This is a genomic window from Paenibacillus sp. FSL H8-0283 (assembly GCF_045040675.1).
Classification (GTDB): domain Bacteria; phylum Bacillota; class Bacilli; order Paenibacillales; family Paenibacillaceae; genus Paenibacillus; species Paenibacillus amylolyticus.
The window spans coordinates 1844439-1899768 of sequence record NZ_CP150295.1 but is presented as its reverse complement, the minus strand read 5'-3'; the positions used below and the strand labels follow the sequence as shown (position 1 = coordinate 1899768).

Annotated in this window: 77 protein-coding genes and 1 riboswitch (2 of these 78 only partly in view); of the genes, 2 read left to right on the top strand and 75 right to left on the bottom strand. The window is 43.4% G+C overall.

Annotation, left to right across the window (positions count from 1 at the left end):
• From MHI52_RS08730 to MHI52_RS08640, 19 genes are all read right to left on the bottom strand, one after another.
• A protein-coding gene (locus tag MHI52_RS08730; RefSeq protein ID WP_405158873.1) for a GNAT family N-acetyltransferase crosses the window boundary here: on the bottom strand, positions 1-56 show its 5' end (the start). Its footprint begins 382 nt before the window's first position; only the first 56 of its 438 coding nucleotides appear in the window; the start codon lies at positions 54-56; the stop codon falls past the left edge of the window.
• A 40-nt stretch (positions 57-96) separates the two neighbouring features.
• A complete protein-coding gene (locus MHI52_RS08725) occupies positions 97-522 on the bottom strand; it encodes a GNAT family N-acetyltransferase (protein ID WP_339286248.1) in 426 nt (141 codons plus the stop codon).
• Positions 523-538: 16 nt separating this feature from the next.
• Positions 539-1069 carry a CDP-diacylglycerol--glycerol-3-phosphate 3-phosphatidyltransferase gene (gene pgsA / locus MHI52_RS08720; protein ID WP_036610288.1) on the bottom strand — a complete coding sequence of 177 codons (531 nt, stop codon included), beginning with the start codon at positions 1067-1069 and terminating at the stop codon, positions 539-541.
• Positions 1069-1614: a ClbS/DfsB family four-helix bundle protein gene (locus tag MHI52_RS08715; RefSeq protein ID WP_076252537.1), complete on the bottom strand. Its 546-nt coding sequence runs from the start codon at positions 1612-1614 to the stop codon at positions 1069-1071. Before MHI52_RS08715 ends, pgsA begins: the two co-directional genes overlap by 1 nt.
• Positions 1615-1813: 199 nt before the next feature.
• Positions 1814-3739 carry an FtsX-like permease family protein gene (locus MHI52_RS08710; RefSeq protein ID WP_405158872.1) on the bottom strand — a complete coding sequence of 642 codons (1926 nt, stop codon included), beginning with the start codon at positions 3737-3739 and terminating at the stop codon, positions 1814-1816.
• Positions 3736-4491 carry an ABC transporter ATP-binding protein gene (locus tag MHI52_RS08705; protein WP_036669625.1) on the bottom strand — a complete coding sequence of 252 codons (756 nt, stop codon included), beginning with the start codon at positions 4489-4491 and terminating at the stop codon, positions 3736-3738. Before MHI52_RS08705 ends, MHI52_RS08710 begins: the two co-directional genes overlap by 4 nt.
• A 116-nt stretch (positions 4492-4607) precedes the next feature.
• Positions 4608-5612: a sensor histidine kinase gene (locus MHI52_RS08700; protein ID WP_405158871.1), complete on the bottom strand. Its 1005-nt coding sequence runs from the start codon at positions 5610-5612 to the stop codon at positions 4608-4610.
• A complete protein-coding gene (locus MHI52_RS08695) occupies positions 5609-6298 on the bottom strand; it encodes a response regulator transcription factor (RefSeq protein ID WP_036610298.1) in 690 nt (229 codons plus the stop codon). The genes MHI52_RS08700 and MHI52_RS08695 overlap by 4 nt, the downstream gene beginning before the upstream one ends.
• Before the next feature lie 189 nt (positions 6299-6487).
• Positions 6488-7252, bottom strand: coding sequence for an SDR family NAD(P)-dependent oxidoreductase (locus MHI52_RS08690; protein WP_036610299.1), 765 nt, complete (start codon positions 7250-7252; stop codon positions 6488-6490).
• A 49-nt stretch (positions 7253-7301) separates the two neighbouring features.
• Complete coding sequence (locus MHI52_RS08685) at positions 7302-8048, bottom strand: bifunctional 2-polyprenyl-6-hydroxyphenol methylase/3-demethylubiquinol 3-O-methyltransferase UbiG (RefSeq protein WP_036610302.1); 747 nt, start codon at positions 8046-8048, stop codon at positions 7302-7304.
• Positions 8049-8239: 191 nt separating this feature from the next.
• Positions 8240-8623, bottom strand: coding sequence for a VOC family protein (locus MHI52_RS08680; RefSeq protein ID WP_076327101.1), 384 nt, complete (start codon positions 8621-8623; stop codon positions 8240-8242).
• A 175-nt stretch (positions 8624-8798) separates the two neighbouring features.
• A complete protein-coding gene (locus tag MHI52_RS08675; RefSeq protein ID WP_340983051.1) occupies positions 8799-9272 on the bottom strand; it encodes a GNAT family N-acetyltransferase in 474 nt (157 codons plus the stop codon).
• 4 nt (positions 9273-9276) lie between these two features.
• Positions 9277-9885 (bottom strand): DJ-1/PfpI family protein, encoded by a 609-nt coding sequence (locus MHI52_RS08670; RefSeq protein WP_405158870.1) that lies wholly within the window; start codon positions 9883-9885, stop codon positions 9277-9279.
• A gap of 60 nt (positions 9886-9945) precedes the next feature.
• A riboswitch (ZMP/ZTP riboswitch) is annotated at positions 9946-10027 on the bottom strand.
• Between the two features lie 50 nt (positions 10028-10077).
• On the bottom strand, positions 10078-10593 hold the full coding sequence (locus MHI52_RS08665; protein ID WP_017689739.1) for a GNAT family N-acetyltransferase: 516 nt from the start codon (positions 10591-10593) through the stop codon (positions 10078-10080).
• A gap of 33 nt (positions 10594-10626) precedes the next feature.
• Positions 10627-11151, bottom strand: a complete 525-nt coding sequence (locus tag MHI52_RS08660) for a YfiT family bacillithiol transferase (RefSeq protein ID WP_036610311.1) — start codon at positions 11149-11151, stop codon at positions 10627-10629.
• Between the two features lie 47 nt (positions 11152-11198).
• Positions 11199-11738: a GNAT family N-acetyltransferase gene (locus tag MHI52_RS08655; protein ID WP_076318702.1), complete on the bottom strand. Its 540-nt coding sequence runs from the start codon at positions 11736-11738 to the stop codon at positions 11199-11201.
• Positions 11739-11746: 8 nt separating this feature from the next.
• On the bottom strand, positions 11747-12286 hold the full coding sequence (locus tag MHI52_RS08650; RefSeq protein ID WP_405158869.1) for a hypothetical protein: 540 nt from the start codon (positions 12284-12286) through the stop codon (positions 11747-11749).
• 21 nt (positions 12287-12307) lie between these two features.
• Positions 12308-12748, bottom strand: a complete 441-nt coding sequence (locus tag MHI52_RS08645) for a hypothetical protein (RefSeq protein ID WP_339286234.1) — start codon at positions 12746-12748, stop codon at positions 12308-12310.
• Between the two features lie 6 nt (positions 12749-12754).
• Positions 12755-13432: a class I SAM-dependent methyltransferase gene (locus MHI52_RS08640; protein WP_036610319.1), complete on the bottom strand. Its 678-nt coding sequence runs from the start codon at positions 13430-13432 to the stop codon at positions 12755-12757.
• A 181-nt stretch (positions 13433-13613) separates the two neighbouring features.
• Here MHI52_RS08640 and MHI52_RS08635 point away from each other — a divergent pair, with 181 nt between their 5' ends.
• Positions 13614-14387: a sporulation protein gene (locus tag MHI52_RS08635; protein ID WP_074094224.1), complete on the top strand. Its 774-nt coding sequence runs from the start codon at positions 13614-13616 to the stop codon at positions 14385-14387.
• A gap of 169 nt (positions 14388-14556) precedes the next feature.
• Here MHI52_RS08635 and MHI52_RS08630 read toward each other — a convergent pair whose 3' ends face one another.
• From MHI52_RS08630 to MHI52_RS08595, 8 genes are all read right to left on the bottom strand, one after another.
• On the bottom strand, positions 14557-16524 hold the full coding sequence (locus MHI52_RS08630; protein ID WP_405158868.1) for a BglG family transcription antiterminator: 1968 nt from the start codon (positions 16522-16524) through the stop codon (positions 14557-14559).
• A gap of 52 nt (positions 16525-16576) precedes the next feature.
• On the bottom strand, positions 16577-19255 hold the full coding sequence (mngB, locus tag MHI52_RS08625; RefSeq protein ID WP_405158867.1) for a mannosylglycerate hydrolase: 2679 nt from the start codon (positions 19253-19255) through the stop codon (positions 16577-16579).
• Between the two features lie 74 nt (positions 19256-19329).
• Positions 19330-20448 carry a PTS fructose transporter subunit IIC gene (locus MHI52_RS08620; RefSeq protein ID WP_101314956.1) on the bottom strand — a complete coding sequence of 373 codons (1119 nt, stop codon included), beginning with the start codon at positions 20446-20448 and terminating at the stop codon, positions 19330-19332.
• 29 nt (positions 20449-20477) lie between these two features.
• On the bottom strand, positions 20478-20795 hold the full coding sequence (locus tag MHI52_RS08615) for a PTS fructose transporter subunit IIB (RefSeq protein ID WP_036610328.1): 318 nt from the start codon (positions 20793-20795) through the stop codon (positions 20478-20480).
• Positions 20795-21250, bottom strand: a complete 456-nt coding sequence (locus MHI52_RS08610) for a PTS sugar transporter subunit IIA (protein ID WP_074094220.1) — start codon at positions 21248-21250, stop codon at positions 20795-20797. Before MHI52_RS08610 ends, MHI52_RS08615 begins: the two co-directional genes overlap by 1 nt.
• A gap of 221 nt (positions 21251-21471) precedes the next feature.
• On the bottom strand, positions 21472-22764 hold the full coding sequence (gene ltrA, locus MHI52_RS08605) for a group II intron reverse transcriptase/maturase (protein WP_405158866.1): 1293 nt from the start codon (positions 22762-22764) through the stop codon (positions 21472-21474).
• Positions 22765-23411: 647 nt separating this feature from the next.
• Complete coding sequence (locus MHI52_RS08600) at positions 23412-23696, bottom strand: hypothetical protein (protein ID WP_405158865.1); 285 nt, start codon at positions 23694-23696, stop codon at positions 23412-23414.
• Between the two features lie 64 nt (positions 23697-23760).
• Positions 23761-24330 carry a hypothetical protein gene (locus MHI52_RS08595; protein WP_405158864.1) on the bottom strand — a complete coding sequence of 190 codons (570 nt, stop codon included), beginning with the start codon at positions 24328-24330 and terminating at the stop codon, positions 23761-23763.
• Positions 24331-24716: 386 nt separating this feature from the next.
• Here MHI52_RS08595 and MHI52_RS08590 point away from each other — a divergent pair, with 386 nt between their 5' ends.
• Positions 24717-25877, top strand: a complete 1161-nt coding sequence (locus MHI52_RS08590; protein WP_405158863.1) for a glycosyltransferase family 4 protein — start codon at positions 24717-24719, stop codon at positions 25875-25877.
• Positions 25878-26177: 300 nt separating this feature from the next.
• Here the strand turns inward: MHI52_RS08590 and MHI52_RS08585 are convergent, their stop codons facing one another.
• From MHI52_RS08585 to MHI52_RS08350, 48 genes are all read right to left on the bottom strand, one after another.
• Entirely contained in the window at positions 26178-26849 is a 672-nt protein-coding gene (locus MHI52_RS08585) for a DUF3298 domain-containing protein (RefSeq protein WP_405158862.1), read from the bottom strand.
• Entirely contained in the window at positions 26849-27361 is a 513-nt protein-coding gene (locus tag MHI52_RS08580; RefSeq protein ID WP_405158861.1) for an NUDIX domain-containing protein, read from the bottom strand. The genes MHI52_RS08585 and MHI52_RS08580 overlap by 1 nt, the downstream gene beginning before the upstream one ends.
• Before the next feature lie 255 nt (positions 27362-27616).
• Entirely contained in the window at positions 27617-28279 is a 663-nt protein-coding gene (locus MHI52_RS08575; protein WP_405158860.1) for an HAD family hydrolase, read from the bottom strand.
• Positions 28266-28727: a GNAT family N-acetyltransferase gene (locus MHI52_RS08570; protein ID WP_405158859.1), complete on the bottom strand. Its 462-nt coding sequence runs from the start codon at positions 28725-28727 to the stop codon at positions 28266-28268. Before MHI52_RS08570 ends, MHI52_RS08575 begins: the two co-directional genes overlap by 14 nt.
• Before the next feature lie 94 nt (positions 28728-28821).
• Positions 28822-28992, bottom strand: coding sequence for a YHYH domain-containing protein (locus tag MHI52_RS08565; RefSeq protein ID WP_094030640.1), 171 nt, complete (start codon positions 28990-28992; stop codon positions 28822-28824).
• Between the two features lie 109 nt (positions 28993-29101).
• The gene (locus MHI52_RS08560; protein ID WP_339286216.1) at positions 29102-29878 is read right to left on the bottom strand and encodes a Cof-type HAD-IIB family hydrolase; all 777 of its coding nucleotides are present in this window, start codon (positions 29876-29878) and stop codon (positions 29102-29104) included.
• Between the two features lie 82 nt (positions 29879-29960).
• The gene (locus tag MHI52_RS08555; RefSeq protein ID WP_405158858.1) at positions 29961-31523 is read right to left on the bottom strand and encodes a PH domain-containing protein; all 1563 of its coding nucleotides are present in this window, start codon (positions 31521-31523) and stop codon (positions 29961-29963) included.
• On the bottom strand, positions 31520-32017 hold the full coding sequence (locus tag MHI52_RS08550; protein ID WP_405158857.1) for a PH domain-containing protein: 498 nt from the start codon (positions 32015-32017) through the stop codon (positions 31520-31522). Before MHI52_RS08550 ends, MHI52_RS08555 begins: the two co-directional genes overlap by 4 nt.
• A 336-nt stretch (positions 32018-32353) precedes the next feature.
• Complete coding sequence (locus tag MHI52_RS08545; protein WP_405158856.1) at positions 32354-32932, bottom strand: GNAT family N-acetyltransferase; 579 nt, start codon at positions 32930-32932, stop codon at positions 32354-32356.
• A 27-nt stretch (positions 32933-32959) separates the two neighbouring features.
• Complete coding sequence (locus MHI52_RS08540) at positions 32960-33382, bottom strand: hypothetical protein (protein ID WP_405158855.1); 423 nt, start codon at positions 33380-33382, stop codon at positions 32960-32962.
• Positions 33383-33485: 103 nt separating this feature from the next.
• The gene (locus MHI52_RS08535; protein WP_405158854.1) at positions 33486-34166 is read right to left on the bottom strand and encodes a zinc dependent phospholipase C family protein; all 681 of its coding nucleotides are present in this window, start codon (positions 34164-34166) and stop codon (positions 33486-33488) included.
• Between the two features lie 137 nt (positions 34167-34303).
• Entirely contained in the window at positions 34304-35083 is a 780-nt protein-coding gene (locus tag MHI52_RS08530; RefSeq protein ID WP_405158853.1) for a hypothetical protein, read from the bottom strand.
• Between the two features lie 108 nt (positions 35084-35191).
• Entirely contained in the window at positions 35192-35350 is a 159-nt protein-coding gene (locus MHI52_RS08525; RefSeq protein ID WP_162158967.1) for a hypothetical protein, read from the bottom strand.
• Between the two features lie 175 nt (positions 35351-35525).
• Complete coding sequence (locus MHI52_RS08520; RefSeq protein WP_127544653.1) at positions 35526-35855, bottom strand: HIT domain-containing protein; 330 nt, start codon at positions 35853-35855, stop codon at positions 35526-35528.
• A gap of 17 nt (positions 35856-35872) precedes the next feature.
• Positions 35873-36316: an NUDIX domain-containing protein gene (locus MHI52_RS08515; protein ID WP_390925994.1), complete on the bottom strand. Its 444-nt coding sequence runs from the start codon at positions 36314-36316 to the stop codon at positions 35873-35875.
• Positions 36317-36373: 57 nt separating this feature from the next.
• Positions 36374-36964, bottom strand: a complete 591-nt coding sequence (locus MHI52_RS08510; protein ID WP_405158852.1) for an HD family hydrolase — start codon at positions 36962-36964, stop codon at positions 36374-36376.
• 23 nt (positions 36965-36987) lie between these two features.
• Complete coding sequence (locus MHI52_RS08505; RefSeq protein WP_405158851.1) at positions 36988-37827, bottom strand: GNAT family N-acetyltransferase; 840 nt, start codon at positions 37825-37827, stop codon at positions 36988-36990.
• Between the two features lie 53 nt (positions 37828-37880).
• Positions 37881-38900 carry a phosphotransferase gene (locus MHI52_RS08500; protein ID WP_405158850.1) on the bottom strand — a complete coding sequence of 340 codons (1020 nt, stop codon included), beginning with the start codon at positions 38898-38900 and terminating at the stop codon, positions 37881-37883.
• Positions 38863-39318, bottom strand: coding sequence for a GNAT family N-acetyltransferase (locus MHI52_RS08495; RefSeq protein ID WP_127544667.1), 456 nt, complete (start codon positions 39316-39318; stop codon positions 38863-38865). The genes MHI52_RS08500 and MHI52_RS08495 overlap by 38 nt, the downstream gene beginning before the upstream one ends.
• 1 nt (position 39319) lies before the next feature.
• On the bottom strand, positions 39320-40081 hold the full coding sequence (locus tag MHI52_RS08490) for an aminoglycoside adenylyltransferase domain-containing protein (protein ID WP_282318861.1): 762 nt from the start codon (positions 40079-40081) through the stop codon (positions 39320-39322).
• A 26-nt stretch (positions 40082-40107) separates the two neighbouring features.
• Positions 40108-41001, bottom strand: coding sequence for a PhzF family phenazine biosynthesis isomerase (locus MHI52_RS08485; protein ID WP_405158849.1), 894 nt, complete (start codon positions 40999-41001; stop codon positions 40108-40110).
• The gene (locus MHI52_RS08480) at positions 40994-41659 is read right to left on the bottom strand and encodes a Type 1 glutamine amidotransferase-like domain-containing protein (RefSeq protein ID WP_405158848.1); all 666 of its coding nucleotides are present in this window, start codon (positions 41657-41659) and stop codon (positions 40994-40996) included. The genes MHI52_RS08485 and MHI52_RS08480 overlap by 8 nt, the downstream gene beginning before the upstream one ends.
• 20 nt (positions 41660-41679) lie before the next feature.
• Positions 41680-42222: a GNAT family N-acetyltransferase gene (locus MHI52_RS08475; protein ID WP_405158847.1), complete on the bottom strand. Its 543-nt coding sequence runs from the start codon at positions 42220-42222 to the stop codon at positions 41680-41682.
• A 6-nt stretch (positions 42223-42228) separates the two neighbouring features.
• Positions 42229-42639 carry a DUF6979 family protein gene (locus MHI52_RS08470; RefSeq protein ID WP_076327129.1) on the bottom strand — a complete coding sequence of 137 codons (411 nt, stop codon included), beginning with the start codon at positions 42637-42639 and terminating at the stop codon, positions 42229-42231.
• Between the two features lie 24 nt (positions 42640-42663).
• The gene (locus MHI52_RS08465; RefSeq protein ID WP_405158846.1) at positions 42664-43179 is read right to left on the bottom strand and encodes a nucleoside deaminase; all 516 of its coding nucleotides are present in this window, start codon (positions 43177-43179) and stop codon (positions 42664-42666) included.
• Between the two features lie 31 nt (positions 43180-43210).
• Positions 43211-43345, bottom strand: a complete 135-nt coding sequence (locus MHI52_RS08460; protein ID WP_405158845.1) for a hypothetical protein — start codon at positions 43343-43345, stop codon at positions 43211-43213.
• Positions 43346-43365: 20 nt separating this feature from the next.
• Positions 43366-43932, bottom strand: coding sequence for a phosphoglycerate mutase family protein (locus MHI52_RS08455; RefSeq protein WP_405158844.1), 567 nt, complete (start codon positions 43930-43932; stop codon positions 43366-43368).
• Positions 43933-43946: 14 nt separating this feature from the next.
• Positions 43947-44450 (bottom strand): NUDIX hydrolase, encoded by a 504-nt coding sequence (locus tag MHI52_RS08450; RefSeq protein WP_405158843.1) that lies wholly within the window; start codon positions 44448-44450, stop codon positions 43947-43949.
• A 208-nt stretch (positions 44451-44658) separates the two neighbouring features.
• A complete protein-coding gene (locus MHI52_RS08445) occupies positions 44659-45498 on the bottom strand; it encodes an adenylyl-sulfate kinase (RefSeq protein WP_405158842.1) in 840 nt (279 codons plus the stop codon).
• A 63-nt stretch (positions 45499-45561) separates the two neighbouring features.
• Complete coding sequence (locus MHI52_RS08440; RefSeq protein ID WP_405158841.1) at positions 45562-46014, bottom strand: hypothetical protein; 453 nt, start codon at positions 46012-46014, stop codon at positions 45562-45564.
• Between the two features lie 290 nt (positions 46015-46304).
• Positions 46305-46652 carry a hypothetical protein gene (locus MHI52_RS08435; protein ID WP_127544694.1) on the bottom strand — a complete coding sequence of 116 codons (348 nt, stop codon included), beginning with the start codon at positions 46650-46652 and terminating at the stop codon, positions 46305-46307.
• A gap of 5 nt (positions 46653-46657) precedes the next feature.
• Entirely contained in the window at positions 46658-47050 is a 393-nt protein-coding gene (locus tag MHI52_RS08430; RefSeq protein WP_405158840.1) for a hypothetical protein, read from the bottom strand.
• A gap of 78 nt (positions 47051-47128) precedes the next feature.
• Complete coding sequence (locus MHI52_RS08425; RefSeq protein WP_340903063.1) at positions 47129-47527, bottom strand: hypothetical protein; 399 nt, start codon at positions 47525-47527, stop codon at positions 47129-47131.
• A gap of 15 nt (positions 47528-47542) precedes the next feature.
• Entirely contained in the window at positions 47543-47953 is a 411-nt protein-coding gene (locus tag MHI52_RS08420; RefSeq protein ID WP_282318870.1) for a hypothetical protein, read from the bottom strand.
• Positions 47950-48396 carry a LytTR family DNA-binding domain-containing protein gene (locus MHI52_RS08415; RefSeq protein WP_340032264.1) on the bottom strand — a complete coding sequence of 149 codons (447 nt, stop codon included), beginning with the start codon at positions 48394-48396 and terminating at the stop codon, positions 47950-47952. The genes MHI52_RS08420 and MHI52_RS08415 overlap by 4 nt, the downstream gene beginning before the upstream one ends.
• Positions 48397-48564: 168 nt before the next feature.
• Positions 48565-49065: a hypothetical protein gene (locus MHI52_RS08410; RefSeq protein ID WP_340903062.1), complete on the bottom strand. Its 501-nt coding sequence runs from the start codon at positions 49063-49065 to the stop codon at positions 48565-48567.
• 25 nt (positions 49066-49090) lie between these two features.
• Positions 49091-49594, bottom strand: a complete 504-nt coding sequence (locus tag MHI52_RS08405) for a DUF4188 domain-containing protein (RefSeq protein ID WP_340903061.1) — start codon at positions 49592-49594, stop codon at positions 49091-49093.
• 31 nt (positions 49595-49625) lie between these two features.
• Positions 49626-50078 (bottom strand): hypothetical protein, encoded by a 453-nt coding sequence (locus MHI52_RS08400; RefSeq protein WP_340903060.1) that lies wholly within the window; start codon positions 50076-50078, stop codon positions 49626-49628.
• Between the two features lie 129 nt (positions 50079-50207).
• Positions 50208-50864, bottom strand: coding sequence for a hypothetical protein (locus tag MHI52_RS08395; RefSeq protein WP_127544709.1), 657 nt, complete (start codon positions 50862-50864; stop codon positions 50208-50210).
• Between the two features lie 50 nt (positions 50865-50914).
• Positions 50915-51295, bottom strand: coding sequence for a hypothetical protein (locus tag MHI52_RS08390; protein ID WP_315372473.1), 381 nt, complete (start codon positions 51293-51295; stop codon positions 50915-50917).
• A 41-nt stretch (positions 51296-51336) separates the two neighbouring features.
• The gene (locus MHI52_RS08385; RefSeq protein ID WP_315372474.1) at positions 51337-51801 is read right to left on the bottom strand and encodes an NUDIX domain-containing protein; all 465 of its coding nucleotides are present in this window, start codon (positions 51799-51801) and stop codon (positions 51337-51339) included.
• Between the two features lie 70 nt (positions 51802-51871).
• On the bottom strand, positions 51872-52354 hold the full coding sequence (locus MHI52_RS08380) for a hypothetical protein (RefSeq protein WP_405158839.1): 483 nt from the start codon (positions 52352-52354) through the stop codon (positions 51872-51874).
• A 147-nt stretch (positions 52355-52501) separates the two neighbouring features.
• Entirely contained in the window at positions 52502-52912 is a 411-nt protein-coding gene (locus tag MHI52_RS08375) for a hypothetical protein (RefSeq protein WP_253506746.1), read from the bottom strand.
• Positions 52913-52953: 41 nt separating this feature from the next.
• Positions 52954-53427: a hypothetical protein gene (locus MHI52_RS08370; protein WP_127544720.1), complete on the bottom strand. Its 474-nt coding sequence runs from the start codon at positions 53425-53427 to the stop codon at positions 52954-52956.
• 34 nt (positions 53428-53461) lie between these two features.
• Positions 53462-53974 carry a GNAT family N-acetyltransferase gene (locus tag MHI52_RS08365; RefSeq protein WP_235431534.1) on the bottom strand — a complete coding sequence of 171 codons (513 nt, stop codon included), beginning with the start codon at positions 53972-53974 and terminating at the stop codon, positions 53462-53464.
• A 183-nt stretch (positions 53975-54157) separates the two neighbouring features.
• Positions 54158-54394, bottom strand: coding sequence for a hypothetical protein (locus MHI52_RS08360; RefSeq protein ID WP_282318875.1), 237 nt, complete (start codon positions 54392-54394; stop codon positions 54158-54160).
• A gap of 32 nt (positions 54395-54426) precedes the next feature.
• A complete protein-coding gene (locus MHI52_RS08355; protein WP_282318876.1) occupies positions 54427-54915 on the bottom strand; it encodes a cysteine hydrolase family protein in 489 nt (162 codons plus the stop codon).
• Between the two features lie 67 nt (positions 54916-54982).
• Positions 54983-55330, bottom strand: partial view of an AAA family ATPase gene (locus MHI52_RS08350; RefSeq protein WP_036669450.1) — the final stretch only. 363 nt of this gene lie beyond the right edge of the window; only the last 348 of its 711 coding nucleotides appear in the window; its start codon lies off the right edge, out of view — the gene reads right to left on this strand; its stop codon occupies positions 54983-54985.

The window sequence follows — 55330 nt, the reverse complement described above, 5'->3', positions numbered from 1 at the left end:
AGCTGGCTTAGTGCCGGTAAATCTTCAAGTTCGATTCCTTTAATGGTAACCATCATAACCCTCCTGATTTTTCCTATTTCGCATGCTTTGTCTGTCTTAAGTGAGGTCTTTTTTAAAATAATAATGACTGTGTCCAGTCGGTGCATTCTCGATCGTTGTGATCAATTGGTAGCCATGTTTCTTGTAAAATTCCGGTGCTTGATAGGAGAAGGTGTTCAACATGACAAAATCACAAGATTTCTCTCGCGCAATTCGCTCAACTTCAAGTAACAACTGTGAACCATATCCCCGATGCCGTTGTTCAGAATCCACCCAAAGAATATCAACCTCCAGCCAGTTCCAGCAAAGTGTACTAAGCACACCTGCAACAATCTCGCCAGTCTCATTTTTGATATTGAAATTCAGTTCTTCGTACCGATGCCTTAATTCCTCACTCACATGTGCAGCATTAAATGCGATAAGTTGCTCGCGAACATACTCTGAATCTTGCTCGGTACTTGGGATTATATTTCCTTTAGACATCTCCTAATTACTCCTTTTATCTCAACAGTTTATAATTTACGATAATGTAATTCATTCCGGATAAGAGAGTAACGCCTGTTGCAACCCATAGTAATGCCACATCCACTCTGATATCAGTCAACAAACTAAACGGAACATTATTCAACAAAATGGCAATGATCGCTGCCACCTGAAGCACCATTTTGATCTTACCATATCGATCCGCTGCAAGAGCAATACCCTGTTCTGTGGCTACCATTCGCAATGCAGTAATGACAATTTCACGTCCTATAATGATTACAGCAATCCATGAACTGATCATATTCTCCTGAACCATCATGACCAGCGCTACCGCAATCAACAGTTTATCCGCCAGTGGATCAAGCAACTTTCCCAGATTCGTGATTTGGTTATATTTCCTCGCCACATATCCATCCAATTTATCCGTACCTGCCGCTACTGCAAATATAATTAGTGCAATCATCACGCTTTGCTGATTGAGAAAACAGATCATAAACAATGGAATCAACGCGATTCTAGCCAACGTGATTTTATTTGCCAGATTCATTAGACATCTATTCTCCCCTCATCCATGTTGGCTAAGTGACCTTTTTTCCATTTACGTAATCGGGTCCGAAAGGATTTAAAAGGAGCTACCGAATTAATCTGGATCCACTTCACCATAGCCCATCCGGGCTTAGTCCCCGTCCACTGTCTTATCCCTTGTACAAATAATTCCTCTTCGCTCAGCGAGGCAATCCAGTTCTGCCATTGTTGTTCTGTCTCCCGAAACAATGAGCGTAACTCCTCCAGCGTATAGCCTGAATACTTTTCGTAAAATGATTCATTTAATTGCCCCAGTTGGTTCCATTTATACCCTGGTGCAGGCATATGACATTCATGTCCCAACTGTTCATTTCTCTCCCACTCCATCACCAGGTTCATCCATCCTAACTGGTAGGCGATCATCTGGGCAGGCGTCTTGTCCACACCTTCAACCCACTTATCTTTGTCGCTGTTATGGATGTCATTGAACTCACCCTCAAACAATTCATAGGTGCGTCGAATCGTCTCACTTAACTCTTTCTTCGAGGCATATAGAACTCCAGGCACGCTACTCCACTCCTCCTCGTTTCACCGTTATACATGAATCAGAAGCATGGACTCTATCATCATTTCGACTCAATTCCATAATCATCCTTTTTTTCATAAAGCTATATTTATTTCTGCAAGAAAAAGGGCAGTCTGTAAACAATACAGCTGCCCTTTACTCAACCTATTTTGCTATATCAGCATACTCGTGATCCCAATTCTACAAAGCTTCCTTAATCACCCGTTTATAGTACCACACAGACAACAGACCAAAGATCGAATATAACAATGTATAGACTATCATGACAATGACCGTAGGTGTCGCCAGCTCCGTACCAAAGAAAAACCAACCTGATTTCACGGCAAAGTAACTATGACTCAGCCCCACCATAAGCGGAATACCAAAGTTAAACAACTGCTTGATCTGAATTCCACGCAACAGATTGCCTTGTGTAAATCCGAGTTTTCGCAGAATGGTATAATTGTCCTTCTCCTCTTCACTCTCGTTCATTTGTTTAAAGTACAGGATACATCCCGATGTAATCAAGAACGTCAAACCAAGGAAACCAACAATGAACATAATTAAGCCCATATTATTACGTTGGTTATTTCTGAACTCAATCTGGGAGAAGCTCGGTGCTTCCAACTGTAGCTCCTTATATACGGCATATGCCTCTTCAGCCTGCCCCTCATTCAGAATACGTACACCATAGTAATCCGCCCACTCGGATTTTTGCAGCTCGGGATCGAGATCCTGCCGCAACTGCTGGTATACCGTTTCATCTACTACCGCTACAGGCGTGCCCCCAGAATAGTATCCAGGAAGAACCCCCTTTTGGGTGGTTCCGATCAGTTGTTGGTCTAGCGTTCGCTTCAATCCATGCAAGACAATTGGACCTGTCTCCTGAATGGAAATCAACTGCTGAATGGCTTTTCCGTATCCCATGAAGACCGCTTCGCCTGGTTGCAGATCAATGTTATCTACCATATTGTCACTCAACACACTACTGAACAGGTACTTTTCCGTCATGGACTCATCCATCACTTTATGAGCATCAATTTCAATATAAATGGGCTGTCTATGCTTCTCTTCATATGGAATCTGTTTGTGTTCCAAATCCGTTACAAAGCGATTTTTCACCTCAACCTGAGCAAATGAAAAATCCTCCGGCAAGCTTTCTTTCGCCTGAGTTTCTGCGGAATAATACGAAATGTAACTGAGTGACAGCATGCCAATAGCAAGCGCCGACACGGTTGTAATAATTGTAAGCAGCAATGCGTTGGATTTCATGCGGAACATGATTGAAGATAAAGACAACACCTCATGAATGGATAGGTAGCCGTTTTTGCTTTTGCGAATCAGATTAAAGATAAAACTTACCGAACCCTTATAGAACAGGTATGTCCCCAGTATGACCGAGAAGAGAATCAGGATCATCGTATACATCAACTGCTGCATATCCATTGCCTCACCGCTGAACAGCCGTGCAGACATGAAGTATCCATACACAATCAGAGCAATGCCCAAGACGCCAACAATCATCTGTCCGACAGACATCTTCTGCACCTGCTGCTCCGAAGTGGCAGACACCCGAAAGAGTGAGAGAATACTCTGCCCCTTGATAAAGATGTAGTTCATCAGCATGATGAGCAAATACATTATCGTAAAGACAATCACCGTTTGCATCAGTGCCATCGGAGAGAAATACAGTTTCGTAATCGCATCCACACCGAGAATTTTGAACAATATCATCAATACCAGCTTGGACGCAAGAAACCCAATTAACACACCAATAGCCATGGAGCCAAAATAAAGGATACTGTTCTCCGCACTCAAAATACCAAAAATTCTGCCTTTTGTCAGTCCGATCAATTGAAATAATCCAATTTCTTTGCTACGCCGCTTGATAAAGATCGTATTGGCATAGAGCAAAAAAATGCCGACAATAAAGATTAATAATACCGAAGATGCGCCTATAGCCGCCGCACCTTTTGTTGAAGCAGCCACCTCATCCATGGAAGGATCATACTGTAACGTCACAAAGGAAAAATACAAGGCCACACTGAACACAAGCGCAAATACATAGAGATAATAATTCTTCAGATTTTTCCTGAGATTGCGGAAGATAATATAATTCAAGCTCATTGCTGCACACCACCCAATACGCCCTGGGTTTTGATAATATCGTTGAAGAACGATTGCCGTGACTCGTCTCCTTTATTCAACTGGGTGTAGATCTGACCGTCTCGAATAAAGATCACTCTGCTGCAATAACTTGCGGCAACCGGATCATGGGTAACCATAATAATAGTCGCTTTTCGTGCGCTGTTCATATCACTTAACTTGCCGAGAAGATCCGAAGCGGACTTGGAATCCAGCGCTCCTGTCGGCTCATCCGCAAAAATGATACTCGGCTCGTGGACAAATGCTCGTGCTGCCGAAGTCCGCTGCTTCTGACCCCCTGAAATCTCAGATGGATACTTGTCTTTCAATTCGTAGATTCCCAGTTCACGTGCGATCTGTTCAAACTTCTGGTGTGCCTCCTGCTTTGGAATGCTCGTAATCGAGAGCGGTAATAATACATTTTCCTTCACCGTAAGGGTATCCAGCAGATTATATTCCTGAAAAATAAAGCCCAAATGATGTTTGCGGAACTCAGCCAGCTGTTTCTCCTTCATTCCGGTGAATTCCTTGCCCTCAATATCAATCGTGCCCTGGCTCACCCGATCAATGGAGGAAAGTACATTAAGCAGCGTTGTTTTACCCGAACCCGAAGGCCCCATAATACCAACAAACTCTCCCTTGCTTACCCCAAGATCAATTCCCTTCAGCACTTCCTGTTTATTTAATTTATTACCATAGACTTTATGAATTTTTTTGGCTTCCAGTATCCACATATCCCGCTCACTCCTCTTAGATCTTCTGCAAAATGCTCGTGTCTATATCATAATCGGAATGTGCAATGTTATCGTGTGATTCACCGAACAAAACCAAAAAGCATGTGACATTGTTGTCACACGCCTGCAAGATGCACCATGTCGTTTTTTCGCGGAAAAGTAAGTGTGACGGTTGTGCCCTCGCCAAGAGAAGATTCTACATGAATGTTCACATGAAGCGTCTGGACCACCTGACGAACCAGATACAGCCCCATCCCGGTAGCCGCCCCATCCATTCTGCCTCGGGTGGACGTAAATCCTTTATCAAATATACGCGGTAGATCTTGAGTCTCAATCCCTCGCCCGTGATCCTGAATCATGAGTATGATGTGTCCATCCTGTTCCCAACTTTCAATGAGGATGTCCGATGAATCGCTATATTTCACCGCATTGCTCAACAACTGCCGGAGGATGAAGCCTAACCATTTGCTGTCTGTGAGCACGCGCGATACCATTAAAGACACATCAAAGCCAATGCCTTTGGAAATGCACCACGATTTCAACGCTCGTATCTCGCTATTCAATACTGGTTCAAGTTCCGTCTCTTCGATGAACAGATCATTATGCATAAACGGAATACGCTTCTGATGAAGCTGCTGATCCAGCAACTGATGAATTCGTAACCATTCATATGTCATTTGGCTCTGTAACTTGTCATCTGGCAAGCGCTCGATCATCAGTTGCAACGCTGTCAGTGGGGTCTTCACCTCATGAATCCAGGACAACATCTCGTCCTTCTCCTGTTCCAGAGCGATAAAATGATGTGACGACTCCTTACGATACCGCTGTGTCTGGGAACTGACGGCCTCATGTACAAGCTGCTCATATGGACTTTCGGCGATATCAAGTTCTCCCAGATCATAGGTATGATCCCAGATGCTCAACTTTTTATAGAAACGGGTCTCTTTCAGGTATCTCGCCCAGATAAAAACAAGGCATACCACTACATTCAGTCCTACGATATACACCACAGATTGGAATGGAATGGACGAGTCCAGGTAGGTCACCAATAAAATAATAAGTTGCATGCTTACCAGTAGCCATAACCAACTAGCCCTTTCTCGTATGTACTTTCCGATCATGCTTCTGCCTCTTCCGTTGCCATGTACCCCTGACCTACTTTGGTTTCAATGTACCGCTCCAAGCCGATGGGTTCAAGTTTCTTCCGTAACCGATTAACGTTAACCGTCAGCGTATTGTCACTCACGAAATGCTCATGATCCCACAAGCTCCGGATGAGATCCTCACGGGTAACAATCTGATTTTTATGCTCGACCAGCACTTTAAGAATGAACATCTCATTTTTGGTCAACAGGACAGATTCATCCCCGCAGGTCAGTGTATTTTTCACATACTCAATAGTGGCACCGCGCCAGGTTCGAAGTTCAATATGCTCTGTATTATAGTTATACACCCTCCGCAAAGTCGCTTGGATCTTGGCAATCAATACATCGAAATGAAAAGGCTTCTGGATAAAATCGTCTGCCCCCAAATGCATGGACATAACCATATCCGCAGGATGATCCCGTGAGGACAAAAAGATAATCGGCACATTGGAGTGCGAACGAATGATCCGGCACCAATGGAACCCGTCATATTGGGGTAACTGAATATCTATAATGACCAGTTGCGGCTGAATTACGCTGTACTCCTGCAATACCTTTCCAAAATCCTGCACACCATACACGTCATACGACCATTGGGACAATCGTTCCTTGATTTCACTGAATAACGACTCGTCGTCTTCAATGAGCATAATTTTAAACAAGAGACTTCACCACGTTTCTGATCTTCTAAGGTTGAATAAGGTAATTAGACTCCGTTGTTGCAGGATCACCTTTACCGTTACGAATCGTTCTTCCGATCGCTGATTCCAGTGTACAGGGAAGTTGGGCTTATATCAAAAGGTATCCATACTTCGTAAGAAAACGAGCTGAAAGAAGTATCGTATATCATATTAGCTCTCAACAGTGTGTATAACATGGCTTGAATCACTATTTTCGTCCATCCGCTCGATCAACTGCATCGCTACGTCTCGTGGCGATCTTAATTGTCCTGCTTCATATACTTGATTGAACATACCTGCAAGAGCGAACTCCTCTGCACTTTTGCCTCGTGCAACAGCCTGCAATTCCGTATCGACCATCCCCGGATCAAAAGCAATAATCTCAACAGGGTTCTGTTGGCCCGTTTGCTCCAAAGATACGCATTGGGTGAACATGTTCATCCCAGCCTTCGATGTACAGTACACTGCCATTGAAGGCGCGGGATAACTTCCTGAACCAGATGAGAGATTGACAATTTTACGTCTGGCGGACAGATGATTTGTTTGTTGAATAAAAGAGGAACTTAATATCATTGGTGCTGCGAGGCTGATGTTAAGACTCTGACTTATCTCTGCCGCACTGCATTGATCGATAGGTTTTAGAGGCTCCAGCATCGCTGCATTATTAATGAGTCCAATGAATTCAGCTTCCTGAGAAGGTATTTGGTCCAATATGCGTGTAATCAAATCATCGATCCCATTCAGGTCGGCAAGATCATACTGAACATGGCGGTAACGCCCGCTCCATTCCTCGCTTGATTCCAACAGATCCGAACCCCCGCGTGAAATACCGTAAACGTAATCCCCCTTAGCCAATAATAACTCTGCAAGTTGTAAACCGATCCCTTTGGATGTGCCTGTAATAATAAAGTGTCTTTTTCCTGTTTCTGTTCCCATTCCGATACCACTCCTCCTCTATTTTCAATGCATGTTTATTTCACTATTCTTACGAGTTTTTCTTTCTCCACAACGTGGCCCAGAGAAAAGGTACACCAAAATACGGTTCATGTTGCTCCAGCGACTTCATTGCACGGAACTCCACACATTCAAAGCCATCTTCCAGCATGTAGCGAAGCTTCTCCTCCGTGAACGCAAGACCACCGCGCATCGACTTCTCTTGATACACCTGCCAATCATTCATAACGATCTCAGGCCCACCAATATCGCCAAAACCTGGAGCAAAACAAGTCATTCCAAAGTATCCTCCAGGCCGGAGTGCATTGTGGATCATCTCTATGTAGGGAATGCGCTGATGTGGCAACAGATGGTGCAGACAACCCGAGTCGTAGACAAGATCATATTCTTGCTCTGGGGATAATTCGAACACAGATCGACATTCAAAATGCACGTCCAGTTGCTCCTCTGCCGCCCTCTCTTTAGCCCAAGCAATAGCTGTCTCCGAAAGATCATAAGCATCTACCTGATATCCTTGGCGGGTTAAATACAACGCATTTCTGCCCGGGCCACACCCCAGTTCCAGTGCCTTACCGCCGCTCAGCACACCTTCGTTCACATGCGCTACCAGATTCTCATCCGGTTTGTTTGGGAAAAAGGGGATTGGTCTGTTCCGATCCTCATAGAAAGGTTCCCAAAACTGCTTGGCAGATCTGAAATCCGCATCGAGCATATCATATAGATCCTGTACACTTTTAATCGTCTTTTCCACAACCACATTCCTCCTTAACTGCTCCATTCAAACCTTCATTTTCGACTATTCATTCCTCGGCATTTTCGTTAAATCAGCCACACTCTATTATAACATTTTTACCCAGTAGTTCTCTATTTTTCTTGCGTTTTTCTACTCCAAAACATAAGCTTTTTCCCAACAAAAAAACGACCGACATGAATGTCGATCGTTTTTTTGTTGGGGTTTTGTGTTGTAACTTACTTCGCCCGTTCCAAAACTGCAAAGTAATTCCCTTCGTTATCAGCAAAGTTGAAGACACGCCCCGTTGGCATCTCGACAATCTCTCCCACCGTTACATGTTTACCAGCCAAGTCGGCATATAACTGATCCAGATTTTCGGTGAAGAACATTAACGAAGGTGTGCCCAGATTTACACCCGCCGACATCCGTTCAACGAACTCTTTGTCATGGAGTATAATGCTTGTCTGCGAGTCTGCGGTAGGCGCAATCTCAATCCATCTCATGCCCTCGTCAAGGTTTACTTCATCCACAATGTGGAATCCTGCAACTTCCGTCCAAAATGCCAGTGATTCATCCTGATTGTTGACATACAACATAATCTGGCCGACTTTGCTAAACATGCATCATTCACTCCTCTGATCATCTAATCTCTTAACATCCTGCTTATCATTCCTCAAATTCCAATAGAGTATAACATGCAGGACAGCTTTTTGATCATCTTTCTTTGCAAGTCCATGCAACTTAAACTGAAGTACACTTTTATGCTTCCACTTCAATTAGTTTTTTGAAGTTTCCTTATAATGTTTTAACAAGTGAAAGTCTATGAAACCCCGAGGTATAATAGTTCATATCAACACCTTCTTTTTGAAAATTCATTCGTTCATAAAATAGGAGCGCTGCTTCATTTTCTTCATGATCAAGTGTGTAAAGCATGACATCACCACTGCCGAATTCAGCTATTTTTATACATATTTTTGTAATTAGTCCACGTGCTACTCCCTGTCGAAGGTGTGATTTGCATGTAACAACGCCAACGATTTCATATCGGTTAACAGTAGGATGAAAGATATAACCAGCATGACCTATGACAACATCTGCTTCGTCAACCATGACATAATAAGCACTGATACGTTCATCCGTCATTTTTAAAAATAAATCCCAGCGCGCAGGATACTGATCGCGTATAAACGAAGGGAATTGAAAATCATGATCCGTCATCATTTTCAGCACTGCTGGCTGATCAATCGCTTGAAAAAGGCGAATAGTCATCTTTTTATCCCCTACCCTTAGTGTGCATATAGACATCTTTTAAGTTACCAGCTTCATAATATGGATACTCTAGTTTTTGTTGAACTTGAAGGACGATCTCCGTAGACGTTAACATTTCGACCAAGTATAGTCCCAGGTCAATGGAAGCCGTAACCCCCGCACCCGTTACCGTATTACCATCACGCACTACACGCTCTGAGATCACTTCTGCACAATAAGGATTCAATAAATCATAAGCAGATTTGTTGGTAGTAGCCCTTTTTCCATTCAGGAAACCTGCTGCCCCCAATAGTAAAGCCCCGGTACAAATAGATATTTTATAAGTGACATTTTCTGCCGTTCGGACCCATCGCATAAAATCCTCATCAAATCGAAGCGTTCTAGTTGATAATCCACCAGGAAAAAATACTAGATCAAAATCCCCTAGATGAGGTAATACTGCATCGGATTTCATTTTCAGCCCGCGGTCATCTGAAATTTCCTCCTTATCTGCGCAGAATGTCCATGATACGTTTTCCTTTACTTTCAGAATCGCTAGCCAAGTCACTGCTTCATAAAATCCAGCTAAATCCATGCTTGTCATTCCATCAAATAAAACAAACGCCATTTTCATTGCCGCCACCAGTCCTTTCGTTCCCTGAATAATAAATAAAGTGTTTGATCAAAAGATCAAACACTTTGCCCAGGCGTACGGCATATAATATATGTGCTCCCTCGTGGTTCACTCCACGTTTACGCCAGTCACACATAACAGATATTTACAACTAATATACATGACATCTTTCATATTGTATATATTATGAAATTATTGCGTGGCTTTTAACTTCTTCGTAAGATAAAGTACAACATCGTCGTCCATAATCGTTTCTTCACCCGGCTGAATGTAATGATCATGTTTGTGTACACCGTGACCGTCTGGTATGTACCCGCGATGGGCATATAGAACTTGCGCTTTGCCATAATCGGAAAACACACCTACACCAATGCCTGCTACATCCGTTCGTTCCAGAATAACTTCCTCTGCTCGGTCCATCAACCGTGAACCAATACCTTGGCGCTGGAACTTCATTAGTACATTAAAATCGTTAATTTCGGGAATGCCTTGTTCCCTGAAAGACGGGTAGCTGGAATTCCACAATACATTCACGTATCCGGCAAATTCTCCATTCAACTCGGCTACCAAGGTTACGCGTTCCCCATTCTGTTGTTCAGCCAAGTAATGAAGATACTGCTCAGGGGATCTCCCCCAACCCTGCTCCTGAAACGCCTTTGATATGATTACAGGATCGTTCTCATTTAATAGTCTGATATGTACACTCATTGATGAATCCTCCTTAAAAGATATTTCTAATAGCTATATTCCCAATCTATCCCGAAGCGATGTGATGTGAGCAACATGGTGTTTGCCGTGCCAAGCATACATGCCCAGATTGTAATCCAGTCTTGTCGTTTCTTCCGATGAGGGATGATAAAATTGTTTGGCATAATCTGCATCTGTCAGCGCGTTTAACAGAAACACCCAACGACGATGGAGGGCATCCAGAATCTGAAGCGAGAATTCGACATCCAGGTCTCTTGAATCACTCAGTTCAGCCCAGCGCTCTTCATAATAAGGCCGAATCGTTGGTGTATCCTCTGTCAGCGCCAACTTGAAACGAATCATACTGTTCATATGGCTGTCTGCCATGTGGTGAATAACCTGTTTGAGCATCCATCCACCTTCTCGATACGGTAGACTTAATTGCTCTTCACTCAATCCCTTTACCGCTTCTCGTGCGCGTTCAGGCAACTCAGCAATGTCCTGAATCCACTTCTCCCGTTGTGCCAAAGTAACTTCACCCGTGTGTACAAATGGTCCTATCGGAAATCTTTCATCCATCCATTATTCCTCCTTGTTTACATGATTTAAATAACTTTAAGCAGGATCTACAGGGCATATTCCATAAGCCAACAGTCTCGCATCTGTCCTTCGTGCTGCTCATGTTTCTCCAACAGCTTAATCTTTTGGAAACCACATTTCTCATAACAGGATATCGCTCGCAAGTTCCAGGATTGAGGGTCCATAACCACTTTACGGGCTTGTTTTTCATTAATCAGATAAGCCAGCATGGATTGCATCAACTGTGTACCAATGCCTTTATTCCAGTATTCTACCTCACCAATAAACTGATCCGTTCCATAGATGATCTCATCCGTGTCTCCATAACCATACTCCGTTCGTTCTTCTTCCTCAAGCTCATAGAACTGAATGTATCCAATCGGATGTCCTCCATACTCAACGATACAACGAGTAGCATCATCTTTTTGATTGTAAAAATGCTCTCTCACCTGTTCCAGATCATGCGGCCGATCACGCCCTTCATAGTATTGAAGAACTTCCAGGTCTGACAGCCACTTCACCAGATGTTGTTCATCTTCTGTGTCCAAGAAACGTACAGTGATTTCATTCGATTCATATACATTCATCATTCTGATTACTCCTTATTGATCTCCAGATTCTCACTCGTAACCCAACTCAGATCCTTCCCTAACAAATGCTCGTTGTGAACATAATACACCATGGGATTCTCAAGCGGCTGAGTCGTTCCATCCAAAGATCTGAGCGTTAACCGCAACTTGTAACTCCCTATCTCATCAGGTATCGCAAATCCTATCAGGTTATCAGCTGATTTCATGGTTTTCCCCTGTGCCTTCAGATACTTTTCCAGAATGACTTGATCAAGATAGGAGCTGCCAACAGACGAAGGCATGTACCACGCATCATCTTGTTCTTCAGTGAATGTGACCCCTTCCCATCCAGGGATAACGGGATACACCATATGTTGATCCTTGTCTTCTCTTTTTCGCGTTATCTCTAACTCTACCTCAACTACATCCGTATCAATCTGCCTGATTGTGCCTGCCATCACAACATCCTGGGCACTCACACTTGGAATAACATAGCTGTATATGAGCAGAGTCACCAAGAGAATTATCGTTACTCCCGTAATCCAAAATATTGTATTTTTACGCATCTGTCTGATCCTCCCGTCTAATTAATCATACTTCTGGAGTAGCTCCTTCTCTGTTAAAGATTGAGTTAACCTATCCAACTCAGGTGATGCCGTCCAATCACTGGATGTATTCAATCCATGCTTGATGGTATGTATCGCGCTATGTGCAGACATGTATATATTATGATGGATTCCAGGTTGGACAATGATGTGCTCTCCCGCACGTATCACTCGAATCGAAAACATCTGATCGTCTCCATAACTGGCATACGCAATCCATCCGGTTTGCACCACATAAAACTCCGTTAGATTGATATGTACATGACTGTTTTGCCATGCTCCGTGGGAAGATGCAACGGTTCTACAATAGTAACTGCCATCTTCTGTTATCATTTTATATTTCTGTTCCCCGTTAGCCATCTGCTCAAAGCTGGTTTTAACACCCGTTTCACCATATTTCTGTTCTGAAAATTCTGTGTTCAATCGGCTTCACCTCCTCATGGCCTGCCAAATATACTTGCATTCTCTTACAGCAATTCTACCATCAACCTGATTCTCCTTCAGCTTTACTTCCAGCTGTTCCCGGTACTCAGGCTGTGTATAATCCGGGTTTCCCGGGATATCGGAGAGAAAGATGGCAAACTCTTTTTCATCCGAGAAAATCATAAGTGCCTCGTTATATTCCTCAATCTTGATCTCCTTAAAAGCATTTCTTTCCAAACGCTCACGTACCTTTGTTATATCCGTATGAATACCAATCATAACTCCACCCTTTTGCAGCAATCTCCCATGCTCAATAATGGAAGTTGGACCTCTGCGATCATAGATCAGACCAAATTGCTTATCTTCAAATGGCATCTTTTCTTTTGTGCTAACGCAGACAAATTCTACATTTGTTATCCTGCTTGAATGAAGACTGTTCCGAGCTATCTTTATCATCTCTTCCGAATTATCAAACCCCATAATGTGATCGGTATATTCTGACATTTTCAACGTAAACTCCCCATGTCCACAGCCTGCATCGAGCACGGATGTATACTGAGGCAGAAGCTTAATCAACCGCTTTTCAAAAATATCTTCAGCAGTGTTACCTTCCAGCGTATACAAAGCTCTACCCTTGTATCCCCCATTACGTCGTGCAATCATATCGTACCATTCCATGCTCATAGAGTTCCTCCTGACAAAAAATCCCTTTATTTAAACATTCGACATAGGTAAGTCGATTCTCCTGTTTGGATATACGATATATCTTTGCTAAAATATGAAACGCTTCTCTTCCAGCTTCCGTATTAAGGTCGAAGCCGTATGTATCCCATATAATAAACCATCTGATCTGGAGGTTGAGCGCATGTCATTTTTCAAGAAAATGTTAGCCAGTGTAGGTGTTGGAGCAGCCAAAGTAAATACGGAATTGCATACACCAGAGGTCACGCCTGGAGGAATCATCTCGGGGGTTGTGTACATTGAAGGTGGAGATGTGGAACAGAACGTAGATCGAATCTATCTTTCAATCAAAACCCATTACATACGGGAGCACGATGATCGTAAAGTAAAAGAAACAGCCGTTATAGCCAAATATCTGCTCACCGAAGGTTTCACCTTACAGCCTGGAGCCAAATTGGAGAAAGACTTTTCATTTGACCTCCCAGAAAATCTGCCAATTACACTGCATCGTGCAGAGGTATGGGTGGAGACGGGCCTCGATATTTCAAGTGCTGTAGACCCCTCAGACCGGGACAGACTCCATGTTGTTCCTAGCAAAGACATGAACACCGTGCTCGATGCAATTGATATCCTTGGTTTCAAGCTCCGTGAAGTAACCAATGACTATGCGCCGAAGCTGGGCGGTAATCTGCCATTTGTGCAGGAATTCGAATTTGTACCAACAAACAAGTTTCGTGGGCATCTGGATGAGTTGGAAGTGCTGTTCTATCCCATGGGCGATTCGCTGGAGCTGCTATTACAGATCGATCGCCGCGCTCGTGGACTCAGTGGAATATTCTCCGAAGCCATGGGTACGGATGAGAGCTTTGTCCGCCTGCATCTGTATGAAAGACATCTGGCGCGAGGGGCGCATTCTGTCGCTCAAGGACTGGAAGAAATCATTTCCAAACATATCTAATCTATAGTTTGTGTAAACGAATAAAAAACGTCCTCTATCAGACAAATCTGATGAAGGACGTTTTTTCCCTTTTCAAAAAGGGAATTTAAAAAAATTGGGGGATAACAGCGATCGGAAAGTTATTCTGTCATCGGAGTGTCAGTGGAATTATCCTTAGTGAACTTATATATTAATACGCTTCGGTACTTTTTAGACTCAACGTTTCGCATACAAGTTGGGCAAAGGCATCGAAGCTGCCACAGGATCGCAGGCTTTCCAGCTGCTCCTCCTGCCGGATCAATTCTACAAACAGATCATATATCCCCATCGCCTGTTCGTAATCCTCTTTGCAGATAGATAACATAAATACAGCATGTACTTCATTCTCCTCATCCCACGGAATCGGCTTCTCGAGCAGGCATACCGATACGGTCGTACGGGTTGAACTCAGCTCCATGGGATGCGGAATCGCCATGCCTCTTCCAAGCGCCGTTGAAGCCATCTTTTCCCGTTCCTGCACAGCGGGCCAGAACTGCTCCGTCACAATTCCCTTCTCTAACAGTGCTCCGCTCATCTCAGCCATAAGTGTCATTCTGTCAGGCTGATCCGACCGAAACATAAACAACTCTGGATCAAAGTAACGCAGCAATGTCATTTCCTCCTGCTCATCACTGGTTCGCACCAGATGAGTGATCGTTGCCATGTCTCGTTCCGATGGAATCGCAGCAATGACAGCCGACGGCTTGCCTTTGGACTCCCGTAACCGGATCGTAGAAATGACCAAATCTTCGGGCACACTCCCCATCTCCTCGTACTCCCGTAGCGAAACTACACGTGAGACCTCCAGCTCTGCAAATAAAGAACGCAATCTGGATTCAAGAATACGGGCTGTGCCGTATCCTGACCCACAGACGAGTAATACGGATTTCCGTTTGCGATGAGGAATCTGGTATTTACGTTCCAATGCTGCACCAATGTGAAGAGCCAAGTAACCGATCTCGCTGTCATTGATTTCATGAGGTACATATGTCTGTAGCTGTTTCACTGCACTGATCGTAATCTCATAGGCCAGTGGATAATATTTACGTATATGTCCCAGCAGTGGATTCCGCATATTCATGCCATGTTCCAGGCGAGTAATCATGGGCTTCAGATGGGCATACAGATCATTCGGCAATCGTTCATCATCACGCAGATCATAGGTGTACCGATCATAGATATGACCCAGCATCTGCTGTACAGCAACATATAACGGGTCACTTCGAAGTCCATTCCAATCGGTAGTGGTCATTTTTTTGCTAACAATATGCAACAGCAGATAATCTCGCTCTCCAACTGGACAGTGAATGGAATATAACGACTCCAAGTCCTGAATAATCTGCTGTGCAAGTTGCTGATCCTGAACATTGGCCTCCACTTTCTCGAATTGCTCCAGTTCATGTCCCTGCTTAATACGTAGTACCATAACAGCCAGATGCGTAATCAAATCTTTCAGTGCCACATCTGCAATACGAACATCCTGTTGGCCTACATGGTGAATAACGATCTCTCGGATGTGCGCAGGTTCGATTGGATACAGCAAACGTTCCTGTGCAGCAGTCATTCCCTCCGGTCCCAATTCTTCATCTCGCGCATCGGCGTACTCGGCAAGACAATAGCGGAACCTGTGCTCGTCTCCGACGACCTTCACACCATGTCCTGGCTTGATCTGAAGCTGAAGCTGGTAGTTCTCCAGAATTTGACGAATGATTTTCAGATCATTGTTCATTGTTGCACGGCTTATAAACAGCTGATCAGCGAGGTCTTCCATCTTGATATGACCCGGTTCACCAAGCAGCTTGAACAATTCATACCGGATACGCTCATCAGGCGATCCAGGTACTGGCGCACCTTTTTGCCGATCATCCTTCCGTTCCTCCAACAGCTCAGTATACCGCTTCGCATCATGCACACGAATGGAATAACCCCGCCCACGCTTGGATTCCAGGCTCCCACCATGCCCAGCAAGGATATGATCCAACTTTTTCAGATCATCCCGAATGGTACGCACCGTAACCTCTAGTCTGTCTGCAAGTGCTTGGCTCGTCCAAGCCTGTTCATGCCCTTCACCATGAATGAGGTGGAACAGCTTTTTCAACCGTTTAGTTGGAAAAATCATACCGATATCCGACCTCCCTTCTGATCAGGATTGTGTCAAACTAAAATTCAGCTTATATGGATACAAGTACCGTCATTAATTTACAATGTGCGAGTTCCGGCAAACGAACGACCTTTTCTCCATCGGTTAACCTCTGCTGAGGCCCCAGTGGTTGTTCACCAAGAGATACACGCTCTGCATGTACAGGTTGATTAAAGTGTATGTTCACGTTTGCAGACTGCGCCAAATATGGATTGAAGACACGTACAATGTAACCCTCACTCTGCTCTGCTTTCTTGAAACTGCTTAACACCACGTTGGAATCGTCGCTGAACGACATCAGGCTGTAGTCTGTATCAAGAACACGTTCCTCATCGCGGAAAGCAAAGATCAGACGTCCATTCAAAAAGTCGCATAGCTGATAACTGCTGATCGGTGTCAAATATTCACGTGCAGCACGGGCCACATTCGCTTCGTCGAATCCAGAAGTCTGGATATGCAGGCCAAAGGTAAAGGAGAGCTCGCCAAGCAATTGCGCATCAGGTGTAGCCACAATTTTCTCACCGGAGGCCCGGCCAGGACGATACAACAGGTTTTCCTTACCCATGAAACCGAAAGTACGGAACAAGGTCAGGGCAATGGTATCCATTTGCTCACCAATAATCTCGTACTCACGTACACCTTCCGTCATCACAGCCATACCATGCGAACCATTGTTCAATCCGGCATAACTCTGCATCGCTTCAATAGTGATCGGTTTCTCCTGCCACTGTTCGCGCTCCCATACTTCCACTTCTGGCAATGAGGTTGGACGAGCAATGACTCCAAACGGTTGATCTGCAATGGATAGGGCGGAAGCAATTCCTGTATCAAAAAGGACACGCAGACGGTGGCTGAACACCTCATTCTGCACCTGAACCTGGAAACGGATCAGATTCTCTCCTTTGCGAAGAGATATCTCCACTTGCATTGGCAATGCTCCCGACGTGATGCCTGCGGCGCGCTCTTCCAGATCGTAGGGGACATCCAGCGTGAAACGCAGGGATAGTGTCTGAGATACAGACGTTTGGGTGGTCGTTGCACTCATCTGGCTACCTGCCGAAGAAACAATCAGATCCCGCTCGGGAGGAGAATAATTGTAGGAATCTCCGTCATCCCCGTTATTTTCGAAGACCATTTGATCCGCATACACTTGGCCAGATCGCTTATCTGTAATTTGCAAGGTGCCGTTTGCTTGCAGCGCAATGCTGAAATGTTCATTTTCAATCGTGTCTCCGTTACGCCGCTCAATAACAGGTGTAGCGCCCTGACTGAAATCAAAAACAATCTGGGTGTAACCCATCGCCGGGACCTCTTGCAGTTCCACCAGCAATTTGGCGCGATATACCCGTTCAGGCAGATGCACTTTGCGACTTGGATTCAGGTCAATGTGTTGTCCAAGTACATAATCGGTCTGATCTGCTTTTTCTACAATGGTGTAATCCAGCTCGCATCCCTTCGTATCCCGAATGACAAAGGATTCTTCCGGAATATAAGCTTCAATCTCAGTAACCCCGCCTCGCACATACGGTAGCGTGTTGAACAGGGTGAACGCAAATGTCTCCTCCTGCTGTATCGTTGAAGCAATCATCCGCATATGCAGGTCGAGCAGATTGAGTGCGATATCATAGGCCTGTTTGTAACGAAACGCAACGTCCTGATTGGTTGTATCACTGTTACAACCACCAATGCTGTCATGTGCCGCATTCTCAAACAACAGCTTCCAGATATCCTCCACAATACGATGCGGATAGTCATGTCCGAGAGAATGGCTAATCGCAAGTACAGGTTCTAGCGTGTTAGCAATCAGATTCTCAATTCGGTTATTCTGTTGCTTGAGATCCGCACGGGTGGAAAAAATGGACTTGTGAATCCGCATGTGCTTGGCTTCCATTAATTCACCCCGAAGTACAGGCAGATCCTGACTATCCGCTTCGATCTCAGCCAGAAAACGTTCCGGTTCATTCATCACATATTCGCGTTCTGTATCCAGTGCATTGAAGCGTTCAATCAACTCCGGCAGATTCAATCGCACAGGCGCCTGATCAAACCCATTGGGGAAATAGATATGTTTGGTGGAGGCTTTGCGTTCCAGCGCACCAATCTGTTTCTCCAAATAAGGGATCAGATCTTCTTCATTTTCCGGAATGTTACCACCGTAGTAATACCCGAATGGCATCTGTACAGCAAATACACGACTGCCATCCGACCCTTCCCACGTAAACTCGGTATGTGGATTCGTATTATCCGAGACACCACGCCAGAACAGGAAACGTTCAATGCCAAACTCCCGATAGATCTGCGGCATCTGTGCCGATTGTCCAAATGCATCCGGGACATAACCAACCTTCATCGCATGTCCGTACTTTTGTGCTATTTTCATACCATAATACAGGTTTCGGACCATGGATTCACTGGAAATCACCAATTGATCCGTCTGTGTATACCAGGGTCCCGTCATCAGTCGTTTGGCAGAAACCAGTTGGCGGATCCGTTCCTCATCTTCGGGACACCAGCGGATGTAATCATCCAGCAGCGAGCCCTGTGCATCCAACAGGTAATAATGGAATCCATCGATATTCTCCAGTGCATCCAATACTTCCTTGACGTGTTTGACGAGATACACTTTGGAACGGGAGGTCGTAAAATACCATTCCCGGTCCCAGTGCGTATGTGGAATCACATGTACTTTGGTACGATTTCTCTCACTCATATCTCTATATCCCTCCAGATGCTTTTTAAAGGTTGTTCAAGATACTGAAAACCGATCTTTTTGAACATGTACTTTTAGTCAAAAACGAGTTCGATTTCTTCCCCGTTTTTCTTCACTGAAGCTTCCTGAGTCTTGGCAGGCTGTTTCTCTTCTTCATCGCGGAAGTTCACCAACATGGTGCCACCCGCCACGATCAGTGCGCCGACAATGCCTCCGGCAAGGTACGCGATTGGGGTACCTACTGACACAGCTCCATATAAGCCGCCAATTGGTGGCATGATGATATGTGCTCCCAGCAGTGCAGTCAAGGCAGCGCCCGTAGCACAGGCAAACATGTTGACCAGAATCATTTTGGCAGGGTTACGCAATGTGAAGGGAATAGCACCCTCCGTGATACCGATCACGCCCATAATCACTGCACCTTTTCCCGCTTCCTGATAGGTTTTGGAAAAACGTTTCTTCATCAGCAATGTTGCCAGACCATAACCAAGCGGCGGAATGCAGATGGCAATGTTAATGAAAATATTCGGCAGATAGACACCGGATAGGAACAGGGCGTTGCCTGCCATCCATGCCGCTTTGTTGACAGGTCCACCGAGATCGAACCCGATCATCGCTCCCAGAATAATGGCAAGTAGAACTGTATTCGTTCCGCTCTGGCTCATGTTTTGAACCCAAGCAATGAGATACTCATTCAGTGCGCCCAGCGGGCCACCCAGAATGACTGCCATCAGAAATCCGGTTAAACCTACGGTAATCAGCGGTAAAATGATTAACGGTACCGAGCCAGCGGCCGGACCTGTAATCTTAACTTTGTTTTTGACCCACAAGGTGATGTATCCGGCAAAAAAACCAGAGATTAATGCGCCCAAGAAACCAGCGTTGGTCTGCTGTGCCAGCACCCCGCCGATCAGACCTGCGGCCAGCGCAGGTTTGTCAGCAATGGAGTAGGCAATGTAACCGGACAGGACAATCGTCAATAGTCCGATGCCGCTCCATCCTACATTTTGCACGAGATATAAAATATGCAAGAATCCGCTTCCATCTTTGTACGGATCAAGATCAGTAATGCCCATTGATAGTGCGATAATTTTGCAGATGGCAACGACCAGGGAACCCGCGATAATGACCGGCAGCAGATAGGAGATACCTGTCATTAGATGTGTTTTTGCTTCACCAAACCATTTTCTCATCGTACTCTCTCCTCATGTGGAAGGTGGGGTTAAGCTTGTGCGTTCACAGCCTCGACGGCTTTGGTTAGTACCGCTTCTGCCTGACTTACGGCATGACCGATTTTGACACGTACGATTTTTTTATCGCCAAACCGATCCATGTCCTTCACCGTTTGATCCGCTGCAATCAGTACAAAATTCGCTGCAGCAATATCTTCTTCCGTCAGCTTATTGACTTGTCCCATGGCTCCCTGCTGTTCCACTTTGATCTCATAACCCAGTTGCTGAGCTGCTTTCTCCAATGCTTTGGCCGCCATCGGGGTATGGGCGAGACCTGCGATACATGACGTTACACCTACGATTTTCATTATGACACCAGTCCTTCCGTATATTGATGAAGCAACGCATATACATCTTCCGGCTGCACCGCTTCCGCGATGGCCTCTTTGAATGAATCTTCCAGCAATAAGGTGGCAAGTGAAGAGATAATTTGCAGATGGGATACGTCTACATGACCTTTAGGCACAAGGATGGCAAAAATATATTTTACCGGCTTGCCGTCATGAGATTCCCAATCAATGGGCTCCCGCAATCGAATGACCATCACTGCCGGACGTGTTACAACTTCACTCTGGGTATGGGGAATTGCAAAGTGATCCTGAAGTCCGGTGGAGTAGACACGTTCGCGTTCCCACAGATCAGCCGCAAGTTGTGCACGGTTTGTAGTGATGCTGTAACGCTCTGCCTCCGCAGATATAAAATCAAATACATCCTCTTTACTATGCAATGTCTGATCGAGATAAATCTGATTGGTTGTAATCATGATCTCTGTCTCTCCTCCTCTCTCTATCCAAAACAATAAGCGCTTACAAGATCATTGTAACGGATTCTTCCTTGACCTTGGATCTAGAAAATTTCCCCTTCGAAGCGGAAAAACATTACTAGAGTAAAAGGCTGGGCAAAACCCAGCCTCTCCTCATCAAACCGTACGTGAGGTTTTCCCTCATACGGCTTTCCGATGTTTGTCATTCATGGGCATGCAGATTACAATAGCGTTTTTAATTCATATTGACTGGCGATGTACTTAACCTCAGCTATTGAACCCATCCATTTTCTGCGTTGTCTCTTCTTCGCGTACCACCGTGTTAACCGTTGCAACATATACCAATCCAGCTTAGCTAGTCTCTTTTGGCTGTAACTCGTGTAGTAATAGTTTCTCCACCCTTGAATTTTCGGATTGAGCCATTTCACATGTTCCGCAAACGATCTAGATCGCATACTCGGTGGGGATAATCGCTCTTTAATGACTCCACGAATTCGTTCTTCCGCCTTTTTGGTTAGCCATTGCTGTGTGGTGTAATATACCTTCCCTTGCGACGTTTCTGCTTTCGTTTTTCGGTGGTGCATTCCTAAGAAGTCGAATCCCTCGTTTCCTGTCCATAGACCTACAATGCGAGTTTTGGTCGGGTGCAGGGTTAGCTCCAGACGTTCCATAATTTTGCCTATGTGTTCATACGCATGCTCGGCGTCCTTTTTGGTTTTACAGATGACTACAAAGTCGTCTGCATACCTTGTCAGTTCTCCCAGACCTCTTCCATGTTTCTCCCATAGTCGGTCAAAATAGTTCAGATAGATATTCGCCAGAAGCGGTGAGATCACACCACCTTGCGGCGTTCCTAAATCGGAGCGCCTTACGTTTCCTTCTTCCATCACTCCCGCCTGAAGCCACTTCCGTATTAATTTCAGTATCCGCCTGTCGTTGATGCGCATCTGCACCAATTTCATAAGCTTCTCTTGATTAATGTTATCGAAGTAACCTTGGATATCGACGTCGACTACCCAATTCCCTTTGCGGTTGCAGGCTTTCCGAATTCGTTCCAGCGCTCCTTTCGCACTTCGTTTTGGGCGAAATCCGAAGGATACGTCCTCAAAATCCGCTTCAAAGATGGGTTCAATTACCAGTTTGGTTGCCATCTGTATGACTCGGTCGCGCACGGTGGGTATGCCCAGCGGCCTTTGCTTCCCATCTTTCTTGGGGATATAGTGCCGCCGTACAGGCTGCGGATGGTAGTTGCCTTCTTTCAACGCTCGTTCGCAGTCCTTAAGGAAGTTCATTTCTTCTTGTTCCTCCACATCTGCCAGCGTCATGGCATCTACTCCTGCTGCTCCCTTGTTCGCTTTCACTCGTCTCCAGGCTTCGCACAAAACATCTCCCCGGTAGACTTTGTCGTACAAGGCATGGAATTTACGCTTGCTGTTCTCCTTGGCCACATGACCTAGCTTTTCTTGGAGTTGTTGAACTTTTTCCTTTGGTGTTGTTAGCCGATTGGCATTCACTCACTCGTACCTCCTCCAAAAGCATAAACAAAGCAGGGCTCCTTCCCTCCCCAAGGTTATGTTGTCCTTGGGTTCTTCGGTACTATGAGCCCCTCGGACTCCCTTCCCACAGACGTTTCACTTCGTCTTTTGGACTTATAGAGCATCTCTTTACGAATTCCTAAAAAAAAAATCCGTGTGGGGGAGGGTCTCCCCAGTTCACTGCATGATCTTTCAAGCCATGCCGCTCCCTTTACGCCGGAAGGTTCTTCACTGTTGTTCCAAGTTCTGCACAGCTTCCTTGGCCTTCATCTATATGACCGAGACTCGGCACCTTCTTTTCCCCCTTGCAGGGCCTTTTTGACGACGCGGCAGGATTCACTTCATGTTACGGCCTGGCTTGTTGCTCGCCCTGTTTCTGACAGGTACTTTTGTCGATGCGCTTTTGCACACAGATTTCGCCATATGCAAGCATCCTAGCTACCAAGGTGGCTTGGCCCCTCCTTGGGTTGGACTTTCACCAACAAGATCATGCGTGCCTCTGGGCACGCGCCATAGCAAAAACCCTGAGTCTAATAGACTCAGGGCAGTTGTAAATGAGTTTCAATTGGTATGTTGTAAAGGCAGCGTAAGTAAGTACAGAACATGGACTCTAAGCGGATAAAACATCAAGAACGCTGTGTCCAACGCTGCATTCCTGATCGAAGACCGTAATATGCGGCGGCGAGCAAAATAAATCCGGCAACAGCCATAATCATGGATGTTGTATCCCATTGAACACGGCTTCCAAAAGCAACCTTGGATTGCAATAGAGTACCCGAAGAAGCGGTGTTCATGAGATCAGGTACGTAATTCATAGTCATGATCATGCCTTGAACGATGTTCCAAGCTACAAAACCGATGATGAATAACAAGGTAACCAAAAAGGATTCCATCGCTAATCGTTTGTTCATGCTTGTCATTTTGCCTCCTCAAATAATGTTGTGAAGGATTTCTTTATACAAGATCTCTTATCACTCAATTAGACAAATCGTGCTGCATCTCCTGTTTCAAACGTTCTTTATTTTCGTCCACATATTGATACAGCAGGTCAAAGCTTTCTTCGTTATCCGATTGCATGCTCAAATTCGCGGCTTCCAGTTCAATCTGCTGTAATACCTCATGAATCTGTTCCCCGTGTGTTTGCAGGCTTGTCGTGATGTCATCTTCGGACAGGCCATTCACATTATCTCGTAATTGCCCGTGCGTTACACCGCTTTTGGACAACATCTGCTCTATCTTGTTCAGGATCACGGCATCTGCATCATTGCCGATCCGCTCCATAGCTGTTATCGTCTCACCCAGATACTGTCCGCTGGAATTCACAAGGAAACCGGTCATCCCGTTCATGGACAGCTCGGTATCCAGATCAATGATTAGAATGATATCTCGCAATACTTGCGGAAGTTCCGGCCCACTTTCTCGAATCGTCGAAAATTCAGCCCGATAAAGGTCCATGGCAACACTCCCCACCACTTCTTCACCTGACATCTCTTCAAGCTGATCAAATGGTAACAACTCCTGCAATTCTTCTTGTAACTTGTTCATCTTTCTCTGCCTCCTGTATCTCTCTGTCTAAATAGTTTGAACGTGTTTTTTACACTGGACCACTACGCGGTCAGAATAAACTTCCGATCGCTGTTATCCCCAGATTTTTTCAATCCCTTTATTAAAGGGTAAAATCCGGTGATAAAGGCGAACGCTCCGCTTCTTCAGTTTTTTTCTGCCCTCTCCGTTTCGTGTAAATTTCAAGTTCAACTACGCCGACACGTTATTACATCATATCAGAATACGCTATACAAGTTGAACTTATGGAAGTTTACATGTTCGTGCGGAAGTCATTTTACAGGGAATATCGTCAAGTTAACATGCACTTGACCTCTGGAAAATGTTCCGCTGTTATGATCTTGACATCACGAGTCTTGGGAGGGGTAATGATGCGCCTGGCCTTGTTCACAGACACCTATCTTCCGGAAACCAATGGTGTTGCTGGCACGCTCCACCGCTTGAGTAACCATCTGAACCGCAGAAGAATTGAACATCTGCTGTTTACTCCGAACTCCGTCATTGAAGGAAGCCATGAGACTCAAGTCCGATCGGTTGCCAACATCCCTTTTTTTCTGTATCCCGAATGCCGCATTGCTCTACCCAACAGAGCAGACACGCACAAGCAACTACAAACCTTTCAACCCGATCTGCTGCATATCGCCACGCCTTTTAATATGGGGTTGCTTGGTCTGAGGTATGCCCTCAAACACCATCTTCCCCATGTTGTCTCCTACCATACCCACTTCGATCGTTATCTCGAATACTACCGGTTGAAAAGTATGATTCCTCTCTACTGGAAGTATATCCAGTGGTTCCACCGTGCCTGTGATGCAACCCTAACTCCATCGCAGGAAACGTTAAACACCCTGCAAACCCAAGGCATTCAGCGTCTGAAACTTTGGTCTCGCGGGATTGATTGCAACCTGTACTCCCCTGATAAACGCAGCTCGGATATCCGTGAACAATACCACATCACCGCTCCTCTTATTCTACTCTACGTTGGACGCATTGCCCCGGAAAAAGATATCGCTACACTCACGACTACCATGCAGCAGTTGCCCCAGGAAATGCAGTCCCGTGTACACTGGATCATCGTTGGCGACGGCCCATCTCTCCCGAAAATGCGTCTGCAATCCCCACCCAATGTCACCTTTACAGGTTATATGCATGGCGAAGAACTTGCTGTTATGTATGCTTCGGCAGATCTGTTTGTGTTTCCTTCCTCTACGGAGACATTTGGCAATGTGGTACTGGAAGCGATGGCTTCAGGACTCCCTGTGGTGGCGGCCAATGCTGGAGGTGTAAAGGATCTGGTATCCCACCACCGCAATGGTGTATTATTCGAGCCAGGTCAGGCTGATGCACTGATTCGGGAGATATGTCTCTGGGGAAATCACGTGAACCAATTGAGGATGATGGGACTGGAAGGCAGAAAGCTGGCTGAGCAGCGGTCGTGGGAGCATATTTTTGATACACTGATCGGGGATTATGAGGAGGCTATAGAACATCGGAATAGACGAACGAAAGATCGAATTATTACAGCGTAGTTTTATGAAATCATCTTCTTCCAACAACCCATAACCACCGCCTCTGCCCTATGCTAAATTAAACCGGTTCGCTCGTTCAGGCTGCCATAGCATTTACACTCTGCTACGGTCAGCCTGAAACATGTTTCCAATACGTTTCATAACAAAACCTCCTTCTTGGAATGGGTTAAGCTATTTATTCCGTATGTAGAAACATAGAAGCCGAAGTTATTGAAATTATTTAGAGTATTTTGAATGATTGTATAAATAGAAAAAGACATGACCTCATTGAACTGGATCATGCCTTTTATTACAAACAATCTATTGGTTGAATTTACTGAACGGGACTTTGATATCTACAAACCCTTTAGCGTAGGGTGCAACCTCATAAGGGTGGAATCGGATGACAATACCTTTGTCATATAAAAAGAATTCAGATGTTTGATCAAGCTGAAAATCATAAATATTTTCTTCAAAAATAGAAACTCCTGCATTATACATGGCTAATAGACTGTTGGAGATTGATTTCTCCACCTTCTCCATCTGAGTATCGTCTTTGACATACTCGCTTAGCTTCAGTTCTTTCCCCGTTCTTAAATCATAGTTATATGATTTTGTCGCATCCATTCCATGTGCTCCGCCAGTGTACACATGATCTTCATATACCACAGACAAATTTTCTTTTGCATTGTATTTTACACTGGCCATGGTGATGTAGAAATATTTTTTGTTTGATTTCTTTTCTTCTTTGTCCAAGCGAGCTGCTTTCACTGCGTGAAGTTTAAATGTCTTGTTCAGTTTATCCGTCACAGATTTATTACCACCTGTTAGATGTATGTATGGCTGTCCTTTGTAATATTGGACCTTCGTTTTCACTGTAATCGTGCTGCCTGCCTCTACATGACTACTTGGAAGAATTATAGCAATCAGTACAGTGATCAACAGGTAATTTATCCATCTCAATTTTTTTCTTTCAGTTCTATATTTCAACATTATCGATTAACCACCTTTGGCTCAAATGATATCGTTTCCTGCATTCTGTTCCATATTACCTGTGGAGTGCCCTTTAGGTCTGTTCCGCTCTGAACGTTTCCAATCCAGATGTCCTCTGCTCCTGGGTGTTGTAAATAGTGCCTAAGCGTTGCTTTGATCAGAATAGACGAATGTAAGTCCAACACCTCATCCAGTGGTATCCAGAATAACTCGCCTTCATCTGAGGGCACAAAATGTCGATGCGTGGTCTCTCCGAAATATACAAACTGCTGCCAAATCTCACCACCGTTAACTTCCAACAGAATATATCGAAGCCGAAAGTGTTCGACATCCTCTTGCTTAAACCCGGTCTCTTCTTCAATCTCTCGATAGCTGGCGGTCATGGGTATGTTCAGTTCCCCTTGTTCCAGATGTCCGCCAATGCCACCCCAGAATTCAAAATCAAACAATCTGCTACCCGCCTTCTTCATCATCAGCATGTCTGAGCCATTGCTCAAAAACGCTGTAGCCATCTGTCTAATTTCCATATGTTCCTCGCTTTCCAGACTGTGATTATAGGAGTCTTTATCTATTTAAACTGAACTAAAGAATATTTACACTAGCCACTCCGATGACAGAACAACCTTCCGATCGCTGTTATCCCCAGATTTTTTGATTCCTTTCCTAAAGGGTAAATCCGGGGATAAAGGCGACCGCTCCGCTTCTTCAGGTTATTTCTGTCCTCTACGTTTTGTGTAAATGTTATATTCAATTTATATAACCGCCTTCTACAGCAATTCCTTTAGCTCACTTAGATGCTCAATCGTATGTAAAGGACTAGTCGTAATCCTGTCCTGCCACGGCTGGTTGACCTTCATCCAGATGGTGCTTATACCTACGCTTGCTGCTCCCTCAATATCGTTCACCGGATGATCGCCAATGTAGATGCATTGCTCAGGGCTTAGACCGAAATGATCTAGCGCAAGCTGAAATATGCGTGGATCGGGCTTTTTGACTCCAGCCTCCTCTGAAACAATAATATGGTCGTAATCCTCCCGGATACCGAGTTGATCGATTTTTCCATACTGAATATCGGTCTGCCCATTGGTAATTAACCCGGTTTGGTATTTCCCCCGCAGATGCTGAACGACTTCTCGCGCCTGTTCCATCAGAACTGAACTTCGCACATACTCTCTGCCATAGAACTCCATCAGTTCTGCATGTGGTGGATGCTCTGCCCAAGGCAGTTCATTCAACAACTCGTTGAACAGAAGGGGTTTGTCCTTATAACCATCCTGGTCGAGTTCAATAATTCGTTTGCTTATATCTTCGGTTGACTCAAGGTGACCAAAATAGGTTTTAATCAAACTCTGCGTGAAGCCGTCAAAGGTCATCGTTCTGTTCAGAATTGTATTGTCCAAATCAAAAATAACGGCTTTAATATGATCCATCTTCCTTCTCCCCCAATTCCAGTACATGCGTTATCTTCTCCATACTCTTCACTTCTCTAAATCCCAAGTCGCGATAAAAAGATCCAGCAACCGGTTGATCCGTGTACAGAACCAGTCGAGCGTAATGATATTCCGCTTTTTGAATAACCGCATCCATCAGCCTGCGCCCAACCCCATGTCTTCGAAATTCTCTCATCACATAAAGCCTGCGAATTCTTCCTGTATCAGTCACTTCAGAATAAGGATCTCTGTTCAGACCGCAGATCCCAACCACCTTATCGTGCACTCTGCATTCAAAAAGCGCTTCATCTTCTTGCTCGAATGTATTGATTCCTGTCTCATATTCATGGATTAATCGCTCGATATGTCTGAACCCCTCACTGGAGCTTTCGACCAGCATCGCCACTAAATCGTCATGATTCCACACCGATATCTCCTGTATCTGCATGGTGTAACCGCCTCTATCATTTTAAATCAATGGTACACATGCAAACCCAACCATACATTGAACGATGGCCGGGTTTATCTTGTACAGCTCATTCTCATTTTTTCTTTTTGTGATAGTGATAACCTGTGCACAGACCCTTTTGTTTGGATTTGGCTGAACAGTTATGTCCACCGTTCTTATCCAGTCTGCCTGGATGAGCATAAGCGGAAGAGGATACACCAACAAGTACGACAAGAGACAGGATTACGATAACAACCTTTTTCATAAGTCACCCTTCGATCAACACCCTATGCTTTAGGGCTTAATACGTGCTATATCATTCTACATGAAAATCCACAATTTGGATATCCTTCATCTTTTTAGCCGATCCATTCTCATAAAATCTTAAATTGCTTCAATGCATGGGTGACTCCATCTTCACTTGCCCGCAGGGTGACATAATCAGCGCTTTGTTTAATCCGTTCTCCGCCATTTCCCATCGCAATTCCGATTCCCGCATACACTAGCAGATCCACGTCATTCTCCCCATCGCCAAAGGCCATTGTATCCTCTCTGGATATCTTCAGGTAGTCGAGAACTTTCTCTGCGGCTATAGATTTGCTGACTTCGCTCGCTTCCAGCACATTCACTACATACGGATGAAATCTCACGAATCGTAAGGAAGGAAATCTGGACTGGAATTTCTCCGTCTCCGCTTCATCCGCATATAAACAAATGCAATATACGTCCTGTTCCAACGTGCTGATTTTCTGTGGGGAATCCATAAGTCCAAGCGTATCTCTTAAAGCGTCAGTAACACGACCATCTGTTGTACACAACCCGTTCGTCTCAAATGACTCTGTAAAATATGAAATACTGTGCCCATGCAACTCGGCAAACTCACTGAATGCTCTAACCATCTGTGCTGAAAGTACAGACTTATGTATCACTTCATCACCTGCTTTGATCAATGCCCCATTAGCCGAAATGATCGTATCGATTCCGAGATTTCTGAATTCTTCGCATAAATTATAGGGCCTGCCTGTGACGAGTACAACTTGAACGCCTTTACGAATCAATTCCCGGATCGACTCAGCTGTACGCGGTGATAAACTCCGATCTATTTCGCTCAGCAACGTACCGTCCACATCAAAGAATACAGCTCTAATCAAAATGTACTTCCTCCTCTGTCTTCAATTAAAAAGAGCAAGCACAGAATAACCTTGTGTGGTCTTCCTGCACTTGCTCTTGCAATTAACGGGTCTGAACATCTTGGGTACGACCCATGTACCATGATTGAAATGATTTGGCCGTATCCAGGGAAATGTCATGTGCCCGATGATGCAGTACTGGCTTGGCGCGGTTTACTGTATGAATGGAAGCCACACCGAACCAACGCTGTAACACATTACGGGTGATCTGCACTTCGATGACTTTCTCACGTTTGGAGATGAAGAGGGTTGAAGTGAGCGCCCCGGTTCGAAGTTGAATGAAATTCTGATGCAGAATGTATCGGGTATGGAAAAAGTCCATCACTCTGCATGTTGCAATCCACACGAGCAGAATCGCGGAAATCATCCACCAGGCATGTTTCTGCCCAAACACCAATGGTTTGAAGTACCACAATAAACCCGTAATTATGATCCACCCCCAGCTTGGTTTGAGCAGGCGCAGCCATAGTGATATTCGTGGAAGTTTTTCCATCTCTTGCGTAACCCGATAGGATGGCAGGATCTCCTCAATCAGGGTATAGGCTTGCTTCACAGGCAAGAAAGGATAGAGCGAGTTCACCTCCTGCTCGGATTCCCCCAGACTACCTGCAGTGGTCAGTTCTACTTCCGCTAATCCAAGCAGCCTTTTCATCGGTGACTGTGTAATTTTCACGGCCTGGACTCGCTCTTTCAAGATTGAAAATGACGTTTGCTCCATCATGCCCTTCGAGATATAGATCCGTTTGGCATCCGAGGTGATCTGGAAATTACCATACTTTACAAAGGTTCTGACTATGCCCAGAGCAATAGATATAATCAATAAAACTAAAATCATCAAACCGGCAATCCACCAGGAATCAAGCCAGGTTAATAACAAACTTTCCGTTACTTCTTCATCAGGGAAGAAGTCCTTCACCCAGGAATAGAGCGTAGCCAGGACCGGAATCAGTACGAGAAAACTAAGCGAGGTAAAGGATGCTTTGAATATGTCCTTGCGGGTGGAATGATAATGAACAACCCGTTCCTGTTTTTCTTTTGCAGGTAGAGACATGACTTCATCCGTTATAACAGGTTCGGATTGCGCCTCTCCCTCTTCCATAACCTGAACTGCATCCAACGTATCATGTTCCTCTGTTGCTCCTGCTGTTTCTGCTTCTTCAGCCATATGACCTGCTACAATCTTCTCCAGCTGCTCCGCTTCGGAAAGTGAAACAACGTGTAACTGAAAGGTAGCATCTTCTCCCTTAATTCCGGTCTCGAATCGAATCGACGTCACCCTGAATAACCGATGAAACAACGTTGTATGACGATTCACATTCTGGACCTTCGTATAAGGTATCGTTCTTCGGGTACGGTTAAACACACCACTATAGATATGAAAGGCTGTATCGTCTGCTGCATAACGCGAGGTGAACCACTTCAGGATCATGGACAGGATACTAATGGAGACACCTACATAAAAAGCGATTCTTCCATAGAATATCCATTGGGACTCCGAGCCCTGACGGAAAACAAACAAAAAAAGGACGATAGCGAACCAATTCTTTACCCGTTTCCACAAGCTCCACAGCATGGTTAATGGATGATGTCGCTTCATATCGATCATTCATCCACCTCATTAATCCGCGCATAGGACGCAATCTGATGACGGAGTGCAAGCGCAACTTCCTCTGGCAATGCCGGGATTTCATGCGATGAACCCATCGTGCCAACCGATACGGAATAGAGTCCATATTTTCGCATTAAAGGTCCCTGATTTGTTGTAACCGATTGCACTTTCGCCATGGGGATGATCTGATGTACCTTGGTTAGCGCCCCACGCTTCAGTTGCAGAAACTCCTCATTCACATCATAGAACCAATGCTTGTATAACCATGACGGCTGGATGAAAATGTCCCACACCGCATAAAGCACCGATATGGCCGTAACGCCCCACAAAATCCAACCAATCCACGTCTTCCATCCATAGATGGAGTCGAGTATTAACAGTACGGCAAGTATCAGAAAGCCTATTACATTCCATATGATGGCGCTAATTCTCCACAAGTTTACCGCATGAGGGGACAGCCGTTGTTTGGGTGTATTCCACTGTATTGACATATGTTCACTCCTTTTTTCCTCGGGTACATAAAAACACACATGGTACACTGTACGAACAATCGTCTACGATCGATGCAAAAAGATAAAGAGATGACCCCTATACAATACAGGTCGTCATCTCTTTTGTTCATTTCATTTTACTTTAGTGCATGTTCAAAAAGACTGGTTTCCAGTACCGAGAAGATGGGATGAAGCTAGAAATGGAGTAGCGGAGCGTAGGGAAAACTACGTGAGCAACTACAATGTTTCCGAAGGAAACATACTTCGTAAGCCTCCCGCTTATTTCGGCTGAATTCCATATTCGATGCTGATGATGCCACTAGGCATCCTTCGTAATCAAAAGCGGGCTTTTTGAACAACCTCTATAAAATCCTGTACTTCACACAGCCAAACCATATGATCTGTTCCTTCTCCCCAATAGTTGTTCGCCACCACATAGGGTTCACCGAATTTGCGTTGCCACTTCTTCTGTGCGATCTGGTAACCGCTATCCAGGCAGAATTGCTGAATTCCCAGCCGTTGCAGTTCAGTAACCAGTGCAAGAATGAGCGCCGAACCAACCCCCTGTCCTTGAACCTCGGGCAACACATACAGGCTACCCAGTTCTCCGATATCGTTCAGCCGGCCCTCTGTACATTCTCGAATCTCCTTACCACACGGTCCATACGAGATTGTGCCTACAATAACATCTCCCCTTTTGGCGACGAGGAAAAATACACTTGCATCTATATTGTCCTTTGCTTGCAATGCCTTGTGAATCATCGCTTTTTTCTGTGCTATTTCATCCTGAATATCATCTAGAAGCGAGCCTATTCCCTCCTGATCAAATGCTGCGGGAATGGTTGTCTCGAACACCTGATACACTCCATCTGCATCCGATCGCGTCAAAGGTTCAATGGTAATTTTGTCATCCACAGGTTCTTCTCCGTCCCATATACCTTCTTAATCTGTACGTCGCTGAATCAGTCTTCTTAGTTGATTCGCATCCTCAAGAGGAATCCTATATCCAGTATGCGTGTCTTCCTCGTTTACTAACAAGCCTTGCATCTTGGGATCCATTCCTAGTGAAAAATCATACCTTGTTATGGAGCTGTCCGCATTTGTTATGCTCATCTTGTACTGCGTACCATAATCAATAATACCTGGCATACGCTCTGCCTTATGTATGGCCTCCATCATGATTCGAATCTCGTCAGATCGATCAAACACAACATCTTGGCATGGTTCCAAGGCAAGGTTGGGATTACACGTTAAAGTGATCAGTACAGGAAGCCCTTCTTCCGCGTTCGATTCATTCGGTTTGCTACACCCTGCAATGAACGTGGCAATGACAAATACGAGCAACATTCCTACATATTTCACCATACTGCGTGCCTCCCTGACTTAGTATTAAATAAACTAGTAATGAGTAGAGAAGTAATAAATACAGTATATAATGAAATGACTCAACTGCACTAACTATCTATATTCATATCAAGTTACGTAACTCCGGGTCCCATGAAGACAACATAGAGATCAGTCGCTCTATGGTCTCTTCCACAAATACCTGAACTCTCTCACCCGTGATGAACTCAGGAGTAATTCCTGGTTCTTCCCCATTAAGAAAAGAAAACGTGTGGTCCCGCCAGCGTACAATCTCATCGGCAGTTAACCGATCCGTCATGTCATAACCCGGTGAACTGTTGAGCACCTGCCATACCTCTTCGCTCCAACTTGAACCTTGATAGAGATTAAAATCGATCTGGTCCGTCTCCTGGTAATATAAACGCGCCAGTTCATCCTTCGATCTGCTACTGTCTGTATGTTGATCTACCTTGTTGACCCGTTCGACGAATTCAGGATGCACACTCCGGAACCAGTAATAGTCTGTCAGCACATGCATAAAGTATCCTCGCACAAACCACTTCCATCCTTCATCGGTAAGTTGTTGCATATAGAATGAGTAAAGATCCTTCAGTTCACCAACGTGATCTCCATCATCTTTCCGGTTAAAATGGGTGTATTCCTTATCATCTCTAGTTGTACCTTCGCGCATATGTATGGAATCTGGGGCGATATTCCCCAGATAGAATGAACCTCGATCAGCCTGCATTTGCAGCGAGTCTGCAATTCGATTAGCAATATTGAGATGAACCATAGGTAAAGGCATAGAGTTGATCTCCTTTTATCGGGAAGTATTCTACTATACTTAGTAAAAAGAAACGATATAACCTACTGGTGCAACGCAGATCACTGGAATAGTAAGAATTCGCTAGGTTCCACCTTTTTTTCACCGTAGATGCGTGATTAACCCTGAATTCTCTCCACTTGCATGCGGTCAAACAGCTGCTCCAGATCCGTATGGTACTCCGGATGCTCCTTCACAAGTAGACTAATGTATTCCGATCCACATTCATAGAATACTAGACGATTAAACGGAGCAGTATCTCCAAAATGATTACTTTCCTGCCCAAATTTCGCTCGAATCAGATTCTCAATATAACGCGCGTAACCCTCGTTCCACTCTAACCAGCTCCAGTACTCGGCTTGTTCTTCATTTAATGAAGTGAACAACGCCTTTCTAGCTGTGTGTACTTGTGTCAGGTCTTTACTCTTCAAAGCAGACAACAATGAGTTAATCCGCTCCACAACGACTTCATCTTCATACGGAAACTCATAATCTAGTTCCCATGTCACACGCTTCAATTGCGTCATTTTATGTTTAATCTGAAGACGGTTCACGATCCGCTCATCATATTTCTCATATACATAACAATGAACATATTCGTGGAACAGATAGACTTTCTGCTCCAGATCTTTGAACGCTGTATCCGTTACAATCGCACACATTCGTCCGTTCATATGATGCACCGGCATCGCAGCAAGGCATTCATCTGGAATATATAAATCGTCCGGTACCGTCTTCACCCACTCATATTGCTGCGTTTTGGACGAATAATCATAGATATATAATAAAGCTTCATAGGCTACAACCACTGGATAATGTTCTGCAAACAAAGGATGTAGGCTAACCAAGTCTTTCTGAAGCTCGTTTAACTCGTTAATTTGCTCTAAAAAAGCATCCATGTCATTAACCCTCTCTTTACTGGATTGATGCGTTAATCATACTAGATCAGGAAAGATAAAACACTGAGAGAAAAATGATAATTCTGTTCGAGTGTGAGATGGTGAACGTTAAAAACGCTCTCCCCGTTTCTCATACAGGTAGATATCCAGTGCCTGAATCCCACGTCGGGCTAGCTTAATAAACAGGATCAGCGCATACACGCCCAGTCCATATAACAACACATTAATCAACATTGCAAATATCGTAACTATAGAACCAACCATCATTATTATTCCTCCTAATTGACCCTTTTAAATGTTCACTCCCTATTCTAGCATATTTTTCCTTAGTTCATTTTTGGGTAGATGTAAGAGTTGTTTGGTATGTTTAGTGGTTCAAAACGAAAAAACTTCCACATCCGTATGTGAAAGGTGGAAGTTTTGTAATCCGGTATACAGTTTCCTAAGTTCGCTCACCACTGACTATATGCCAATGCTGATGCTTCGAGTCTTGATAACTGCCCAAGTTAGTTATAATCTTCGACGAGCCTGTCTGAGCTAACAAGTCAGCAGCAATCTTTTTAATGACACGCATCATTTCTAAGAGTAGTTCATCATTATTCTCTTCCTCTTCTGAAATGAAGGACTGAATATGAATCTTGGGAATCACCACGATATGGTGTTCGTAGTATGGTCGGGTATGGTGATAAGCCATAACGTTATTTGTTTCCATGACAACTTTGACTTGCGTTTTACCACTCAGCACCTCATCACAATAGAAGTCCTGCGTCATAACATACCCTCCTCTTACTAGTTAGTTCTAATATATCCTGCCTTCTTCAACACATATTCCGTAAACGGATTGATCTCAGGGATCGGCTGATTCAGATCAAAATATCGGAGTTCCAGCCCTTCATCATCCAAAATGGTTGGGCTGCCCTTGATACCTGAAGCTTCATAAACAGCCATGACGTTGTAAACTTCATCACCATGTGGGTACTGATAGTACATGTCCTCACCTGAAAAAATGCTAATGAGTTTGAATGATTCCGCTCTCAGTCCGGCCTCTTCATACAATTCCCGCGCAGCTGTTTCCTCCAAAGACTCCCCGGGTTCCATGGATCCCCCAAGTGTCCCCCAATCCAAGCTATCTGTACGTTTTTGTAGCAACAGGTGACCTTCCTCGTTGAACACGAGTACACATGAGCCCGCCATAATTAGAGGACGCGGGCCCACCAGTTTTCTTAGCTCCATGATATACCCCATTCATGCTTCTCCCCCATCTTCAAAGTGCATACGTGAAACCTACCCTTATGATTTGGTCAAGATTCCCTGATCTACGGATTTCTGAATAAGCTGCTGCGCATACTCCCACAATGTTTCGGAACCGTTCGCAATCTCACGGTTTCTGTTTAATACCTGATCACTTGTAATGTTATATTTCTGCCACGTATCTCCCTCATTCTGATGATTGTGGATCAGAGGCTGCAACCGATCAAGAGATGAGGCAAATTGTGCTTCAGGAGTCTGCTTTGCTTCAAACTCTAACCATAATTGGAATAGTTCTTCAGCCTGTTCCTTAGGCAATATACCAAACAGCCGATGAGCTGCTTTGAGTTCACGATCATATTTATCCGTGTGTCCCACCGTATCGTAAGCGAATGTATCTCCGGCATCAATCTCAACCAGATCATGAACGAGAAGCATCTTAATGACTTTGAGGATATCCACATCCTTGTTGGCATGACTCTGCAAAACCAAGGCCATCATCGCCAGATGCCAGGAATGCTCCGCATCATTTTCAAGTCTCTCACCGTGCATAATTCTCGTCTTTCGTTCAATCGTTTTGAGTTTATCAATCTCAATGAGAAAGTGAATCTGATCCTGTAATGATTCGCTCACAGCACATCCTCCTTCATACCCATCTATGTGGATAGATCATACCAGTAAACTCTATAGTTAAAATCGAGTGACATCCCCACATCTTGTGCCAGACGAATTGAGCCTGCATTGTCCGGTGAACAATCCCAATACGGATGTATACCTACACGACTGCATTCTTCCACAAAAGCTTTTGCCACCATCGCACCATAATTCCTTCTTCTGTAGACTTCAACCGTTTCAATATCAACCGCATGTGTCTGATCTGCGATAAATGCCGAAAAGCAAACACTCGCGATATCATCGTTATGCACTGCAATATAGCCACAGCCATGCTGTAAAAAATCATCTATTGTCTTCCAAAAGTAAGAGATTTTATCCTTCAAGAATGGAGAATTGTTATATCGTTTCTCTCCTAATAGTACTTCATCTATCCTGAGAATTCTGACTTTCTCGTCCTGTGAAGCACATATGTCGAGAGGTGCTTGCTGACTTATCAGATTTGGATTCAACTTGAATACATGCTGAATATCACTGGAGATATCTCTTTTCCCGGAGATGTGCCGAAGAACATCTTCCCAGGCTTCGTCCACCACACCAATTTCAACAGCATGAATATGTAAGTTTAATAATTCAGGTTCAATACGTTCCCGCATGTACTCTTTCAATTCATTCAAAAAGGGTTCACTTCGAGAATCTCCGATCAACTGAAAACCAGATTGTCCATGTATCCAAATTAGAGCTGCTGTGATATTCTCTGCATCATCTACATAGATCCGTCCCGGGTTCAAGCCATACGCCACCGCTTTGACTTCAATATTTTGACATGAGTCCGTGAGATGTTTTACTTTGTGGAAATCATGTTTATTAATCTCGGTAATCATAGGTTCATTCCTCCTATAACGACAGCTCAGGAATTATTACATCAAGCGTGTAATCAAACCAAGTATATATTAAGCAACTCTTGAATCCTAAGATTATGCTTTTCCAGCCAATTCATGTTCCTCTCAAACTGTTCAATCATAAATGTGAAGTTGTGTTCAATCGTTGCTCCGGCATAAAACTGACCAATATAGAAATGAAGTACTGCTATATAATAGATTTTTGTAAGTAAAGGTAAGTAACTAAACTCAAGCGCTGAATGCTTGCGTTCACTTCCATATCCTTGAAGAAAGGACTCAATCATTTCCATTGATCCTTGGGATTCCTGAACCACATGGTTAAAGCTAATTGTGAATTCCATAAACGCAGCATCCATACCAATAAAATCAAAATCCAGTACACCAGTGATCTCCTCATTCTGAGCCAGCAAATTATAAATCAACAAATCATGATGAACCAACTGTTGTGGTAATATCTCTAACTGCAGATTAGAACTCTTAATTTCTTTGATCATTTTCTGATAAAAGATAACCTTTGAAACTGATAATTCAAAAGGTAGATTTTCATAAAAAACTTTAATCGATTGACGATTAGCTAACGGATGAATTTCGTACACTTTAGTAAATGAAATTCCCCTGTAAACTTGCTTGCCTATTGGGAACCCTTTCATTCGTGTCGAAAACTCACCCACCAGCTGCCCAAACTTCTTAGATTTGTCTACGCTAGACAATTGGGGTACAGTACCTTCTAGAAAGGTAGTAATAGCCGCAAGCGTCCCATTTTCTAATAATAAATAGTGTTGGCCATCTATAGCACTATGAAAGAGTGGGATCTGAAACGAAGAATGAGTGCTTTCAAGGAAAGCTGTCACTTTACATTCCAGTTCAATACCATCGATCGTTTTGAGATGTCTATTATAGATACGAACGATAAACCTCTGTTCTTGTATTTCAAGGATTTTGGTCGTATTCGTCAAGCCAAATGGAACGGCTCTCAAGGTATACTCGATATCTTCGAAATAATGAGAAATGATTTCATTAAATCTTATATTCATAGATTCTTGTCTCTTCATCATCAAGCAAATATCCTTTACCGATATAGGCCCAGTTATTTTTTTCATAATAATCAGTCAGATCAGTACACAAATACAGCTTGTCATACCCTTTTGCTTTCACCTCATTCATCGCATGGGTCTGAAGTTGTCCACCCAGATTCTGGCCCCGATATTCTGGATCAACATGAAGACACGCAAACCAGGGAAAAAGATCCTGCCTGCTATTCAGATCACTTCGCAACAAAGCGCACCCACCGATAATTCGGTCTCCGTCCAACATCACATAAAATCTTGGTACATCACTCTCTGTATCCACAGAACGCTCTATACAATCCCGATAGAAATGGAAGCTTGATTCCGAGCCCCATTGTTTCCAGAAATACTGTACTGCTTCTTGCAGCACGTCCGGCTTCTGCCGAATATCAAAAATTTGCAACATGTTAATCTCCCTTCACTTGGATCTGATTCAACATATATTCCGCATAATCCAGAAGTAAGGCTTCACTCAAATTCACATTCTCCAGTTCACCATTGTACTTTGCAAGACATTGCGAGATGACGTCCGTGTATTTAGCGGGTAGCGCTGTGAGTGCCCATGCTCCTGCTTCTCGCTTGGAGTGAATGACTGAATCTTCCACATACAAGAGAACCCGGGACAGATTCAATACATAGTAGACTGGATTGTCCACAATTTCTTCCATAGCTGAACTCACGTCCGATGTAATTGAGGCAATCATATGTTCACGATTTTCCGGTTGGAACAGATCCTTAATGGGTTTACCATCCAGCACAATACCTCGATCATAGATGACAGCCATATGTGCTACCAGATCCGGATCTTCATATCCACCACAGAGATATTGCTCATCCGTTCGATATTTCTCCCGGTGATAGGCAGAATAATGAAATTCGAAAGGAGTAGGGTATGCCATACTTACAATCGTAGATTCCAGTACAATACTGAGTTCAAAACCTTTCGTAATGTGCATCTCATCTTCAATATGCATTAGCTTTTTTGCTATCCTTCGATAAGTGTCGGCAGATCGCTTTTCCCGGCTAACGACCAATATATCGATATCACTCTGATTTGGATGAAAGCATCCCATGGCCATGGAACCGTGTAAATATATTCCCACCAAGGCATCCGTTAATTCTTCTTTCAAGACACGAGTAACGCTATCTAAAACAGTCTTTTCATTCAATAACAGTCTCTCCTTTATGTATATGATCAAATGTCCAATTCAACATTCAGTTCACGCACAAAAGCAGCTGTCCCCTTCATTCTGACATCCATATCCTCACCATCCCGAATCACACTCACTTGAACCTTTCCATCTCTACCAATCTCATGCCCTTGCTCTACCACAAACTGTACCTCATCAATCTCCGGTTTCACATAGGTTAAATAATAAGCACCCATCACCCCGGAGGCTGTTCCAGTCACTGGATCTTCCGTCGTACCAGAGTATGGTGATGAAAAATGTCTGGTATGCATCATCGCATCGAAATCACGGGTTTCGAAACAAAAGGGATGCAGGGAAGCTTTGGGATTCTCAATTAAAATTCCTGGGAACAGGGAAGAATCCGGTTTCATTTTCATAAAGGAGTTCAGTTCACGAATCGGGATTAATAACGTCCAGGCTCCCGTACTTCCATAAACGATTGGAGTTGAAAGGTCAACCTCATCCAGAGTGAGATTGATGGCGCTTACCAGCTTCTCGATATCCCCCTGGAACGGTATAAACTGCGGCTGATCCTGTTTCATTTCCATGTAAATGGTGTCGGCATTGCGCTCAAATCGTATGGGTAATGTACCTACATTGGTTTCAATCGTGATTAACTCTTTGTCACTTAACATCCCACGCGTCTTCAATCCATACAGTGATGCCATTGTGGCATGACCACACAGATTAATCTCATGGCCCGGCGTAAAATAACGTAATCTGACGTCAGCTACTTCAGATTTCAACACAAATACTGTCTCATTAAAACCAACCTTATAAGCGATCTGCTGCATCTCCGTCTCACTGAAATGATCAGCATCAAAAACCACTCCTGCCGGGTTACCTTGACCCGGAACTGTAGAGAAAGCATCATAATGATAAACCGTAACATCACTCATGATTAGACCCACTCTCTCTGTAATCTAACAGACGCACATTTCCATATAACTCTTCGCTTTCACCATCAATTACAACCCCGCTACCATCTTGGCACACATAAACCGTCGTACGATTAACACGGGTATACTCTCTTAATGAATTCAGGGTGTCTTCCGAACCATCCCAGTGCGGTGCAAACTCAAAATTAACGAGCCCCAGCGCTTTCATATCATTCAAACCCACTTTATTTTCATCTGCATCTTCCCCATACCCGGCTATCTCTATCGTAGGTGTAGTCAGAATACTGCCTGCACTGACTCCAATCAGAATGCCGCCACTCTTCACATAGGAACGGAGCAGACCAACCACATTTCTCTTCTGTAATAAACTTAGAAAATAAAACGTATTTCCGCCGGATAGATGAATTGCATCACATTCGATAATAGAGCCAAATGTGCTCTCCTCATACTCCAGATCAATATCATAATATTGAATATTATCTATTCCTATTTGATTATAGTAACTTCTAGTATGTTCAAAATACTTTCGCTCCGGGTCGGAACTTGAAGGGATATATCCGATGGAAGGCTGTTCACTGTCGAATAAGCTTCGTATTCTTTGATCCAATTTATCGTTAGAATCGAAAGCCAAATCACTTAGCAGAACCAACGTAGTCATCTTATTTCCTCCCGTACCTATTAGACTGGCTTAAACTCTCTATCCAAAATCGAGAAAAAATATTGGTCTGTCCACTGATTGTTCCACCATAGTTCTTCCTGGTAGACGGCCTCCCGTGTCATACCCACATGCTGCATCAGTGCTGCTGAGCGAACGTTTTGTGAATTACACATGCCGACGACCTTATGGGCTTGTAACTCTTGAAACGCAAATTGTAACAAAAGACGTGTAGCCTCGCTCCCGTATCCGTTGCCTGCGTATTCTGAAAGCACACCGTATCCAAGTTCCCAGCTTTTTCGGTAATCCACATAACTCCACATCTGAACAATACCAATGGGTGTATCTTCCGGATCATTCAAGCGGCGTATAACAAAATCATAGGCATATGGTTTCTCGTCTGCGAAAGCAAAATGGCTGCGATATTTCTCACGGACCTTTTCCTCATCCGTTTCAACAGTTTCCTCAAAGCTCCATATATTTGTGTCACATTCAAGTTGACATATGAAGTCGAGGTCCTGTTCTGTGACTGTTGTTATTCTGACCTTCTCTCCCACAAATTCCATGTGAATTCATCCCCTTTCTGTAAGGATCATTCCTTTTCCCCATAGTCCTTTAACAATATCGACCTGATAGTTTGACTTAATCACTTTGCCCTCAGTGACTGCTGACCACAATCTCTTACTATCTTCATGAACCATACTAGAGTTCTTATAAAATAATTTAACCGTGTTAATGGCATATCTTTTATTTAACGAGTTCTCTCTATGATTATATCTCCCTTGGGGAATACCTCTGACATAACCATCCTCACACAGACCTAGAAAAGCAGTTCTGGGACAGCCTTTCCGTTGTCCCCAACTTCCCTCACCGAATAACTCTCCAGTTGCAAAACTCCAAGCCTCAACTGGGTTACCAAATTTCTTGGTCTCTACGTAATGAACTGCATTAATAGCGGCTTGAACATATTTGTTTTGAGACATACGAACATCCCCTTTATAAAAAGATCATTGCTTAGGAATCTCCCATTCTGTATTAAGCAATCCTCTACCAATATTCCATTTGGCGAGCAATGCTCTCTGTTTATTTTCCAGATCAAGGTATGGTGCTGCAACACAGGATAACGTGTCGAACATATGGATAAAATGAGGCCCTTCCTTGAAACGTCGAAGCCCTCCATATTCTTCATCATTTGCTGCCCATACAATCTTCTTAATCCCCGACATTAATATGGTGCACGAACACATGGGACAAGGCTCACAGGTAGTATAAAGCGTCAATTCTTTCTTCTTCGAGAATTTCTTCTTCTCTACATCCAGCAAATGTTTTCCTGCCCGACGAATGGCATCCACCTCAGCATGTGCGGTGGGGTCGCAATCTGAGAAGACTCGGTTCCGGCCTTTACTCACGACAATCCCATCCACATCCACGATTATCGCACCAATCGGATACGTTCCTTCAGTAAATGATTGTTCTGCTTCTTCCAGAGCCAAAGTCAGATACTCATAATCCGATAACTTCATTGAAAATCCCCCTAAGTGCAGTTATAGTCGCCTATAAAGCAGATTCCTTGTCCATAAACCGGGTTACATCCGGTTCAGCGAAATGTTCATACACATCCTGCCGGTCTGCTAAGGTTAATTCTCTGAGGTACAGACGTTCAGTCTCTACATTAGGAAAATGTATCATGACATGATCTCCTTTACTCGTTAAACGTTCCTCATTGTGTACTGACCTGCTTCACCAAGAAAATCACTTTTGGTTATCCCTTTTTCTCCGAGTAACATCCTGTAGTTCGATATCGTACCATCATGTGAAATGATATACGTATTCCCGCTCTGTTGCCTGCACCACTCAAGAAGGTGTTCAGCTAATATCTTGAATCGACATGCATCCATCTGATTAATACTTTCTTCCCAACAATCCAGCCCCAGCTCAACCATTCTTATGCCAGAATACTTATGGCTGAGCTCTTCCTTGGAATAGATCTGATCACAGACGTAAGCAACAAAATCCGGATTCTGAGGAAACATTCTTGGGCCAACCAGCGGGCTGAACGTAAGATTGGTGTTTGGGACCAAGAGGAGTGCCGTTTCAATCGTACGTTTGGTTGGACTAACCAAAATGACATCTTCAGGCGCAACAACCACTTGTTTACGCAATGCTATAACCTGACTTTTTCCCAATTCAGTGAGACCAGGATGCTGGCAATTTAATTGATTAGGGTAGTCCATCAAGTGTTCGCCATGACCATGACGAATAAATGTAATGTCCATAGGCACCTATTCCTCTATTTCTGAATGAAGTGTTTGATGACTTTTGCATCAAGAAGGTTACTCAGTTCCTTTTTCAAAAACACAGGATATACTTCCATCTGCTCTAGTTCGTCCAAGGAAAACCATTGGAAAATTAACTTACCGTTATCTTCTAAACCTTTGAATTCAGTTTCACTATATATCTTATGGGCTTCCGGCAATGTGATGACATAATAAAAGCCAACTTCATGATACTTCAGGCCATCATATTCAAAGAAATCTTCACTAACATATGCAAGCCTTTGCGCTTCTAGATGAACACCCAGTTCCTCCATCATCTCTCGCACAATAGCCGCTTCTGTTGTCTCGTTTAATTTCACCCGACCTCCGGGCAGATTCCAGAAATCATCCTGTTCAGTCGTATGCAAAAGAACTCTTCCCGCATCCATAACAATACCTGCCACACGGAAGTTGAATTTGTTGTTATTTTGTTCATACGATACATTATTGTTATCTCCAGTGGTCATCTCGCTGACCATCCATCAGCAAATCCATCCATGAATCCCATGATGAATGAGGGAATGATGAGTACGAGCAATAAAATTAAACTGGCTATGCCCCATCTAAGAATTACTTTCCGTTTGCTTCGAACACCTATAATAATTAAGATTGCGGTTGTTGCAATTAAGGCTACTCCATAAAATGTCATAAAACTAACCTCCGGTATGTATTCGTATTTCATTAAGGTTACTGCAAAATTTTTTCTAACTTGTGCCTACATGCCTCGCGGTCATAATCCGAATTATCCAGCCATACCTTATCCATTTGAAGTAACCCATAGATTTCGGACTCCAGCTTCTTTCTTTCCTGCAAAACCTGTACCGTACCCTTAACACCCTGATAACCCTGTGCCTGCCCCAAACCCTGATTCGTATAATAATGAATGAATCCCTCTGACCATTCTTTTGGTCTTTCACGAACCGCCTTATCAAAGGTATAGGATATATCTTTCTGGTCGATATAGATGAGAAGCGGATTTAGAGCATGAATGATACGCCCCAGTTCCAATACATACTGCACGTTCTGCTCTTTGGATTGATTGCATTTTACGAGACCCATGGTTAGTGGATTCTGGATAAAACAACACTCAAATATCGTGATGCAGTCATCATTCGTGCTTAACACGTCTTGGGTGAAATCTTGCCACTTCTCGGTGATCAGCTTCACATTTTGCGCAAAAGGAATTTCGTAAATATCTCGGCTGAAAATATCCTGTACAATGTGATTGGGAAGCTCTATTCCCCATTGTTCTCTCATCTTACGATAAGGAATCAGGTATCCTTGATCATGAGCAATTGCATGGCTTTTCAGAATCTCTGTGTATTCTTCATGCGTTTTCAATAAGGACTCGAAGTCTCCAGCATCATAAAAAGCAACACCTTCGTAATCAGCAGGGTGATCCAGGTTCCCTTCCTGAAATAGTTGTACCTCCTTGCCCTTTTCTATCAAAATTTCGGATACCATTTCGGCAATTGTTGACTTGCCTGAACCCGGTAATCCTTCAATAAGTACTAAGCGTTTAGCCATTATTACATCATCCTTTATTTTGTGTGATGACATGGATTTTCCATGTATCTATCCGCTATTTTATTAATCAATATCCGCAATAACCCATTGCGCAGAATCGCCATCTTCTTTCTTTTTCCAAAACACCATCGTATTGATATACTCTTCATTGTTCTCTTTTAACTCGTTAACCGTCACCACTGCCTGAAAGAGCTTCCTTTGCTCCTGTATAGTTATGTCGCTCATGGGAGTAACCTTGAGAACTTTGTATCTTCCCATACTTGATATAGGAGATTTTGGATCAAAAAGATTCATATATCGCTTTTCATCCTCTTCGTATAAATAACGCATACGAGCATTCATAAGTTTGACGATTTCCAATTTGTCCCCTGTATAGTTTGTTTCATCGAGATACTCTGGTGGGATGTCTTCCTTCTCTTGGGATGTCGATGATTGTTGTGCATCTTCAGTGTTTTCCTGGTTCTGACAGGCCACTAGAAGTAGAAATAATACTGAAACTACGGTTAACTTTTTCATAGTCAGCCCTCCATTCAATCATGGATAATACTCCCCTGGTAAAGACCTTAAATGCCTTTTATTTAAAATATTTTATTTAAAATAGAGACTTCCTATGTATGTAAAATTTTCTCTCAAGGTACATCATAACCCATAATGTGGAATTTGCGAATAAACGAAGTTAACCATCTCTGTTTCTACCGCTTTATACGCAAAAAAACACGCTTCTCTGCACGAGTTACATCATGCAAAGCGCGTGGTTATCAGCAGAACTTTCACTCAACTTTTGTAACTGTCCACAATCAATCTACCTATCTATCAAATAACATATTCATTATACCGACCGCTTCAATCTGGATCTCTTTTTCTTCATTATCCGCAAAACGGTAACTGTATGTTGAAAAAATCCCTATATGCCCTATATGTCCGCCTTTATAGTGAAGCTTCTTTTCCTCACCGTCGATCGTCTGCGTAAACGTCCTGCCATCATTCACATCATACGAAGCATGGATGTCATGTTCACTTGCGAGCCACGCAACAAAATCTTCTTCGTTTGGATTGGTCATTACTAGAATAACGAGCAGAACAACAAGAACAACAATGCCCGTTCTTAGTCCTGCGCCCTTCTTGCCACCATGCTGTGTGTATTCACGCTCCATCCCGTTCACCCCATTTCTTGAACAGAAATCTCTACGTTCTTTGCCAAAACCCAACCACTCAATCCATACGAGGATGAGATCACCATGTACTTGTATTTCTCCTCGATCAGGTGGATTTGCAATTCATCATAGGAATCATAACTGACAGGCCACCCTTGACCCATCCCCGATTCTAACAACTCTCGATTATAAGGGATAAAATGCTCTATATCCCACTCATCCAGATCCAAAATAATGCTGCCATGCAGCGGTGTATCAAACATATGAGCCATAACACCAGAGAATAAAACATCCATATTTTTCGGCACATCATGACTTGAACGAGTACGCATCCTGATCCTTTTGTTCTCTAAATCAACTTCGTAGCTTAATATGATGTTGTCATGCAAACTTGGCATAGCCCCCCCTCCTTCCAGTATGTCTGTTTGCTCGTTTATTCCATGCCTATGAATTACCTCATCCCGTATGTTCATATATTAAACACCATAATATTGTTTATAGTTTGAGACCCATTCCGCATTGGAGAAATCAACAAAGTCATACGGCTCGCACTGTCTAAGGTAAAGCAACTCCTTGTGCGCCTGTTCCCCGTCCATATTTTCCAGATAAAATAAAGTCTGCTCATGTCCCGCACCACATAATAACTGCACATCAATATAACTGCCCGTATCCTGATTCTTTCGTTTGGCTTTCCAGATCAGCGTGGTGTCCTCCACATTTCCAATACAGAATAACATGATGCACAACAGTCTCAGAACCTCGTTATCCTCTGACTTCCGGTTCTCAATCTCTTGCTGAAGCAGCTGTCGGATGGCCTCCCGGTGTACCTCATCAGGTTCCAATCCGTACAACTGCAACAGTTCTTCCTCGTTCATACGTGTACTCCCTACCTACTTGAGAATGTTATTTAACTCTTCCGCTTTTTTCCTGCTATCTATTCTAGCATAAAAATAAAAAGCGATGACGTGTAGCACGATAGATAATAACCACATGCCGGGGAACCAGGGAGCGATGAATTGGAACATGTCTACCGAGAATAACCATACCATCGCCATGCCTCCTGCAATATTGAATGTGGAAGAAATGACGATATTCCATACCGGTTTTAACGTAAAATAGTTCCACAGTATGTTATACATCATTCCAAACAACAAAGCTGCAATAAAAGCAATACCCGCTATGTTCCATAAATAGGACATCTGAATGGGCAGATCACCAAAGAATATTGTAGCCAAGAGTGTGATCCATAGCGTCATTATAGTGAATACTTGAAAAAAAGAATTTCTAAGTTGAGTAATCATGATAATTTCCCCCTAAAGTTTTTAATATAAAATCGGCTGACGAAGTAACTGGAGCTATCGCTCAGGTCTACCTTAATTCGAGCTTGGTCTGTTGCAGAGAATGCGGTGATGTACCGCGTATTGATGATCGTTTGATTATTTATTTTTACAAAATGAAGGTCATCCAGATCCTCTTCTACAAATTTCAGACGTTTATGAAGCAAGTACCTCTCACCTGAGATCACCCGGACACAGCACATCCGATCCTCTGATTCAAAGGCAACCACCGAGCTCAACTGGATCTGTATATTGCGATTATTCTTGGCATGGATGACCGTTAATTGAGTTTCCGATTCACAGATTGCCTTCTGAATACGGTCCCACTTCGACTTCTCCGCAGGATGGGTTATGACCTTGGCTACCCTTTTATCAATTGCTGTGTCCTCTTCAAAAATGACTTTCATGTGTTGCCCCTCCTCTCACAACTCATATTACAAGCATAGTTACGGCAATCCCACTGTATTGCGTTTTGTTGCATGATTTTGCAAGTTTGTTGCATCGGTACTGCATAGATACTAAAAAGAACCACTCCATGGGAGCAGTTCTTTTTATAAGGAGGTGCTACGTTAACCTTACTCAATCTCCAGATACATATCCCGATTTTGCAGGATCATCTCATTCATATGTTTAATAGCTGCTTGCGCGACGGTCTGATAGGTGTCATATAACACCTCTGTTCTCTGAAGCAAGATTGGGTCCTTATCCAGATCTGTTGCCAGCACCTCAAGCCACTCTTCACCCACTTTATTTTTGTCCGTAATGAGACTTTCAATCTGTTCAAGTACATTAACCATCTCATCTAAATGAAAAAAGTGCATCCCATTTTTTATTCCATTCCAGCTTTTGATCTCAATGATGTTATATGCCGAAAACCAATAAAATTCTGCCAGACTTTTCGTGTGATTATGATAGGAATAGAACAGAAATAAAGCTTGTTGCCCTTCGTGTAACAATCGGTATATCTCTGATTTGGCTGCCATATCTCTGCCCCGTACTGATACAAGCATTGGTTCAATACACAGCCAGCTCAGTTGCTTTGAATATATATCTTCTGGTCGAAGTTTAGCCTTCATAACATGCTCCTCTCTATTCATCACTTTAAGGATTCTCTGGTACTTCCACGGCCGGGTCATTCTCTCCGCCCATTCTGCGTCTGGATGTCTCCATTTTCCCTGTCGAAGGCACATGGTCAGAAGCTTTAGCTAATCCGAATTTGGGCATGTTGGCGTATATGGTCTCGAAGGAACCCGACTGAGCCTTGTATGTTTCATGATATATCCCTACTGTTCCGTCAGTACCAATGGATCGGTTGAATTTTTTCCAAGCTTCCAAGTGTAATCCGCCTCGTGCGTATTTCTCCAATTCATCGTAAGAGCGCCAGTATTGGAGTAGCGTCACCCCACGCCAACTTATAAAATACTCTGTACTCAGAAATCCAGTCTCCGGATTCATATACAGTTCTTTAATCATCGGTCCCATGGACTTAAAGACAGGCAACCATTTGTGTATAGCCCACAGACGATTGATCCTCATTCCGATGATAAAAACAACAAATTCTCCCTCAATCTGAGCGGAGTATCTTCCCTTATGTATGTTCGCCACGTAATCTCTCCTTCTCTCAAAACATTCGATTTCATCGGATCTGGACGGCCCTTCCTATCCGCTCATAGGCATTCAAGGGAAACTCAAAACTCCACCGTTTGTGATATTCCTCCAGTCCCATTTCCTTCAATTTGCTTAATTCTCTGTAAAATAGCTTAGTCAACTTGACCAAGGATAACTCCTCAGACATAAGCAATCGCCCCTCTGTAACGGCTTCCGTGCTAAAGTTATCACTCATCTCATACACCATGAATTGAACGATTACCTGCGAACGTTTCTTGATCCAGAAGCGATATTCTCCAGGTTCGGTCTGCATGGTCATGGTTACCTCCGTGGCTCCTTTGTGCAATGCAACGAACTGACGTGTTATCTCATCCACCGCATCCGACAAAAAAGAAACCGGAATCTCAATCTGTTCTCCCTGATCGGGTTGAACCAGGATATCCAGCCATCCGTGCGGTTCAAGCGTCATAACGATGTCCATAGTCATCCTCCTTTATGTGATTTCATGATGCAAGATTAACTGGAGATCATGTCTTTCAGATATAACCGCTGTGCCGAAATATTTCCTTCATTTACAGCTAAAATAATCTCATTAATCTCCGAATGCAACTCACAAACGCATTTGTGCAGTGCCTTCATTGCTGCGTAAATCTTCATACACATTCCAACTTGTATACAATTCTTTTAGCGCTAACGCCGTTTTATGTATGAACTCTTCCATAGCTTCCATGGATAACATATTTAAATCACCCAAAGGTTCGTTGTCAGGGTTAACTAAAAACTCAAGTTTCTCTTCTCTATACTGGTACACCTCAGATTCCAGCAATCCGCCTAAATCAAATGCTCTTCCCACATTCAGCTCATTTAACCAATCATTGGCCCTGTTCCAATTCCGTAAAATCATAAACTCCAGCTTTGTGACATCCTGTGTATACACACTTCTTCCGTTGGGATGGACTTCATATGCAGGATAGATATCGAATGTCCACGCGCGATCCGTATAGATATGGGCGATGTAACCGCACAGATATTGCAGGAATTTGGGATCACTATAAGCTAATTTCTTGTTGGATTCAAAAAATCCTTTAAGTTCTTCGTCTGTTGCGAATCTTCCTGCCTCTGGCATGAGGTGGGTTTTCGCCTTTTCTGTACGAAGATTAGTTCTTACATGGATCGAATCAGGAGCAAGGCTCCCCAATAACAATTCAGGGAATGGTTCGGATATCAACTCGGATGCAATTGCAAAATGTACCATCGGCCAAGGCAATGTAAAAACTCCTTTCTTTATTAAAAGGCTCAACTATGATGTTGTATGACTTACAAAGCTAAGTGCTCACTCTCTTGCACATGTATCAATTCAATATCCTCACAATAAAATCCTAATATTCCGTCCTCATAGTCTTCAACGTAATATTTCATCGGATGATATCCGTGGTCTTTCAGATCTTTAATATTAAACCCACTTATCTGAACTAGAACACCATGAGGCTTATAATGAAAACTTTCAATATTAGTGAATCTAAAAAGTAATTCATATGTAACATTTAATAATTTTATTAAAAATGTAATATCTGCAATCGAAATATTTTCATAATATTTGTCTTGTTTTATATACAGATTCAACCCAGCAACCCACTCCAAATTTTGAACAGAAAATGCTGGAATAAAAGGTTGAATTATTGCCATGTTTTTCACCATAATCTAACCTCTATTCATTTTGGGCTATTATATTTACGCAATCACTGGCGTAGCAATTTAGACTCTCCTTGCTTCAAATCTACAAATATAGGCTTCTGCACATTGTTAATTGTGGAGATATCAATCTCATCCAGACTTTTAAAAACAAGCTGTAATGACTCCTTCTGTTCATCTTCAAATAAAAGAGTTAATTGATCATCACAGAGTTTTCCTTCCAACTCCGCAATAACGTCAAATAAAAACATTACAAATACTACTTCATTTCCATCCGGATACGTATAGTGCATCCTCTCGCCCGTATAGATGGAGGCCAATTCATAAGAACTCACCTCAAGCCCTGTTTCCTCTTTCACTTCTCTAATCATGGTTTCTTCGATTCGTTCACCTGGTTCCATACCACCACCGGGTAATCCCCAATCTCCATAATCTGATCTCTTTTGCAGCAGAACCCTCCCCATATAATCTCGAATAATAGCTCCACCCGTAACTACAATACGACTAGTCATTACTCTTGCTCCTCTCTGTTGGGTTGCTTTCAACAGCTTACGATTTTAATCAGGAACCTTTTCTATTGATTCATATTCCAAAATGCACAATGCATTTCCCATTTTTCTCAGCATACTTTGCCATGTTCGCAAGCTTATGTAATTCGTTGATTAATTCAACTCTGTTGTACACGAGTTTCTCGTAGTAGCCCTTCCGTTCTTCTCCATCAAAACAGTAACTCCCTGTCAGAACAATCGGATCCGCCGCATGGCTGAATAGATCAATCCAGGCCTGAATCAGTTGATGAAACTTCAACAAAACATCCTGCTCTTTAATCACGGTTATTCCATAGTTGTTCAGTCCACTACATCTCATACACGTAGATGGATTCCATGTATCCAACCATTGAAGGGAATCATAGATGTATGCAATAAATTCGTCTTCCAGGGTCGCATGATTCTCTGGCGTTAACCCACTTTTATGTATCAAGTCCTGAGAGTCCCAAGAGTAGGAAGTATGGATATACTCGTTTACTTCCGCTTTGTTTTCAATAACAAAATGATGCTTCGGCATGCTTATGCCCCCCTCAAACACTTCACTCCCATAGACTCCTCTTAATTCATCATAACCCATGTATTGGAAAATGGAAATTGAAAAAGATCCTATCTATCTCCCAACTCAGGAGAAGCACATAGGACCTTGAGAAAAAATTCATTACATTTAGAAAATCCTTCTTTTACTCAGAAACTCTGTTCCTTCTTCACGATACATCTCTATAAATTCATTGGTCACATGATCATGCCTCAGTGCTCCCATATAATCTGTTCCAGGTTTGTTCGATCTATAATCTGAATCAATCGTGTAGATATTGAAGTGCACCTCATCTTCATCCTCTGACACATCTGTTTTATCAAAAAGTGAAATCACTTCATCTTTACCAAGAAACCTAAATGGAGAATCCTGACGCTCTATAATATAAAAAGGATATGTGATTTTCTCTACCTGAACGAATTCCTGGTATTCCTTAAGTTCATCAGGTATGAGATCCATGTACAGTCTAGCTACTTCTTCTGCCTGAAATACACCTGAGACCCACTTCGAACTCCCTTTGGTTGCTACGATAATGAACATACTAATCACCTTCTAATTTAAATATTCCTATGATATACGGTTTACTGTTTGTCTAAATATTGTGTAAATACCTTTAATACGTATTCATTATCTGCATCATTCTCATTAGTATCTGTATCTTGGGTTATCTCAACATAAACATTCGACTTCAAAAAAAGATCTATAATTTCATCAGGCTCACTCACATTCTGAATTTTGCATCTGAAAGGTAGCTCCTTATTGCTATCCGAGATTAGATTAAATCTTAATTGACTCGCCATAAAATCAAACCATAGATAAAATATCAATCCGCTCTGCTTATTCGAATGATTAATCTGATTCTGACGGTTGGCTATGACGTTCATAATAAAAGCACTAAAATCACTCAAGTTCACTTCATTAGACATTTCTTCTGAAATTGAAATACACCACATATTCGTTTCTATTTCTTTCTGAAGTTCTGAATCAGAAGAACCTATATAGATCACATCATGAATAATTTCTTCGAGGTCCTTGAAATATTGCTCTTTAGACATTTAACCTACTTGCTCCCTTCATACTTCTATACCGTCATCCACGTACAAAAGTCTGAGACAAAATCCGGTGGCTACCAGCGATGTTGTCAATCTCAATGTTATATTCAGACTCAGTGTATTCAATCTGATGTTGCTCATAATATTTTTTCCAGAACGAAACTGCTGCCGCATTATTAGCAAGCTGTTCCACTTTAAATGTACCCTCAAATTGAGCAAAAACCAAGTCAATCGCTTGTGCTGCCAGCCCCTGTCCGCGATATTTTTTGACCAAGAACAGCTCTTGCACGGTATAATCCACACCTTCCGGCACATATGGAGGTGAGCAGACCAGTACGAATCCAATAACCTTTCCTTCATACTGAATCAAAAACGGATGTAATTCATCGCGTTCCAGATATAGATAGGTGTTCGTTGGATCATATTTCCCCTCTTCAAGTAGATCCTCGCCAGAAAATTCGGACAGATCATATAAGTACAAGTTGTACAGGTTGAGGAACAATTCCTTTTGTTCTGCCAAAATACTCGTAATTTGCACATTCATCTTCATTGCACATCTCCCTTAGTTAATGAGTTGGTTAGTGGTCCATACATGACATTACCGATGTCCACAACGAGTTTGCTGTGCCCTGTTCTCAATATATCCTTTCAACCACAGCAGATATAGGCAAAGTTTGGTTTAAACCATGGAGTAACCTACTTTCACAGTGGACATGAACAAAAAAAAGACTCCCTAAAGAGTCCGATTATTGGTCTTGTCTTTATTTTTCACCAAATATCCACTGGCAAGCGCTGCGGGAGCGATAAAAGGTAAGAACGTCAACCAATCCATGAAAAGAAGTATAGGAACGAAAATAAATATTACACTGAAATACATCATGACTGGAGATTTTTTCTTCAACCCCTGAACACCGAAAACAACTCCTGCCAATGAGATCAATAGGACAAAAGCAACGTTAAGCACGTTCATAACCATCACCTCCACTGGCATGTAGCCAACACTTATTGAATCAGATAATCAACCACAGGATATGAGATCACATTGCGATCTCTGTACGTTGAAGCCACCGCTTCGGGATGTGTGCTAAGAATTCCATTTTGCAACATCACCGGACGGAAACCTCGCTCCATCGCTCCGTTGTAGGTGAATAGAACACATTCCTCTGCGGCAAAACCGGCGATGATCACCAATTCAACTCCATGACTCTTCAACACCTGCTCCAAATCGGTCTGCCAGAAGGCATTGGAGGCTTCCTTGGTAACGGTGAGATCCTTCTCATTCACATCCACCTCGGGTATGATGCGATACTCATCTGACACTGCCTCCTCCATGCCCTCCACATCCTGCACGTAAACGACCGTATGATCATTCGAGCGCAGCACATTAGCCACATGGTTAATGTACTCACAGGCATGGTCTATCGAAGTCTGGTCCATCTTTTTACGCACAATACTCTCCTGCATATCAACAATCAGCAAACCTACTTTCATCCAATCTCTCCTCATAAATAAATTTCATGTCGCATGGTTGAGTGACTTCCCTTGTTAAACTGAGAACTTAATCTTTAAATAATTCATTCAGCATCCGGTCGCGATTCTCCAGAAAGCTGCGAGTAATCTGATAGTGATCTGTCTCCTCATAGGCTATCTCTTGAATATGGCTATCGTCAAAACTTAAAATCTCTGCCCCCGGATATCCCAGCAAAATGGGTGAATGCGTCGCAATAATGAATTGTGAAGTGCCTGACAGATCATGAAGGATACGCAATAAGGAGAGCTGCCTAGCTGGAGACAAAGCGGCTTCGGGCTCGTCAAGCAGATAGATGCCTTTGGAACTGAAGCGATTGACGAACAGACTGAGAAAAGACTCCCCATGTGATTGTTCATGTAATGAACGCCCGCCATA

What these genes read in the sequence shown, in the direction of transcription:
- MHI52_RS08725 (WP_339286248.1), bottom strand. Translation starts at nt 522, where the DNA reads ATGTCTAAAGGAAATATAATCCCAAGTACCGAGCAAGATTCAGAGTAT.
- pgsA (WP_036610288.1), bottom strand. Translation starts at nt 1,069, where the DNA reads ATGAATCTGGCAAATAAAATCACGTTGGCTAGAATCGCGTTGATTCCA.
- MHI52_RS08710 (WP_405158872.1), bottom strand. Translation starts at nt 3,739, where the DNA reads ATGAGCTTGAATTATATTATCTTCCGCAATCTCAGGAAAAATCTGAAG.
- MHI52_RS08705 (WP_036669625.1), bottom strand. Translation starts at nt 4,491, where the DNA reads ATGTGGATACTGGAAGCCAAAAAAATTCATAAAGTCTATGGTAATAAA.
- MHI52_RS08700 (WP_405158871.1), bottom strand. Translation starts at nt 5,612, where the DNA reads ATGATCGGAAAGTACATACGAGAAAGGGCTAGTTGGTTATGGCTACTG.
- MHI52_RS08690 (WP_036610299.1), bottom strand. Translation starts at nt 7,252, where the DNA reads ATGGGAACAGAAACAGGAAAAAGACACTTTATTATTACAGGCACATCC.
- MHI52_RS08685 (WP_036610302.1), bottom strand. Translation starts at nt 8,048, where the DNA reads ATGGAGCAGTTAAGGAGGAATGTGGTTGTGGAAAAGACGATTAAAAGT.
- MHI52_RS08680 (WP_076327101.1), bottom strand. Translation starts at nt 8,623, where the DNA reads ATGTTTAGCAAAGTCGGCCAGATTATGTTGTATGTCAACAATCAGGAT.
- MHI52_RS08675 (WP_340983051.1), bottom strand. Translation starts at nt 9,272, where the DNA reads ATGACTATTCGCCTTTTTCAAGCGATTGATCAGCCAGCAGTGCTGAAA.
- MHI52_RS08670 (WP_405158870.1), bottom strand. Translation starts at nt 9,885, where the DNA reads ATGAAAATGGCGTTTGTTTTATTTGATGGAATGACAAGCATGGATTTA.
- MHI52_RS08665 (WP_017689739.1), bottom strand. Translation starts at nt 10,593, where the DNA reads ATGAGTGTACATATCAGACTATTAAATGAGAACGATCCTGTAATCATA.
- MHI52_RS08660 (WP_036610311.1), bottom strand. Translation starts at nt 11,151, where the DNA reads ATGGATGAAAGATTTCCGATAGGACCATTTGTACACACGGGTGAAGTT.
- MHI52_RS08655 (WP_076318702.1), bottom strand. Translation starts at nt 11,738, where the DNA reads ATGAATGTATATGAATCGAATGAAATCACTGTACGTTTCTTGGACACA.
- MHI52_RS08650 (WP_405158869.1), bottom strand. Translation starts at nt 12,286, where the DNA reads ATGCGTAAAAATACAATATTTTGGATTACGGGAGTAACGATAATTCTC.
- MHI52_RS08640 (WP_036610319.1), bottom strand. Translation starts at nt 13,432, where the DNA reads ATGAGCATGGAATGGTACGATATGATTGCACGACGTAATGGGGGATAC.
- MHI52_RS08635 (WP_074094224.1), top strand. Translation starts at nt 13,614, where the DNA reads ATGTCATTTTTCAAGAAAATGTTAGCCAGTGTAGGTGTTGGAGCAGCC.
- MHI52_RS08630 (WP_405158868.1), bottom strand. Translation starts at nt 16,524, where the DNA reads ATGATTTTTCCAACTAAACGGTTGAAAAAGCTGTTCCACCTCATTCAT.
- mngB (WP_405158867.1), bottom strand. Translation starts at nt 19,255, where the DNA reads ATGAGTGAGAGAAATCGTACCAAAGTACATGTGATTCCACATACGCAC.
- MHI52_RS08620 (WP_101314956.1), bottom strand. Translation starts at nt 20,448, where the DNA reads ATGAGAAAATGGTTTGGTGAAGCAAAAACACATCTAATGACAGGTATC.
- MHI52_RS08615 (WP_036610328.1), bottom strand. Translation starts at nt 20,795, where the DNA reads ATGAAAATCGTAGGTGTAACGTCATGTATCGCAGGTCTCGCCCATACC.
- MHI52_RS08610 (WP_074094220.1), bottom strand. Translation starts at nt 21,250, where the DNA reads ATGATTACAACCAATCAGATTTATCTCGATCAGACATTGCATAGTAAA.
- MHI52_RS08600 (WP_405158865.1), bottom strand. Translation starts at nt 23,696, where the DNA reads ATGAACAAACGATTAGCGATGGAATCCTTTTTGGTTACCTTGTTATTC.
- MHI52_RS08595 (WP_405158864.1), bottom strand. Translation starts at nt 24,330, where the DNA reads ATGAACAAGTTACAAGAAGAATTGCAGGAGTTGTTACCATTTGATCAG.
- MHI52_RS08590 (WP_405158863.1), top strand. Translation starts at nt 24,717, where the DNA reads ATGATGCGCCTGGCCTTGTTCACAGACACCTATCTTCCGGAAACCAAT.
- MHI52_RS08585 (WP_405158862.1), bottom strand. Translation starts at nt 26,849, where the DNA reads ATGTTGAAATATAGAACTGAAAGAAAAAAATTGAGATGGATAAATTAC.
- MHI52_RS08580 (WP_405158861.1), bottom strand. Translation starts at nt 27,361, where the DNA reads ATGGCTACAGCGTTTTTGAGCAATGGCTCAGACATGCTGATGATGAAG.
- MHI52_RS08575 (WP_405158860.1), bottom strand. Translation starts at nt 28,279, where the DNA reads ATGGATCATATTAAAGCCGTTATTTTTGATTTGGACAATACAATTCTG.
- MHI52_RS08570 (WP_405158859.1), bottom strand. Translation starts at nt 28,727, where the DNA reads ATGCAGATACAGGAGATATCGGTGTGGAATCATGACGATTTAGTGGCG.
- MHI52_RS08565 (WP_094030640.1), bottom strand. Translation starts at nt 28,992, where the DNA reads ATGAAAAAGGTTGTTATCGTAATCCTGTCTCTTGTCGTACTTGTTGGT.
- MHI52_RS08555 (WP_405158858.1), bottom strand. Translation starts at nt 31,523, where the DNA reads ATGATCGATATGAAGCGACATCATCCATTAACCATGCTGTGGAGCTTG.
- MHI52_RS08550 (WP_405158857.1), bottom strand. Translation starts at nt 32,017, where the DNA reads ATGTCAATACAGTGGAATACACCCAAACAACGGCTGTCCCCTCATGCG.
- MHI52_RS08540 (WP_405158855.1), bottom strand. Translation starts at nt 33,382, where the DNA reads ATGGTGAAATATGTAGGAATGTTGCTCGTATTTGTCATTGCCACGTTC.
- MHI52_RS08535 (WP_405158854.1), bottom strand. Translation starts at nt 34,166, where the DNA reads ATGCCTTTACCTATGGTTCATCTCAATATTGCTAATCGAATTGCAGAC.
- MHI52_RS08530 (WP_405158853.1), bottom strand. Translation starts at nt 35,083, where the DNA reads ATGGATGCTTTTTTAGAGCAAATTAACGAGTTAAACGAGCTTCAGAAA.
- MHI52_RS08525 (WP_162158967.1), bottom strand. Translation starts at nt 35,350, where the DNA reads ATGATGGTTGGTTCTATAGTTACGATATTTGCAATGTTGATTAATGTG.
- MHI52_RS08520 (WP_127544653.1), bottom strand. Translation starts at nt 35,855, where the DNA reads ATGACGCAGGACTTCTATTGTGATGAGGTGCTGAGTGGTAAAACGCAA.
- MHI52_RS08515 (WP_390925994.1), bottom strand. Translation starts at nt 36,316, where the DNA reads ATGGAGCTAAGAAAACTGGTGGGCCCGCGTCCTCTAATTATGGCGGGC.
- MHI52_RS08505 (WP_405158851.1), bottom strand. Translation starts at nt 37,827, where the DNA reads ATGATTACCGAGATTAATAAACATGATTTCCACAAAGTAAAACATCTC.
- MHI52_RS08500 (WP_405158850.1), bottom strand. Translation starts at nt 38,900, where the DNA reads ATGATGAAGAGACAAGAATCTATGAATATAAGATTTAATGAAATCATT.
- MHI52_RS08495 (WP_127544667.1), bottom strand. Translation starts at nt 39,318, where the DNA reads ATGTTGCAAATTTTTGATATTCGGCAGAAGCCGGACGTGCTGCAAGAA.
- MHI52_RS08485 (WP_405158849.1), bottom strand. Translation starts at nt 41,001, where the DNA reads ATGAGTGATGTTACGGTTTATCATTATGATGCTTTCTCTACAGTTCCG.
- MHI52_RS08480 (WP_405158848.1), bottom strand. Translation starts at nt 41,659, where the DNA reads ATGACTACGTTGGTTCTGCTAAGTGATTTGGCTTTCGATTCTAACGAT.
- MHI52_RS08475 (WP_405158847.1), bottom strand. Translation starts at nt 42,222, where the DNA reads ATGGAATTTGTGGGAGAGAAGGTCAGAATAACAACAGTCACAGAACAG.
- MHI52_RS08470 (WP_076327129.1), bottom strand. Translation starts at nt 42,639, where the DNA reads ATGTCTCAAAACAAATATGTTCAAGCCGCTATTAATGCAGTTCATTAC.
- MHI52_RS08465 (WP_405158846.1), bottom strand. Translation starts at nt 43,179, where the DNA reads ATGAAGTTATCGGATTATGAGTATCTGACTTTGGCTCTGGAAGAAGCA.
- MHI52_RS08460 (WP_405158845.1), bottom strand. Translation starts at nt 43,345, where the DNA reads ATGATACATTTTCCTAATGTAGAGACTGAACGTCTGTACCTCAGAGAA.
- MHI52_RS08455 (WP_405158844.1), bottom strand. Translation starts at nt 43,932, where the DNA reads ATGGACATTACATTTATTCGTCATGGTCATGGCGAACACTTGATGGAC.
- MHI52_RS08450 (WP_405158843.1), bottom strand. Translation starts at nt 44,450, where the DNA reads ATGGTCAGCGAGATGACCACTGGAGATAACAATAATGTATCGTATGAA.
- MHI52_RS08445 (WP_405158842.1), bottom strand. Translation starts at nt 45,498, where the DNA reads ATGGCTAAACGCTTAGTACTTATTGAAGGATTACCGGGTTCAGGCAAG.
- MHI52_RS08440 (WP_405158841.1), bottom strand. Translation starts at nt 46,014, where the DNA reads ATGAAAAAGTTAACCGTAGTTTCAGTATTATTTCTACTTCTAGTGGCC.
- MHI52_RS08435 (WP_127544694.1), bottom strand. Translation starts at nt 46,652, where the DNA reads ATGGAGCGTGAATACACACAGCATGGTGGCAAGAAGGGCGCAGGACTA.
- MHI52_RS08430 (WP_405158840.1), bottom strand. Translation starts at nt 47,050, where the DNA reads ATGCCAAGTTTGCATGACAACATCATATTAAGCTACGAAGTTGATTTA.
- MHI52_RS08425 (WP_340903063.1), bottom strand. Translation starts at nt 47,527, where the DNA reads ATGAACGAGGAAGAACTGTTGCAGTTGTACGGATTGGAACCTGATGAG.
- MHI52_RS08420 (WP_282318870.1), bottom strand. Translation starts at nt 47,953, where the DNA reads ATGATTACTCAACTTAGAAATTCTTTTTTTCAAGTATTCACTATAATG.
- MHI52_RS08415 (WP_340032264.1), bottom strand. Translation starts at nt 48,396, where the DNA reads ATGAAAGTCATTTTTGAAGAGGACACAGCAATTGATAAAAGGGTAGCC.
- MHI52_RS08410 (WP_340903062.1), bottom strand. Translation starts at nt 49,065, where the DNA reads ATGAAGGCTAAACTTCGACCAGAAGATATATATTCAAAGCAACTGAGC.
- MHI52_RS08400 (WP_340903060.1), bottom strand. Translation starts at nt 50,078, where the DNA reads ATGGACATCGTTATGACGCTTGAACCGCACGGATGGCTGGATATCCTG.
- MHI52_RS08390 (WP_315372473.1), bottom strand. Translation starts at nt 51,295, where the DNA reads ATGGTGAAAAACATGGCAATAATTCAACCTTTTATTCCAGCATTTTCT.
- MHI52_RS08385 (WP_315372474.1), bottom strand. Translation starts at nt 51,801, where the DNA reads ATGACTAGTCGTATTGTAGTTACGGGTGGAGCTATTATTCGAGATTAT.
- MHI52_RS08380 (WP_405158839.1), bottom strand. Translation starts at nt 52,354, where the DNA reads ATGCCGAAGCATCATTTTGTTATTGAAAACAAAGCGGAAGTAAACGAG.
- MHI52_RS08375 (WP_253506746.1), bottom strand. Translation starts at nt 52,912, where the DNA reads ATGTTCATTATCGTAGCAACCAAAGGGAGTTCGAAGTGGGTCTCAGGT.
- MHI52_RS08370 (WP_127544720.1), bottom strand. Translation starts at nt 53,427, where the DNA reads ATGTCTAAAGAGCAATATTTCAAGGACCTCGAAGAAATTATTCATGAT.
- MHI52_RS08365 (WP_235431534.1), bottom strand. Translation starts at nt 53,974, where the DNA reads ATGAAGATGAATGTGCAAATTACGAGTATTTTGGCAGAACAAAAGGAA.
- MHI52_RS08360 (WP_282318875.1), bottom strand. Translation starts at nt 54,394, where the DNA reads ATGAACGTGCTTAACGTTGCTTTTGTCCTATTGATCTCATTGGCAGGA.
- MHI52_RS08355 (WP_282318876.1), bottom strand. Translation starts at nt 54,915, where the DNA reads ATGAAAGTAGGTTTGCTGATTGTTGATATGCAGGAGAGTATTGTGCGT.